Origin of the sequence: Ramlibacter sp., assembly GCF_035627355.1 — a bacterium.
Taxonomy (GTDB): Bacteria; Pseudomonadota; Gammaproteobacteria; order Burkholderiales; family Burkholderiaceae_C; genus Ramlibacter.
Genome location: NZ_DASPLW010000007.1, coordinates 162850 through 218245 on the forward strand (window position 1 = coordinate 162850; position 55396 = coordinate 218245).

At 69.6% G+C, this 55396-nt stretch carries 53 protein-coding genes and 1 tRNA gene (2 of these 54 running past the window's edge); 30 read left to right on the forward strand and 24 right to left on the reverse strand.

Annotated elements, in window-relative coordinates:
* A protein-coding gene (locus VEC03_RS02230; protein ID WP_324912501.1) for an Rne/Rng family ribonuclease crosses the window boundary here: on the forward strand, window positions 1-1585 show its 3' portion. The gene continues 1361 nt to the left of window position 1, outside the view; 1585 of the gene's 2946 nt are visible here — the last part of the coding sequence; the start codon falls outside the window, past its left edge; the stop codon is at window positions 1583-1585.
* A gap of 87 nt (window positions 1586-1672) precedes the next feature.
* Here the strand turns inward: VEC03_RS02230 and VEC03_RS02235 are convergent, their stop codons facing one another.
* The 4 genes from VEC03_RS02235 to hemC form a co-directional block, all read right to left on the reverse strand.
* Complete coding sequence (locus VEC03_RS02235) at window positions 1673-2926, reverse strand: heme biosynthesis protein HemY (protein WP_324912502.1); 1254 nt, start codon at window positions 2924-2926, stop codon at window positions 1673-1675.
* A 92-nt stretch (window positions 2927-3018) separates the two neighbouring features.
* The gene (locus tag VEC03_RS02240; protein ID WP_324912503.1) at window positions 3019-4107 is read right to left on the reverse strand and encodes a uroporphyrinogen-III C-methyltransferase; all 1089 of its coding nucleotides are present in this window, start codon (window positions 4105-4107) and stop codon (window positions 3019-3021) included.
* A complete protein-coding gene (locus tag VEC03_RS02245) occupies window positions 4104-4868 on the reverse strand; it encodes a uroporphyrinogen-III synthase (RefSeq protein ID WP_324912504.1) in 765 nt (254 codons plus the stop codon). Before VEC03_RS02245 ends, VEC03_RS02240 begins: the two co-directional genes overlap by 4 nt.
* An 11-nt stretch (window positions 4869-4879) precedes the next feature.
* Window positions 4880-5782 (reverse strand): hydroxymethylbilane synthase, encoded by a 903-nt coding sequence (hemC, locus tag VEC03_RS02250; protein ID WP_324912505.1) that lies wholly within the window; start codon window positions 5780-5782, stop codon window positions 4880-4882.
* A gap of 81 nt (window positions 5783-5863) precedes the next feature.
* Between hemC and ppc the strand changes: the two genes are divergently transcribed.
* Window positions 5864-8674, forward strand: a complete 2811-nt coding sequence (gene ppc / locus VEC03_RS02255; protein ID WP_324912506.1) for a phosphoenolpyruvate carboxylase — start codon at window positions 5864-5866, stop codon at window positions 8672-8674.
* 11 nt (window positions 8675-8685) lie between these two features.
* Here the strand turns inward: ppc and VEC03_RS02260 are convergent, their stop codons facing one another.
* Genes VEC03_RS02260 through VEC03_RS02275 form a run of 4 tightly spaced genes read right to left on the reverse strand, consistent with a single transcriptional unit; the run spans window position 8686 to window position 12499 of the window.
* Window positions 8686-9456 (reverse strand): TerC family protein, encoded by a 771-nt coding sequence (locus tag VEC03_RS02260; RefSeq protein ID WP_324912662.1) that lies wholly within the window; start codon window positions 9454-9456, stop codon window positions 8686-8688.
* Window positions 9457-9485: 29 nt separating this feature from the next.
* The gene (locus VEC03_RS02265; RefSeq protein ID WP_324912507.1) at window positions 9486-10673 is read right to left on the reverse strand and encodes an AI-2E family transporter; all 1188 of its coding nucleotides are present in this window, start codon (window positions 10671-10673) and stop codon (window positions 9486-9488) included.
* A gap of 39 nt (window positions 10674-10712) precedes the next feature.
* Window positions 10713-11456 carry a LytTR family DNA-binding domain-containing protein gene (locus VEC03_RS02270; protein WP_324912508.1) on the reverse strand — a complete coding sequence of 248 codons (744 nt, stop codon included), beginning with the start codon at window positions 11454-11456 and terminating at the stop codon, window positions 10713-10715.
* The gene (locus VEC03_RS02275; RefSeq protein WP_324912509.1) at window positions 11453-12499 is read right to left on the reverse strand and encodes a sensor histidine kinase; all 1047 of its coding nucleotides are present in this window, start codon (window positions 12497-12499) and stop codon (window positions 11453-11455) included. The genes VEC03_RS02270 and VEC03_RS02275 overlap by 4 nt, the downstream gene beginning before the upstream one ends.
* A gap of 92 nt (window positions 12500-12591) precedes the next feature.
* On the opposite strand from VEC03_RS02275, the gene argH reads away from it, so the two are divergent.
* From argH to dinB, 3 genes are all read left to right on the forward strand, one after another.
* Window positions 12592-13983, forward strand: a complete 1392-nt coding sequence (gene argH, locus VEC03_RS02280) for an argininosuccinate lyase (RefSeq protein ID WP_324912510.1) — start codon at window positions 12592-12594, stop codon at window positions 13981-13983.
* 104 nt (window positions 13984-14087) lie between these two features.
* Complete coding sequence (locus VEC03_RS02285; protein WP_324912511.1) at window positions 14088-15260, forward strand: alpha-hydroxy acid oxidase; 1173 nt, start codon at window positions 14088-14090, stop codon at window positions 15258-15260.
* Between the two features lie 85 nt (window positions 15261-15345).
* Window positions 15346-16530: a DNA polymerase IV gene (dinB, locus tag VEC03_RS02290; protein ID WP_324912663.1), complete on the forward strand. Its 1185-nt coding sequence runs from the start codon at window positions 15346-15348 to the stop codon at window positions 16528-16530.
* A gap of 23 nt (window positions 16531-16553) precedes the next feature.
* On the opposite strand, the gene queF is transcribed toward dinB, so the two are convergent.
* From queF to VEC03_RS02310, 4 genes are all read right to left on the reverse strand, one after another.
* Entirely contained in the window at window positions 16554-17402 is an 849-nt protein-coding gene (queF, locus tag VEC03_RS02295; protein ID WP_324912512.1) for an NADPH-dependent 7-cyano-7-deazaguanine reductase QueF, read from the reverse strand.
* A 64-nt stretch (window positions 17403-17466) separates the two neighbouring features.
* Window positions 17467-18327: a 2OG-Fe(II) oxygenase gene (locus VEC03_RS02300; protein WP_324912513.1), complete on the reverse strand. Its 861-nt coding sequence runs from the start codon at window positions 18325-18327 to the stop codon at window positions 17467-17469.
* Entirely contained in the window at window positions 18324-19100 is a 777-nt protein-coding gene (gene yaaA / locus VEC03_RS02305; RefSeq protein WP_324912514.1) for a peroxide stress protein YaaA, read from the reverse strand. The genes VEC03_RS02300 and yaaA overlap by 4 nt, the downstream gene beginning before the upstream one ends.
* A 17-nt stretch (window positions 19101-19117) precedes the next feature.
* Window positions 19118-19390 (reverse strand): hypothetical protein, encoded by a 273-nt coding sequence (locus tag VEC03_RS02310; protein ID WP_324912515.1) that lies wholly within the window; start codon window positions 19388-19390, stop codon window positions 19118-19120.
* Window positions 19391-19453: 63 nt separating this feature from the next.
* Here VEC03_RS02310 and hemA point away from each other — a divergent pair, with 63 nt between their 5' ends.
* The 5 genes from hemA to VEC03_RS02335 all read left to right on the forward strand — a co-directional run bounded on the left by hemA (window position 19454) and on the right by VEC03_RS02335 (window position 24292).
* Window positions 19454-20725: a glutamyl-tRNA reductase gene (gene hemA, locus VEC03_RS02315; RefSeq protein WP_324912516.1), complete on the forward strand. Its 1272-nt coding sequence runs from the start codon at window positions 19454-19456 to the stop codon at window positions 20723-20725.
* A gap of 97 nt (window positions 20726-20822) precedes the next feature.
* Window positions 20823-21920 carry a peptide chain release factor 1 gene (prfA, locus tag VEC03_RS02320; RefSeq protein ID WP_324912517.1) on the forward strand — a complete coding sequence of 366 codons (1098 nt, stop codon included), beginning with the start codon at window positions 20823-20825 and terminating at the stop codon, window positions 21918-21920.
* Complete coding sequence (gene prmC / locus VEC03_RS02325; protein WP_324912518.1) at window positions 21917-22744, forward strand: peptide chain release factor N(5)-glutamine methyltransferase; 828 nt, start codon at window positions 21917-21919, stop codon at window positions 22742-22744. The genes prfA and prmC overlap by 4 nt, the downstream gene beginning before the upstream one ends.
* Window positions 22745-22797: 53 nt before the next feature.
* Complete coding sequence (gene grxD / locus VEC03_RS02330; RefSeq protein WP_324912519.1) at window positions 22798-23145, forward strand: Grx4 family monothiol glutaredoxin; 348 nt, start codon at window positions 22798-22800, stop codon at window positions 23143-23145.
* 148 nt (window positions 23146-23293) lie between these two features.
* Window positions 23294-24292, forward strand: coding sequence for an AAA family ATPase (locus tag VEC03_RS02335; RefSeq protein WP_324912520.1), 999 nt, complete (start codon window positions 23294-23296; stop codon window positions 24290-24292).
* 3 nt (window positions 24293-24295) lie between these two features.
* Here VEC03_RS02335 and VEC03_RS02340 read toward each other — a convergent pair whose 3' ends face one another.
* The gene (locus VEC03_RS02340) at window positions 24296-24943 is read right to left on the reverse strand and encodes a lytic transglycosylase domain-containing protein (protein ID WP_414708445.1); all 648 of its coding nucleotides are present in this window, start codon (window positions 24941-24943) and stop codon (window positions 24296-24298) included.
* Window positions 24940-26685, reverse strand: coding sequence for a proline--tRNA ligase (locus VEC03_RS02345; RefSeq protein WP_324912521.1), 1746 nt, complete (start codon window positions 26683-26685; stop codon window positions 24940-24942). The genes VEC03_RS02340 and VEC03_RS02345 overlap by 4 nt, the downstream gene beginning before the upstream one ends.
* Window positions 26686-26784: 99 nt before the next feature.
* On the opposite strand from VEC03_RS02345, the gene VEC03_RS02350 reads away from it, so the two are divergent.
* Window positions 26785-27441 (forward strand): RNA pyrophosphohydrolase, encoded by a 657-nt coding sequence (locus tag VEC03_RS02350; RefSeq protein WP_324912522.1) that lies wholly within the window; start codon window positions 26785-26787, stop codon window positions 27439-27441.
* The gene (locus VEC03_RS02355; RefSeq protein ID WP_324912523.1) at window positions 27431-27931 is read left to right on the forward strand and encodes a CNP1-like family protein; all 501 of its coding nucleotides are present in this window, start codon (window positions 27431-27433) and stop codon (window positions 27929-27931) included. The genes VEC03_RS02350 and VEC03_RS02355 overlap by 11 nt, the downstream gene beginning before the upstream one ends.
* A 13-nt stretch (window positions 27932-27944) precedes the next feature.
* Here the strand turns inward: VEC03_RS02355 and proB are convergent, their stop codons facing one another.
* From proB to rplU, 4 genes are all read right to left on the reverse strand, one after another.
* Complete coding sequence (proB, locus tag VEC03_RS02360) at window positions 27945-29099, reverse strand: glutamate 5-kinase (RefSeq protein ID WP_324912524.1); 1155 nt, start codon at window positions 29097-29099, stop codon at window positions 27945-27947.
* The gene (gene cgtA, locus VEC03_RS02365) at window positions 29096-30184 is read right to left on the reverse strand and encodes an Obg family GTPase CgtA (RefSeq protein ID WP_324912525.1); all 1089 of its coding nucleotides are present in this window, start codon (window positions 30182-30184) and stop codon (window positions 29096-29098) included. Before cgtA ends, proB begins: the two co-directional genes overlap by 4 nt.
* A gap of 81 nt (window positions 30185-30265) precedes the next feature.
* Window positions 30266-30523 (reverse strand): 50S ribosomal protein L27, encoded by a 258-nt coding sequence (gene rpmA / locus VEC03_RS02370; protein ID WP_324912526.1) that lies wholly within the window; start codon window positions 30521-30523, stop codon window positions 30266-30268.
* Between the two features lie 15 nt (window positions 30524-30538).
* Complete coding sequence (gene rplU, locus VEC03_RS02375; protein WP_271233406.1) at window positions 30539-30850, reverse strand: 50S ribosomal protein L21; 312 nt, start codon at window positions 30848-30850, stop codon at window positions 30539-30541.
* A gap of 212 nt (window positions 30851-31062) precedes the next feature.
* Here rplU and VEC03_RS02380 point away from each other — a divergent pair, with 212 nt between their 5' ends.
* The 8 genes from VEC03_RS02380 (at window position 31063) to VEC03_RS02415 (ending at window position 37719) form a co-directional block, all read left to right on the forward strand.
* Complete coding sequence (locus VEC03_RS02380; protein WP_324912665.1) at window positions 31063-31992, forward strand: polyprenyl synthetase family protein; 930 nt, start codon at window positions 31063-31065, stop codon at window positions 31990-31992.
* Between the two features lie 39 nt (window positions 31993-32031).
* Window positions 32032-32108: transfer RNA gene (locus tag VEC03_RS02385), tRNA-Pro, on the forward strand.
* Between the two features lie 161 nt (window positions 32109-32269).
* Window positions 32270-34012, forward strand: a complete 1743-nt coding sequence (gene pilB, locus VEC03_RS02390) for a type IV-A pilus assembly ATPase PilB (protein WP_324912527.1) — start codon at window positions 32270-32272, stop codon at window positions 34010-34012.
* Window positions 34013-34043: 31 nt separating this feature from the next.
* On the forward strand, window positions 34044-35261 hold the full coding sequence (locus VEC03_RS02395) for a type II secretion system F family protein (protein ID WP_324912528.1): 1218 nt from the start codon (window positions 34044-34046) through the stop codon (window positions 35259-35261).
* Window positions 35261-36100, forward strand: coding sequence for an A24 family peptidase (locus tag VEC03_RS02400; RefSeq protein WP_324912529.1), 840 nt, complete (start codon window positions 35261-35263; stop codon window positions 36098-36100). The genes VEC03_RS02395 and VEC03_RS02400 overlap by 1 nt, the downstream gene beginning before the upstream one ends.
* A 2-nt stretch (window positions 36101-36102) precedes the next feature.
* The gene (coaE, locus tag VEC03_RS02405) at window positions 36103-36708 is read left to right on the forward strand and encodes a dephospho-CoA kinase (RefSeq protein WP_324912530.1); all 606 of its coding nucleotides are present in this window, start codon (window positions 36103-36105) and stop codon (window positions 36706-36708) included.
* A 37-nt stretch (window positions 36709-36745) separates the two neighbouring features.
* On the forward strand, window positions 36746-37501 hold the full coding sequence (zapD, locus tag VEC03_RS02410) for a cell division protein ZapD (protein ID WP_324912531.1): 756 nt from the start codon (window positions 36746-36748) through the stop codon (window positions 37499-37501).
* 2 nt (window positions 37502-37503) lie between these two features.
* Window positions 37504-37719, forward strand: a complete 216-nt coding sequence (locus VEC03_RS02415) for a DNA gyrase inhibitor YacG (RefSeq protein ID WP_324912532.1) — start codon at window positions 37504-37506, stop codon at window positions 37717-37719.
* 3 nt (window positions 37720-37722) lie between these two features.
* Here the strand turns inward: VEC03_RS02415 and VEC03_RS02420 are convergent, their stop codons facing one another.
* From VEC03_RS02420 to VEC03_RS02435, 4 genes are read right to left on the reverse strand one after another with little or no spacing between them, the layout of a single operon-like run.
* Window positions 37723-38196, reverse strand: coding sequence for an NUDIX domain-containing protein (locus VEC03_RS02420; protein WP_324912533.1), 474 nt, complete (start codon window positions 38194-38196; stop codon window positions 37723-37725).
* Window positions 38193-39068, reverse strand: coding sequence for an ATP-binding protein (locus VEC03_RS02425; protein WP_324912534.1), 876 nt, complete (start codon window positions 39066-39068; stop codon window positions 38193-38195). The genes VEC03_RS02420 and VEC03_RS02425 overlap by 4 nt, the downstream gene beginning before the upstream one ends.
* Complete coding sequence (gene argJ, locus VEC03_RS02430; RefSeq protein WP_324912535.1) at window positions 39065-40291, reverse strand: bifunctional glutamate N-acetyltransferase/amino-acid acetyltransferase ArgJ; 1227 nt, start codon at window positions 40289-40291, stop codon at window positions 39065-39067. The genes VEC03_RS02425 and argJ overlap by 4 nt, the downstream gene beginning before the upstream one ends.
* A gap of 23 nt (window positions 40292-40314) precedes the next feature.
* On the reverse strand, window positions 40315-40761 hold the full coding sequence (locus VEC03_RS02435) for a rhodanese-like domain-containing protein (RefSeq protein ID WP_324912536.1): 447 nt from the start codon (window positions 40759-40761) through the stop codon (window positions 40315-40317).
* A 245-nt stretch (window positions 40762-41006) separates the two neighbouring features.
* Between VEC03_RS02435 and VEC03_RS02440 the strand changes: the two genes are divergently transcribed.
* The 10 genes from VEC03_RS02440 (at window position 41007) to VEC03_RS02485 (ending at window position 54117) form a co-directional block, all read left to right on the forward strand.
* The gene (locus tag VEC03_RS02440; RefSeq protein WP_324912537.1) at window positions 41007-42131 is read left to right on the forward strand and encodes a TRAP transporter substrate-binding protein; all 1125 of its coding nucleotides are present in this window, start codon (window positions 41007-41009) and stop codon (window positions 42129-42131) included.
* A gap of 93 nt (window positions 42132-42224) precedes the next feature.
* Entirely contained in the window at window positions 42225-42860 is a 636-nt protein-coding gene (locus tag VEC03_RS02445) for a TRAP transporter small permease subunit (protein ID WP_324912538.1), read from the forward strand.
* The gene (locus VEC03_RS02450; protein ID WP_324912539.1) at window positions 42857-44917 is read left to right on the forward strand and encodes a TRAP transporter large permease subunit; all 2061 of its coding nucleotides are present in this window, start codon (window positions 42857-42859) and stop codon (window positions 44915-44917) included. Before VEC03_RS02445 ends, VEC03_RS02450 begins: the two co-directional genes overlap by 4 nt.
* Before the next feature lie 98 nt (window positions 44918-45015).
* Window positions 45016-48309, forward strand: a complete 3294-nt coding sequence (gene icmF / locus VEC03_RS02455) for a fused isobutyryl-CoA mutase/GTPase IcmF (RefSeq protein WP_324912540.1) — start codon at window positions 45016-45018, stop codon at window positions 48307-48309.
* 162 nt (window positions 48310-48471) lie between these two features.
* Window positions 48472-49245: an ABC transporter ATP-binding protein gene (locus VEC03_RS02460; protein ID WP_324912541.1), complete on the forward strand. Its 774-nt coding sequence runs from the start codon at window positions 48472-48474 to the stop codon at window positions 49243-49245.
* Window position 49246: 1 nt separating this feature from the next.
* Entirely contained in the window at window positions 49247-49954 is a 708-nt protein-coding gene (locus tag VEC03_RS02465) for an ABC transporter ATP-binding protein (RefSeq protein WP_324912542.1), read from the forward strand.
* Between the two features lie 26 nt (window positions 49955-49980).
* The gene (locus VEC03_RS02470; protein WP_324912543.1) at window positions 49981-51183 is read left to right on the forward strand and encodes an ABC transporter substrate-binding protein; all 1203 of its coding nucleotides are present in this window, start codon (window positions 49981-49983) and stop codon (window positions 51181-51183) included.
* Window positions 51184-51297: 114 nt separating this feature from the next.
* Entirely contained in the window at window positions 51298-52182 is an 885-nt protein-coding gene (locus tag VEC03_RS02475; RefSeq protein ID WP_324912544.1) for a branched-chain amino acid ABC transporter permease, read from the forward strand.
* 139 nt (window positions 52183-52321) lie between these two features.
* On the forward strand, window positions 52322-53200 hold the full coding sequence (locus tag VEC03_RS02480; protein ID WP_324912666.1) for a branched-chain amino acid ABC transporter permease: 879 nt from the start codon (window positions 52322-52324) through the stop codon (window positions 53198-53200).
* A 149-nt stretch (window positions 53201-53349) separates the two neighbouring features.
* Window positions 53350-54117: an SDR family oxidoreductase gene (locus VEC03_RS02485; protein ID WP_324912545.1), complete on the forward strand. Its 768-nt coding sequence runs from the start codon at window positions 53350-53352 to the stop codon at window positions 54115-54117.
* A gap of 10 nt (window positions 54118-54127) precedes the next feature.
* On the opposite strand, the gene VEC03_RS02490 is transcribed toward VEC03_RS02485, so the two are convergent.
* Entirely contained in the window at window positions 54128-55015 is an 888-nt protein-coding gene (locus tag VEC03_RS02490) for a carbohydrate kinase family protein (RefSeq protein WP_324912546.1), read from the reverse strand.
* A 22-nt stretch (window positions 55016-55037) separates the two neighbouring features.
* A protein-coding gene (locus VEC03_RS02495) for a DUF3426 domain-containing protein (protein ID WP_324912547.1) crosses the window boundary here: on the reverse strand, window positions 55038-55396 show its 3' portion. 727 nt of this gene lie beyond the right edge of the window; the window shows 359 of its 1086 coding nt (coding positions 728-1086); its start codon lies beyond the right edge, outside the window; its stop codon occupies window positions 55038-55040.

Sequence of the window (55396 nt, forward strand, 5' to 3'; positions counted from 1 at the left end):
CACCGAGATCACCAAGATCGAGCTGAAGCAGCGCATCAACCTGATCCTGGTGCCCAACAAGGGCCTGGACACGCCGCACTACAAGCTCGAGCGCCTCAAGCACGACGACCCGCGCCTGGACAGCCTCAAGGCCAGCTACCACATGGCCGAGGTCGAGGAGAAGACCGAGGTCACGCGCCGCTCGCAGGAGCGCGCCAACCGCCAGGAGCCGGTGATCAAGGGCGTGCTGCCGGATGCGCCGGCCCCGGTCGTGCCGCCCCGGCCCGAGAAGCCGGCCGAGCCAGTCCGGCCCGCGGCCGGCCCGGCACCGGCGCCCGCCCCTGCACGTGCGCCCGCACCGACGCCCGAGCCCAGCTTCTTCGCCTGGTTCAAGAGCCTGTTCAACCCGCAGCCGGTGGCGGCGCCGGCCGCCCCGGTGGCCGCCCCTGCGGCGAAGCCGGAAGACAAGCGCGAGGGCCGCGGCGAGCGCGGTGAGCGGGGCGAAGGCCGCCGCGGTGGACGCGGCCGTGGCCGCGACCGCGGCCGCGATGCCGAACAACGGCGTGAGCGCGCCGTTGCGGAAGGCGGCGACGGCCAGGCCCGCCGTGCCGACGCCGAGGGCCGGCGCGAGCGCCAGCAGCGGCCGGAACGCGGCGAGCGTGGTGAGCGCGGCGAGCGGGAAGGCCGCGAACCGCGCGAGTCTCGCGAGCCCAGGGAGGCGCGCGAAGCCCGCGAGCCGCGCGAGCCCCGTGAAGCGCGCGAACCCCGCGAAGCCCGCGGCGACCGGCACGCGCCGCGCGAGCGCCGCGACGAGCAGCCCGGCGGCGAGCCGCGCACGGCCGATGCAGCGGAAACGTCCCGGGGGGACCGTCCGCCGCGCGGGGAGCGTGGCGAACGTGGCGAAGGCCGGCGCGAACGCGGCGAACGCGGCGAGCGCGGCGAGCGCCGCCCGCGCGAGCAGGTGCCGCAGGCCGTCAGCGAGGCCGCCGTGGTCGAAGGCCAGCCCGATGCGGCGCAGGTCCTGGAGCAGGCCGCCGCACCGCAGGACAACGGCCAGGGCCAGGACGAGGGTCGCCGTGAGTCGCGCCGCTCGCGCGACCGCTACGGCCGCGACCGCCGCGAACGCAATGGCCGCGAGGAGGCTGCTGCGCCGGCGGAAGCATCGCTGCAGCCGTCGCCTGCCGTCGGTGATGAGCCGGCGGTCGACACCGGCGAACGCCGGCCGCGCTACGCCACCGGCTTCGTGGCCGACGAACCCGAGAGCGTCCCGGCGGAAACCGCCGTTGCACCGGCGCCGGCCGCCACCGTCGTGGCGCCTCCCGCGCCGGCCGGGCTGCCCAAGGTGCAGTCCTTCGAACTGCCGGTGGAGGAACTGGCGCAGATCGCCTCCGGCTCCGGCCTGCAGTGGGTCAACTCGGACGCGGACAAGATCGCCGCGGTGCAGGCGGCCATCGCCGCCGAGCCCAAGCCGATCCACGTGCCGCGCGAGCGTCCGCCGGCCGTGGTGGTCGACGAAGGTCCGCTGGTGCTGGTGGAAACCCGCCGCGACCTGCGCAACCTGCCGCTGCCGTTCGAGCAGCAGCCGGCACCGCCGGCGGTGCAGTAAGTTCCGCGAAAAGGAAAGGGAGCGTGCTCCCTCGGCAGGCAAACGGAAAGGGAGCTTCGGCTCCCTTTCTTCTTCTCCGCGGCGACCTCAGGCCTGCGCGGCCTGCCGCCAGGCCGCGGCCGCCGCGGCTTCGTCGCCGCGCTGCTCGGCCAGCCGGGCGAGGGCGCGGCAGGCCCGGCCGCGCAGGCCGGGATCCTGCAGGTTCGCGGCCGCCTGCGTCAGCAACTGCTGGGCCTTGCCCCACAGCTGCCGCTTCATGCACGCCATGCCCGCCAGGTACTGCAGGGCGGCGTCGCGCGGATCGGCGCGCTGGGCCGATTCGATGCGCGACAGCCAGTCGGCGTCCACGCTCTCCAGCCCCTCTTCCAGCACGGCGACCAGCCGCACCTTCTGCAGCCCGGAAAGGACCTGCTGCCGCTCCCACACCGGCAGCAGCCACTCGCGCGCGAGTTGCGCATCGCCCTCGAGCGCGAGCAGCCGCTGGGCGGCGTGGATGGCCAGTTCGGGCATCGCGCGTTCGGCCGGGTCCAGCTCGCCCCAGGCACGCTGCAGCTGCGCCGGGTCGTGCGCGCCGTCGAGCAGCTCGGTCGCCAGCCCACGCACCAGGGTCTGCGCGGCCAGCGCGGAGAAGGCGCGGTGCTTGGCCAGCAGGCGCGCGGTCTCCAGCGCCTCGCCGGTATGCCCGGCCAGCCGCGCCGACTTGAGCTTCATGCGCAAGGCCAGGGTGCGCCGGCCGGCGCCGACCGGCAGCTGCTGCAGCCAGGCCACGGAGGCCTGCGGGTCGCGGTCCTCCAGCGACCAGCGCGCCGCCCGCATCAGCGCGCCTTCGTGCGACTCGGGCGCATCGCGCGGGCCGGTCTGGTCCAGCGCCTGCTTCAGGTGCAGCTCGCGCGCGCTGCGGTCCTGCAGGGCATGCGCGCTCTCGGCGGCCAGCAGGTGGGCCAGGGCTCGCACCTGCGGCCCGTTGGCCGGGCCGGCGCCGCCGGCGTTGAGCGAGGCCTCCTGAGCCAGCGCGCCCTCGGCCGACTTGCGGGCCCGGATGAAGCGGCCGGCCAGCAGGTGCGAGAGCGCATCCAGGAGGAAAGCGTGCATGCCCCGCTCCTTCTGCTGGGTCCGCCAGCGCAGCGCCTGCCGCGGCAGGTCGAACAGCGCCGCCAGCGCGCGGAGGGCCGCGTACAGGAACAGGAAGGCCGCCAGCAGCAGCACCAGCACCAGGTTGAGCGACAGGTCCAGCCGGTAGGGCGGCCAGAACACCGTGACCGTGCCCTGGTTGTTGCCGGCGAACAGCGCCACCGCGACGGCGACGCCGAACAGCACGAGGAGCCAGAGGGCGGCGCGCATGTCAGTGACCCCCGGATCGCTCGCGAACCGGCGCGAATCCGGCCTGGCCCTCGCGGCGAGGCCCCGGACGGACTTCGCGGTGCGCCCTCACCTCAGCGCCCTGCCGCCGCCGTGGCCAGGGTGGCCAGGGTCTCGTCGATGCGCGGGACCTCGACCACCCGCAACTGGCGCTGCATCTGCTGCAGCGATTGCGCGACCGCCTGGGTGCGGCGGGCGGACGCATCGAAGTACTTGTCCAGTGCCGCGGCCGCGGCGCCCACGTCGGCCCGTGCCGCATCGATCTGGCGCGAGAGCAGCGCCAGGCGCGCGTTCATCAGCTTGAGCTTGAAGTTCTCGCGCAGGAAGAAGCCCTGCTCGGGCGCGAGCAGCATGGCATCGGGCTCGTCGATCCGGCTGACCCGCACCAGCGAGCGCGCCTCCTCCCGCACGGCGTCCAGCAGCTTGCGCCAGCCGTTCGGCGGCGCCGGACTCGCCTGCCCGGCAGATGGGGCGGCTCGGCGAGCCCCCGCGGCACCCACGCCGTTGGCCAGCGGCAGTTCATCGATCTGCCGTGCCACTTCGTCGAGCCGCAACAGGATGCCTGGCACGTCGGTCACGGCCGCGGACTTGATGCGGTCGATGTCGCGCGCGATCGCGCTGCGGATGCGGGCCAGGCGCGGCTCGCCCGCGCGCGCCAGGCGCTGGTCGGCGGTACGCAGCGCGGCCAGCAGCGGCTCGGCGCTGAGCGTGAGCTGAGCCTGCTGCTGGGCCAGGCGAAGGCCCGCCTCGATGTCCACGACCAGGTTCTCGTCGCGCGAGCGCGAGAGGCTCTGCATCAGCTCCTCGAGCTGGGTGCGCTGCAGGGCGACCTCGTTCAGGCGCGTGTCCTGCACCGCCTGCCGCGCGGCCACGTCGCGGGCCAGCTCCTGCGCCTGGCGGGCCAGCGCGCGCGCCTCGGTGGCGTGGCTGCCGGCATCGGCGCTCTGGCGCGCGAGCTGCTCCTGGATGGTGGACAGCTTCTGCCAGAGCAGGCCGCTGGACACCAGGCCGGCCGCCGCGACCACGGCCAGCACCCCGATCGCCGCCCGGAGCAGCGACGGCGCCGCGCCGGCGGCCTCGTTGGCGCTGGTGGGGAGCTCGGATCCGGATGGAGGGGTTGGCGGTGCGGACGGAGGGTCCCGCCCGGTGTCGGCGGCACTCATCCGAACGATTCTAGGGCGGCCACCACGTCGGCCTCGGCCGGTCGTGACGGGCATACAACACCGAATCCGGCGCCGCGCGCGGCCTGCGCGATGCGCTCGTGGGTGGCGATTGCACGGGCACCCGACCAGTCCTGCCCCGGCAGCAGGCGGCGCAGGTTGGCGATCGCCTCCGAGCTGCTGAACAGCCACACCGAACCGTCACCAGCGGCGCGCCGCGCCTGCGCCAGGGCTTCGTCATCGAACTGCGGCAGGCGCCGCGCATAGGCGGCCACGGTGTCGACGTGGGTGCCGGCCTGCATCAGCTGCTGCGCCAGCCAGTCGCGGCCGGCCGGCCGGCCATCGGCGCCGGCACCGCGCACCAGCAGCACGCGCGCGCCGGCCTGCACCTGCGGCGCCACCACCGGCCACAGCGCCTCGGAGTCGAACTGCGCCGCATCGGCCGGCGGCGCGTCGATTCGACCAGGCGGCACGCCGGCCGCCACCAGGGCCCGCGTGGTGCCGGGCCCGGGCGACCAGGCGCGCGTCGTGGACGGCCAGTCCCGCCCATTGCCCGTGCCGAAGAAACCCTGCACCGCGTTGCCGCTGACGAACATCGCGGCCTGGCAATCCGGCAGCGACGACCAGGCCTGCTGCACGGCCCGTGCATCCGGGGCCGGGGCTATGTCGATCAGGGGCAAGAGCAGCACTTGGTGGCCACGCGCCACCAAGGTATCCGCCCATCGCCGGGCTTCAGGGCGGGGGCGGGTCAGCACCACCCGCATTGGATGCGGCCTCAGTGCGCGCCGCCGGCGCGCAGGCGGGCAGCCACTTCGGTGCCCAGGGCGGCGGCCTCCTCGGCGCTGCCGATCGTCCCGCTGGCCTGGGCCCGCACCAGCACGCCCGGCCGGTCCGGGTCGCCCCAGGCGGCCTCGATGCGCAGCCACTCGCCGGCCAGCGTGGCATGGGCGGCCAGCGGCATCGAGCAGGAGCCACCCAGCGCACGGCTCACGGCGCGCTCGGCCGCAACGGCCAGCGCGGTGGACTGGTGCGCCAGCGGCGCCAGCGCGGCCCGCACGTCCTCACGGCCGCTGCGCGCCTCGATGCCCAGTGCGCCCTGGCCGGCCGCCGGCAGCATCTGCGATGGCTCGAACACCGTGCGGATGCGATCGGCCAGCCCCAGCCGCTTGAGGCCGGCCGCGGCCAGCACGATCGCGTCATAGCCGCCTTCGTCGAGCCTGCGCAGGCGCGTGTCGAGGTTGCCGCGCAGGGGCTCGATCCGCAGGTCCGGGCGCAGCGCACGCAGCAGCACCACGCGGCGCAGGCTGGACGTGCCGACCACGGCACCGGCCGGCAGATTCTCCAGCGAGGCGTACTTCGGCGAAACGAACGCGTCGCGCGGATCCTCGCGCTCCAGCACGCAGGCCAGTTCGAAGCCCTCGGGCAGGTCCATCGGCACGTCCTTGAGCGAATGCACCGCCAGGTCGGCCTGGCCCTGCTCCAGCGCGACTTCCAGTTCCTTGACGAACAGGCCCTTGCCGCCGACCTTGCTGAGGCTGCGGTCCAGGATCTGGTCGCCGCGGGTGGTCATGCCCAGCAGCGAGGCCTCGTGGCCCTGCTGCCCGAGCAGCGCCTTCACATGCTCGGCCTGCCAGAGCGCAAGCCGGCTTTCGCGGGTGGCGATGACGAAGCGGGTCAAGTCGGTCCTGTCTGCGAGGGATGGAGGAGGCCGATGCTAGCATCCGCGCTGCCGAAAATTTGAGCAGCCCGGAGAACAACCATGGCCCTATCCCCGCCGGACACGCCGGCCCGGCGTGCCCGCGACAACGAGCGGCCGCTGGTCGAAGACATCCGATTGCTGGGGCGCATCCTGGGCGACGTGATCCGCGAACAGGAGGGCGTCGCCGCCTTCGAGCTGGTCGAGCGCATCCGCAAGCTCTCGGTGTCCTTCCGGCGCGATGCCGACCACGAGGCCGACCGCGCGCTCAAGGGCCTGCTCAAGTCGCTCAGCGGCGACCAGGCGGTCAGCGTGATCCGCGCCTTCACCTACTTCAGCCACCTGGCCAACCTGGCGGAGGACCGCCACCACATCCGGCGCCGCGCGGTGCACGAGCGGGCCGGCGACACCCAGGAAGGCAGCATCGAAGTGGCGCTGGCGCGCCTGCGCTGGGCCGGCATCTCGCCGCGCACCATCTCGCAGACACTGGCCGGCAGCTACGTGTCGCCGGTGCTGACGGCGCATCCCACCGAGGTGCAGCGCAAGAGCATCCTGGACGCCGAGCGCGAGATCGCCCTGCTGCTGACCGAACGCGACGAGATCAAGGCGCGTGCCCTGCCGCGTGACGCCCTGGCCCCGCGCGAACTGGCGGCGAACGAGTCGCAGATCCGCGCGCGCGTGATGCAGCTGTGGCACACGCGCCTGCTGCGCCTGAGCAAGCTCACCGTCGACGACGAGATCGAGAACGCGCTGTCCTACTACGAGGCCACCTTCCTGCGCGAGATCCCCAAGCTCTATGCCGAACTCGAGCGGGAACTGGGCGCGCAGCCGGTCGCGAGCTTCCTGCGCATGGGCATGTGGATCGGCGGCGACCGCGACGGCAACCCCAACGTCAGCGCGCAGACGCTGGAGCAGGCCCTGCGCCGCCAGGGCGAGGTGGCGCTGCGCCACTACCTGACCGAGGTCCACTTCCTGGGCCGCGAGCTGTCGGTGTCGGCGCTGCTGGTGGGCATCACGCCCGAGATGCGCGAACTGGCCGCGCGCTCTCCCGACAGCAACGAGCACCGCCAGGACGAGCCCTATCGGCGCGCCCTCGCCGGCATGTATGCGCGGCTGGCGGCGACGCTGAAGGCGCTGACCGGCGGCGAGGCCGCCCGCCACCTGCTGCCGCCGCAGAACCCCTACGCATCGGCGCAGGAGTTCCATGCCGACCTGTGCACCATCCGGGCCTCGCTGCGGGCGAACCACTCGGGGGCGCTGGCGGCGCACCGGCTGCAGCCGCTGATCCGCGCCGTCGAGGTGTTCGGCTTCCACCTGGCCACCATGGACCTGCGCCAGAGCTCGGACCAGCACGAACGGGTGGTGGCCGAGCTGCTGGCCGTGGCCCGCATCGAGCCCCACTACGAGCGCCTTCCGGAGCCGGCGCGGCGCGAATTGCTGCTGCGGCTGCTGGGCGATGCGCGGCCGCTGCGGGTGCTCGGGGCGCGCTACTCCGACCATTCCGCCGGCGAGCTCGCGATCTTCGAGCGCGCGCTGCGCCTGCGCGCGCAGTACGGACCCGAGGCGATCCGCCACTACATCATCAGCCACACCGAGGCGGTCAGCGACCTGCTGGAGGTGCTGCTGCTGCAGAAGGAGTGCGGCCTGCTGCTGGGCACGCTGGACCAGGACGCGGTCGCCGCGCTGATCGTTGTGCCGCTGTTCGAGACCGTCGAGGACCTGCGCAACGCGGCCCCCATCCTGCAGGCGTTCTACGAGCTGCCCGGCATCGCGGCGCTGGTGGAGCGCTCGGGCGGCGAGCAGGACGTGATGCTGGGCTACAGCGACAGCAACAAGGACGGCGGCATCTTCACCAGCAACTGGGAGCTGTATCGGGCCGGCACGGCGCTGGTGGAGCTGTTCGACCGGCTGGGGCCGCGCCACCGCATCCGCCTGCGCATGTTCCACGGCCGCGGCGGCACGGTCGGTCGCGGCGGCGGCCCTAGCTACCAGGCCGTGCTGGCGCAGCCGCCCGGCACGGTACGCGGGCAGATCCGGCTGACCGAGCAGGGCGAGGTGATCGCCTCCAAGTACGCCAACCCCGAGATCGGGCGCCGCAACCTGGAAACGCTGGTGGCCGCCACGCTGGAGGCCACGTTGCTACAGGCTCCCAAGCCGGCGCCGCGCGAATTCCTCGAGACCGCCGCGCAGCTGTCGGAAGCCAGCATGGCCGCCTACCGCTCGCTGGTCTACGAGACGCCCGGCTTCGCGGACTACTTCTACGCCGCCACGCCGATCCGCGAGATCGCCGAGCTCAACATCGGGTCGCGGCCGGCGTCGCGCAAGCCCAGCCAGCGCATCGAGGACCTGAGGGCCATCCCCTGGAGCTTCAGCTGGGGCCAGTGCCGGCTGACGCTGCCGGGCTGGTACGGCTTCGGATCGGCGGTGGCCGGTTTCCTCGAGGGCGAGCCCGGCACGCCGCGCAAGGCGCGGCTGGCCCTGCTGCGCAAGATGTACCGCCACTGGCCCTTCTTCCGCACGCTGCTGTCCAACATGGACATGGTGCTGGCCAAGAGCGACCTGGCCCTGGCCTCGCGCTACGCCAGCCTGGTGGCGGACGCCCGCCTGCGCAAGCGGATCTTCTCCGCGATCGAGGCCGAATGGCACCGCACGGCCGAGGCTTTGACGCTGGTCACCGGCGAACGCCAGCGACTGGCCGACAACCCGGCCATGCAGCGCTCGATCCGGCACCGCTTCCCCTACATCGATCCGCTGCACCACCTGCAGGTGGAACTGGTGCGCCGCTACCGCGCCGGACAGGCCGACGAGCGCGTGCGCCGCGGCATCCACATCTCGATCAACGGGATCGCCGCCGGCTTGCGCAACACCGGCTGAACGCCGCCGGCTCAGCGCCGGCCGCCCGCAGCCTTCTCGTACTCGCTGCGGTCCTGCAGCGGCACGGTGGCGCGCCGCCGCAGGCGCAGGTTGAGCATCTCCACCGCGACCGAGAACGCCATTGCGAAATACACGTAGCCCTTGGGCACGTGGAACTCGAAGCCGTCGGCGATCAGCACCATGCCGACCATGATCAGGAAGGACAGCGCCAGCATCTTCACCGTCGGGTGCCGGGAAACGAAGCGGCCGATCGGGCCGGCGAACAGCATCATCATCCCGACCGAGGCGACCACCGCCGCCATCATCACGGCCAGTTCGTCGACCATGCCGACCGCGGTGATGATGGAATCAAGCGAGAACACCATGTCCACCAGCATGATCTGCACGATCACGGCGCCGAAGGTGGACTTGATCGCCATCGAGCCCTCGTGGTGTTCCTCGCCCTGCAGCGAGGCGTGGATCTCGCCGGTGCTCTTCCAGATCAGGAACAGGCCGCCGGCGATCAGGATCAGGTCGCGGCCGGACACCTCCTGGTCCACCAGCGGCAGCGTGAACAGCGGCGCCGTCAGGCCGATGATCCAGGCCAGCACCAGCAGCAGGCCCAGGCGCATGAACATGGCCATGAACAGGCCGAGTCGGCGGGCCCGCTCGCGCTGGTGCGGCGGCAGCTTGTCCACCAGGATGGAGATGAAGACGATGTTGTCGATGCCCAGCACCAGCTCCAGCGCGGTGAGGGTGAGCAGCGCGATCCAGGCCTGGGGATCGGTCAGCAGTCCGGCGATGTTCTCCATGACGGCGATTCTCCCGGGGTTCAGGTGCCGAGCAGCTCGCCGACCGGCTTGAGGTGTTCCACCCGGTCGCACACCGCCTTGATCACCATCATGATCGGGATGCCCAGCAGCAGGCCCCACACGCCCCACAGCCAGCCCCAGAACAGCACGCCGATGAACACGGACACGGCGTTCATGCGGCTTGCCTTGCTGGTCAGCCAGGGCACCAGCAGGTAGCCCTCCACGGTGTTGATCAGCAGCGAGGCGCCGACGACCAGCAGCGGCAGCTCCAGTTCGCCGGCCTGAAGGAAGGCCACCAGCCCCGCGGCCAGGGTCACCAGGATGGAGCCGACGTAGGGCACCAGGTTGAGGACGCCCGCGGCCACGCCCCACACCGCCGCGTGCTCCATGCCGAGCAGGGCGAACACCACGGCGGTGATGACGCCGACGCCGAGGCTGGCCAGCAGCTGGACCAGCAGGTAGCGCTGGATCTGCACGTTGATCTCGTCCAGCGCCTGCACGGTCAGCTTCTTCTCCGACAGGCCCGGGCCCGCGATCCGCACCAGCTTGCGCCGGAAGGTGTCGCCCGAGAGCAGCAGGAAGTAGGTCAGGAACGTCACCACGACGACCTGCCCCACCAGGCTGACCAGGCCCACGGTGCCGCTCCACAGGTGCTCGCGGATGTCGAACCGGGGCTTCTCCACCACCACCCGCTGCACGCCGCGCTGGGGCCGCGCCGACTGGGTGTTGCGGTCCGCGGCTTCGGCCGCCTTCTCCAGCTCGGCCGCGGCCTTCTGCACCGGCTCCAGCGGGGTCTTGCGACCGGTCCGGTCTTGCACCGCCGCCCGCACGCGCTCGGCCGCCGCCGGCAGCGATTCGATCAGCTCGTTGGCGTCGTCGGTCAGCGACCACAGCGCCGTGCCGCTGCCGGACAGGATGGCCAGGATCAGGCCACCTGCGGCGGCCGCCCGCGGAATGTGCAAACGCACCATCGCGTCCACGACCGGGGCCAGCGCGTAGTAGAAGACGAAGCCCAGCATGAGCGGGATGAAGAAGGCGCTACCCCAGCGCAGCACCGCCAGCACCGCCAGGGTGGCCAGCACCGCCAGCGCCAGGCTGCGCGGGTCGGCCTGCGGCTGCATCACCGACTGCGGCGGTTCCTTGGGGTCGATGTCCTGCGGGGAAGGGACCTCCTCCAGCACGGTGTCGACTTGATGCTCCGGATCCATGGGGATAGCCCTCGCTGCAACGAGTCCCCCTGCCCCGCGCTAACGCGTCAGCGCCTCCCGCACGGCCGTCAGCTGGCGCCGCGATACCGCCAGCAGCTCATCGATGCCGTTGAGCCGTATCGCCCAGCCCTCGCCCTCTTCGGGGTCGTCGTGCTTTTCCAGCGCCCGCACCGCCCGCAAGGCGACCAGCGCATTGCGATGGACCCGCAGGAACTGCGGCGCGTGGCGCTCTTCCAGCTCGCTGAGCGACGCATCCAGAATATAGCTGCGGGTCGCGGTGCGGACGGTCACGTATTTGAGTTCGGCCTTGAAATAGAGAACCTCCGACAGCGGAACGCGCTCCGTTCTGCCACGGTCCTGGATCACCAGCATCTCCTGCGGCTCGCCGGCGGGGGCCCGCCGCGCCGCCAGCGCCCGTTCCACCTTCTGCAGCGCCACCTGCAGGCGCTCCAGCCGCACCGGCTTGGTCAGGTAGTCCACCGCTTCCAGCTCGAAGGCTTCCACCGCGTGCTCGGCGTGCGCGGTGACGAACACGACGGCGGGCTCGCGCGGCATGCCGCGCATGGCCTGCGCCAGCGCCAGCCCATCGGCGCCCGGCATGCGCACGTCCAGCAGCAGCGCGTCGAAGCTGCCCCGCCGCAGGGCTTCCATGGCCTCGGTCGCGTTGGCCGCCTCGCCGGCCACGCGCGCGGCCGGCGCGCGGCAATCCGACAGCAGGGTGCGCAGCCGCGCGCGTGCCAGCAGTTCGTCGTCGACCACCAGAACCTGCAGCGCTTCGCTCATGCCGGAACCTCCATCCTGACCTGGTAGATGCCGTCCTTCAGGACGGTTCGGAACTGGGCCTGCACGTCGTGGAGCAGGCGCAGGCGGTCACGCACGTTGGCCTGCGCGACGCCGTGGCCGGGGCGGCCCTGGCCCGCCGGCACCGTGTTGGTCACCTTGATCACGACGCTGGCGCCGCGCCGCTGCGTGCTGATCTTCACCTCGGCGCCGCTCGAACTGGGCTCCACCCCGTGCTTGACGGCGTTCTCCACCAGCGGCTGCAGGAACAGCGGCGGGACCTTGGCCTTGCCCGCCGCCGGGTCGATGGCCCATTCGACCTGCAATCGTTCGCCGAACCGGACCTGCTCAATGGCCAGGTAGTGGCGCGCCAGTACCACTTCTTCCTCCAGGGTCACCGCTTCGCCCTGGTCGGCCAGGGCGCGCCGGAACAGGTCGCTCAGGTCCTCCAGCACGGCCTCGGCGCGCGCCGGGTCCTCGCGCACCAGCGCGATCGCCGTGTTGAGGGTGTTGAACAGGAAATGGGGCTGGATGCGCGCCTGCAGCTCGGACAGGCGGGCGGTCGTCTCGGCCGGCATGCGGCCCTTGGCCCGCAGCGCCAGCGCCGCCAGCAGCGCCGCGGCCATCAGCGCGCCCGCGAAGGCCGACGCCACCCAGGGCGCCGGCGCCGGCCAGGTCACCAGCGCCACCAGCCCGCAGCCGTACAGGCCGGCCAAGGCGCCCATCGCGATGCCGGCCACGTGCTGGGCGGGCTGCGGCAGTCGGGCCAGCAGGCGCTTGAGGCTGCAGCCCGCCACCAGCCACGCCAGGGTGGCGGGCAGCGCGGCGCCACTGAGCATGGACAGGCGCACCAGCCACTCGCGCAGGCCTTCCGCGCCGAACATGGCCCCGACGGCCATCACGGCCTCGACGGACAGCACCGCCCGCAGCACCACCCCGATCTGGCAGGCATCGAACAGCAGCACCTGCGGCGGCGCGGGCGGCACCTGGCCGCGACCGCCGTCGGGGAGGTCCTGGAAGGCCGATAAAATTTGCGAGTCTTTCATGCTGAGCAGGCGCAGCCCGATTATTGGTGAATCGGGGCGCCCGGCCCCCTCGGGCCAACCACCTATCCCGGGCGCCGCCCCGGTCCCCGTCCATGTCGCAACTCGATCACAAGTCCCAGGCCTGGTCCGCGCTGTTCTCCGAACCGGTGAGCGAGCTGGTCCAGCGCTACACCGCCAGCGTCGGCTTCGACCAGCGCCTGTGGCGCGCCGACATCCGGGGCTCGCTGGCCCACGCCGCCATGCTGGCCGACCGCGGCATCATCTCCGCGCAGGACCTGGCGGACATCCGGCGCGGACTGGCGCAGGTCACCCAGGAGATCGAATCCGGCACCTTCGACTGGAAGCTGGAACTCGAAGACGTGCACCTGAACGTCGAGGCCCGCCTGACCCAGCTGGTGGGCGACGCCGGCAAGCGCCTGCACACCGGCCGCAGCCGCAACGACCAGGTCGCCACCGACGTGCGCCTGTGGCTGCGCGGCGAGATCGACCTGATCACCGGCCTGCTGTCCGAGCTGCAGCTGGCGCTGCTCGGGCTGGCCGAGCAGAACGCCGACGTGATCCTGCCCGGCTTCACCCACCTGCAGGTGGCACAGCCGGTGAGCTTCGGCCACCACATGCTGGCCTACGTCGAGATGTTCGCGCGCGACGCCGAGCGCATGGCCGACGTGCGCAAGCGGGTCAACCGGCTGCCGCTGGGCGCGGCCGCGCTGGCGGGCACCAGCTACCCGCTGGACCGCGAGGCCGTCGCCCGGGCGCTGGACATGGACGGCGTGTGCCAGAACTCGCTGGACGCGGTGAGCGATCGCGACTTCGCCATCGAATTCACCGCCGCGGCAACGCTGGCGATGGTGCACGTCAGCCGGCTGTCGGAGGAACTGATCCTGTGGATGAGCCAGAACTTCGGCTTCATCCGCATCGCCGACCGCTTCACCACCGGCTCGTCCATCATGCCGCAGAAGAAGAACCCGGACGTGCCCGAGCTCGCGCGCGGCAAGACCGGCCGCGTGGCCGGCCACCTGGTCGCCCTGGTGACCCTGATGAAGGGCCAGCCGCTGGCCTACAACAAGGACAACCAGGAGGACAAGGAGCCGCTGTTCGACACGGTGGACACGCTGCGCGACACGCTGCGCATCTTCGCCGACATGATGGGCGGCATCACGGTGAACCCCGAGGCCATGGAGCAGGCCGCGCGCAAGGGCTTCGCCACCGCCACCGACCTGGCCGACTACCTGGTCAAGAAGGGCCTGCCGTTCCGCGACGCCCACGAGACCGTGGCGCACGCCGTCAAGGCGGCGCAGCAGCAGGGCTGCGATCTGTCGGAGCTGCCGCTGGCCACGCTGCAAGGCTTCCACCCGTCGATCGGCGAGGACGTGTTCCAGGTCCTCTCGCTGCGCGGCTCGCTGGACGCCCGCCGGGTGCTGGGTGGCACCGCGCCGGAACAGGTGCGGGCGCAGGTCGCGCGCCACCGGCAGCGACTGGCCTGAGGGCCGGCCGGCCGCCTGAGCAAAATTGCAGCCGCGGCGCCAAAACTTCAAATCGCCGCAACGGCCGCGGCATTAGCATGGCCGCGCCCCGGAGGAGACCCATCGTGCCCGTGATCACCAACATCGAAGACCTGCGCCAGCTGGCGCAAAAGCGCGTGCCCCGCATGTTCTACGACTATGCGGACTCGGGCTCCTGGACCGAGAGCACCTACCGCGCCAACGAGGACGACTTCGGCCGGATCCTGTTCCGCCAGCGGGTGGCGGTGAACATGGAAGGGCGCAGCACCCGCAGCACCATGGTGGGCCAGCCGGTCGCCATGCCGGTCGCCATCGCACCCACCGGGCTGACCGGCATGCAGCACGCCGACGGCGAGATCCTGGCGGCGCGCGCGGCGAAGAAGTTCGGCATCCCCTTCACGCTCTCGACCATGAGCATCTGCTCGATCGAGGACGTGGCCGCGGCGACCGACAACCACCCGTTCTGGTTCCAGCTGTACGTGATGCGCGACCGCGACTTCATCGAGCGCCTGATCGACCGCGCCAAGGCGGCCAACTGCTCGGCCCTGGTGCTGACGCTGGACCTGCAGATCCTGGGCCAGCGCCACAAGGACCTGAAGAACGGCCTGTCGGCGCCGCCGAAGCTGACCGCCGCCAACATCCTGGACATGATGACCAAGCCGCGCTGGTGCCTGGGCATGCTGGGCACGAAGCGGCGGCAGTTCGGCAACATCGTCGGCCACGTCAAGGGCGTGGAGAACATGGGTTCGCTGTCCGAGTGGACCGCCAAGCAGTTCGACCCGCGCCTGTCCTGGGACGACGTGCAGTGGATCAAGAAGCGCTGGGGCGGCAAGCTGATCCTCAAGGGCATCCAGGACGTGGAGGACGCCCGCCTGGCGGTGGACTCCGGCGCCGACGCACTGATCGTGTCCAACCACGGCGGCCGCCAGCTCGATGGCGCGCCCTCCTCCATCTCCGCGCTGCCGGAGATCGCCGATGCGGTGGGCGATCGCATCGAGGTGCACATGGACGGCGGTATCCGCTCCGGCCAGCACGTGCTCAAGGCGGTGGCGCTGGGCGCCAAGGGCACCTACATCGGCCGCGCCTTCCTGTACGGCCTGGGCGCGATGGGCGAGGAAGGCGTCACCCGGGCGCTGGAGATCATCCACAAGGAACTCGATCTCTCCATGGCCTTCTGCGGCCGCACCGACATCGCCACGGTCGACAAGGGCATCCTGCTGCCGGGAAGCTATCCCACGGGCACGCCGGCCGGCCACTGAGCCCCCTCGCCGCGCCGCCGGCAGGCCGCCGGCGTCGGAGAAAATCGCTGCCGTGACCCTGCAGCGCCGCATCGCCCACCTGGACATGGACGCTTTCTTCGCGTCGGTGGAACTGCTGCGCTACCCGCAGCTCAAGGGCTTGCCGGTGGTGATCGGCGGCGGCCGGCGCAAGGTCGACGAGATGCTGCGTGACCGCTTCGCCGGCCGGCCCCTGTCCGAGATCCCGCCCGAGGCCTTCCCGCTGCTGAAGGACTACGTCGGCCGCGGGGTGATCACCACCGCCACCTACCCGGCGCGGCAGTTCGGGGTCGGTTCGGCCATGGGCATGATGAAGGCCGCCCGGCTGTGCCCGCAGGCCATCGTGCTGCCGGTGGACTTCGAGGAGGTGCGCCGCTTCTCCCGCACCTTCAAGTCGGTGATCCGCGAGATCGCGCCGGTGGTGGAGGACCGCGGCATCGACGAGGTCTACATCGACTTCACCGAGGTGCCCGGCGGCCAGCGCGAGGGCGGCCGGGTGCTGGCGCGGCTGATCCAGCGATCGATCTTCGACGCCACCGGCCTGACCTGTTCGATCGGCGTGGCGTCCAACAAGCTGATCGCCAAGATGGCCAGCGAATTCGACAAGCCGAACGGCATCTCGGTGGTCCGCGAGGCGGACGTGCAGGCCCGGATCTGGCCGCTGCCGGTGCGCAAGATCAACGGCATAGGCCCCAAGTCGGAGGCGCGGCTGCACGGCCTGGGCATCCGCACGATCGGCGAGCTGGCGGCACAGGACCGCGGCTGGCTGGTGGAGCACTTCGGCCGGTCGACCGGCGCCTGGATGCACGAGGTGGCCTGGGGCCGCGACGAGCGGCCGGTCGTGACCGAGAGCGAGCCGGTCTCCATGAGCCGCGAGACCACCTTCGAGCGCGACCTGCACGCCGTGCACGACCGGGCCGAGCTGGGCGCGATCTTCACCGACCTGTGCGAGCGGGTGGCCGGCGACCTGCAGCGCAAGGGCTACGTGGGCAAGACCATAGGCATCAAGCTGCGCTACGACGATTTCCGCATCGCCACGCGCGACCAGACGGTCGACGAGTTCACGGACGATCCCCGCACCATCCGTCGCGTGGCCGGGCAATGCCTGCGGCGCGTGCCGCTGGACCGCCGGCTGCGCCTGCTGGGTGTGCGAGTTGGCAAGCTGGCCCGCGCTGACGAAGCGGCGCTGGCTGCCACGGCTTCGGCCCCGCACGCCTCCGAGCCCATCCCCGACCTGTTCCGCCAGCCCTGATACCGGCTGCGGTGCCCCTGGCGTTACTGGCGCGCGGTGCGCACGTTCGCCGGCAGGGCCGCCGGGTGGCTGGTGCGGAAGGGATTGATGTCCAGGCCGCCGCGCCGGGTGTAGCGCGCATACACGGACAGCCGGGTCGGGCGGCAGCGCTGGCGGATGTCCATGAAGATGCGTTCCACGCACTGCTCGTGGAATTCGTCGTGCTTGCGGTAGCTCACGAGGTAGCGCAGCAGCCCGCCCTGGTCGATCTGCGGCCCGAAGTAGCGGATCTGCACCGAACCCCAGTCGGGCTGCTCGGTCACCGGGCAATTGCTCTTGAGCAGGTTGCTGGTGAGCGTTTCCTCGACCGGCTGCTCGTCGAAGGCGGCCGACAGCAGCGCCGGCTGCGGCGTGTAGTCGGTGCATTCGATGTCCAGCCGGTCCAGCAGCAGGCCGTCCAGCTCGTGCACCTGCTGCTGGTCGAAGGCGTCGGCCGCCGTCAGGCGCACCCCGACCGAGCCGGCGGCATCGCTGCCCCGCCATGCGGCTTCGGCGATGTCGGTGCGCAGGCGGGCCAGCACCTCGTCGGCCGAGCCGAAGCGGCTGCCCGAGAAGCTGTTGAGGTACAGCTTGAAGGACTTGCTCTCGATGATGTTGGGGGTCTCGCAAGGCACGGTGACGTGCGCGATGGCGACGACGGGCTTGCCGCGGGGCGTCAGCCAGGACAGCTCGTAGGCGGTCCACAGGTCGGCGCCGAAGAACGGCGGCTGCGCCCCGACGCCGAGTTCCTGGCGCTTGGGGGCACGCGCGATCGGATAGAGCAGCTCGGGCGCGTAGGCCTCCGGATGCGGGGCCGGCCGGCCGAGCAGGGATTGGTCGGGGGAATTGGGCATCAGCAGTCGGGGTGGCGCGAACTCGCGGTGGCGCGCGCCGGAAGGACGGGCCGGTGGGGCGGCCCTATTCGAAGCGGCGCTCGCGCAACCACTTGGTGGCGATCCACTTCTCGCCGGCCAGCACCGGCGCGCCGCCGTGCAGCGTGCGGGTGGACGGGTGCGGGCGCTCGTAGCTGAAGAAGACGCCGTGGCCGCGCTTGGGGAACACCTCCAGGTGCACGTCGGGGAAGGTGGTGCCGCCGCCCTTTTCCGGCTCGGCCAGGTACATCACCAGCGTGCCCACGCGCTGGCCGCCGCGCCGCAGGATGGTCGGCGTGCCGGGCTCGGCCGGGTCGAAGTAGTCGTAGTGCGGCTTGTACTCGGCGCCCGGCCGGTAGTGCAGCACCTGCAGGCCTTCGCCGTTCTCTTCCGGCCAGTGCAGCACGCGGGCGATGCGCGCCTCGATCCGGCTGACCAGCGGGTTCTCGCCGCGCTGGAAGAACATGCCCTGGCTGGTGCGGTCGTCGTTGATCTCCTCGCCGCCGGTCTTGGTGGCGACCGTGAGCGAGCGCGCCATCCGCGGGCGCGCCAGCGCGATCAGTTCGTCGCATTCCTCGTCGGACAGCAGGTTGCCGAAGACGACGACGCGTGGGTTGTACATGTTCTGCAGCACGTGCACCCGCCGGTCGCCGCCATCCACGTAGAGCGGCGATTCGTCCAGCTTCGGGTCCGGCACGGGTACGGAGGGCGGCAATCCGTTGGCCACGGCCTGGCTTTCCAGGTGGCTGCGCAGCGTGCTTTCCATGGCCTCGATGGCCACTTCCTCCTGCCAGCCACTGGCCAGCATGGACCGCAGCACCGACTCGGCGCTGTGGCCGGCCTGGGCCTGGTCGACGATCCACTTTCGCAGCTCGGGCGTGACCTGCTGTTGGGTTCGGGTGGTCATGGCTGCATTTTCCGCCGGAACACCAGCCGATCGGGGCTGGAGGCCTTCGGGTCGAACCCGTAGCCCTCCAGGTCGAAATCGTGCAGCCCTTCGGGCCGGTCGATGCGCCGCTGGATGGCGTAGCGGGCCATCAGCCCGCGGGCCTTCTTGGCGAAGAAACTGATGACCTTGTACTGGCCGGACTTCCAGTCCTCGAACACGCACTCGACCACCCGGGCGTTCAGTTGCCCGCGGTCGACCGACCGGAAGTACTCCTGCGAGGCCAGGTTGACGACGACCGGGTCGCCCTCGCCGGCCAGCTCCTGGTCCAGCAGGACGGCGATCTCGCTGCCCCAGAACTGGTACAGGTTGCGTGTCCGGCCCACGGCCAAGGCGGTGCCCATTTCCAGCCGGTAGGGCTGCATCCAGTCGTAGGGGCGCAGCACGCCATACAGGCCGCTGAGCATGCGGACATGCGCCTGCGCCCAGTCCAGCTCGGTGCGCGACAGGCTGGCCGCATCCAGCCCCTCGTACACGTCGCCGGCGAAGGCCAGCACCGCCTGGCGGGCCGTAGCTTCGGTCGGCTCGGGCGACCACGCCCGGTAGCGGGCCACGTTGAGCTCGGCCAGCGCCGGGCTGATGGCCATGAGCTCGCCCACCTGCCGGGCCGACTTGCGGCGCAGCGTCGCGATCAGGCGCTGGGAGCGGTCGGCAAACCGCGGCAGCGTGCGGGGCAGGTCGCGCAGGGGCGACTCGTAGTCCAGCGTCTTCGCTGGCGAGAGCAGGAACAGCATGAAGGGAGTCGAAAGGCCTACTTCCAGCCCCGGGCCAGCAGCCACTGGGCGGAGCCGGCGGCGAGCACCATGGCCGCATAGGTGGCCATCTTGCCGTCGCGCCCGAACACCCACAGGCCCAAGCCCAGCATGGCCGCGCCGGCCAGCGCGACCAGCCCGGCCTGTGGCCAGAACCGGCCGCCTCGTGAGCCCCGCAGGACCAGGCGCGCCGCGAGCGGCAGGACCAGCCCCAGGAACAGGGCGGGCGCCAGGAAGTTCGTGAAATGGACCAGGAAATCGATCGGGCCCATGCGGCCGGGTGCTTTGATGCAGGCTAAGTGCTTGGAAATGCGGGGAATTTTATAATCCCGGCCATGGCAGTCTGGGCCTTGGGCATCAACCACACGACGGCCCCGCTCGACCTGCGGGGCCGTTTCGCCTTTGCCATCGACCAGATCGCGCCCACCCTGCAGGCGTTGCGGCACAACCTGCAGGGCACCCTGGCACGCCAGCCCGAGGCGGCCATCCTCTCCACCTGCAACCGCACCGAGATCTACTGTGCCGGCCCGGCCAACGGCGTCGAGCCCACGCTCGAATGGCTGGCCCAGTCGGGCGGCGTGTCGCCCGCCGTGCTGCGCTCGCATGCCTACGCCCTGCAGGGCGGCATGGCGGCGCGTCATGCGTTCCGGGTCGCCAGCGGGCTCGACTCCATGGTGCTGGGCGAGGCCCAGATCCTGGGCCAGCTGAAGGACGCGGTCCGGGTCGCCGACGAGGCGGGCGCGCTGGGCACCACGCTCAACCAGCTGTTCCAGCGTTCGTTCGCGGTCGCCAAGGAAGTGCGCAGCGCCACCGAGATCGGCGCGCACTCGATCAGCATGGCCGCGGCCGCAGTGCGGCTGGCCAGCCAGCTGTTCGAGGACCTCGGCCGCATCAAGGTGCTGTTCGTCGGCGCCGGCGAGATGATCGAGCTGGCAGCCACCCATTTCGCGGCCAGGAATCCGGCGCACATCGCGGTGGCCAACCGCACGCTGGAGCGCGGCGAGAAGCTGGCCCTGCGCTTCGGCGCCGAGGTGATGCGGCTGGCCGACCTGCCGGGGCGCCTGCACGAATTCGACGCGGTGATCAGCTCCACCGCCAGCCAGCTGCCCATCATCGGCCTGGGCGCGGTCGAGCGCGCGATCAAGGCGCGCAAGCACCGGCCCATGTTCATGGTCGACCTGGCCGTGCCGCGCGACATCGAGCCCGAAGTCAAGGCACTGGAGGACGTGTACCTCTACACCGTGGACGACCTCGCCCACGTGGTGCAGGCCGGGCAGGCCCAGCGCGAAGCGGCGGTGGCCCAGGCCGAAGCCATCATCGATGCGGGCGTGCAGAGCTTCCTGCACTGGATGGACCAGCGCGGCACCGTGCCGCTGATCCGCCAGCTCAATGCCCAGGCCGACGAGTGGCGCACGATGGAACTGGCGCGGGCCCGCAAGCTGCTGGCCCGGGGCGAGAGCGTCGATGCGGTGATGGAGGCCCTTTCCAAGGGGCTGACCCAGAAGATGCTGCACGGTGCCCTGGCCGAGCTGCATGCCGGCGATGCGGCCGCCCGCGAGCGCGCCAGCAGCGCGATCGAGCACTTCTTCCTGCGCAAGGAACGTTAGCTTAGTCTGAGCCCCTGCGGGGCGCATGACCTCGCTGCGCGTCGATGACGAATGGCGAATGCGCGGCGCCGTCCCCTGTCATCCGACACTCCCCTCGATGAAACCCTTCCTCCGCCAGCAACTCGAGCGCTACCCGGTCCGCCTGCAGGAACTGGACTTCTTCCTGCAGCAGCCCGACGCCGCCAATGACCTGGAGCGCTATAGGGCGCTCACGCGCGAGCACGCCGAGGTGAGCGAGGTCGCGCAGCGCTTCCAGCGCTGGCGCCAGCGCGAATCGGACCTGGCCCAGGCGCGCGAGATGCTCGAAGACGCGGACATGGCGGACATGGCGCGCGAGGAGATCGATGCCATCGAGGCGGAGCTGCCCGCGCTGGAGGAGGAACTGCAGCTGCTGCTGCTGCCCAAGGATCCCAACGACGCGCGCAATGCGTTCGTGGAGATCCGGGCCGGAACCGGCGGCGACGAGTCGGCGCTGTTCGCCGGCGACCTGCTGCGCATGTACACCCGCTATGCCGAGCGCCAGGGCTGGCGCTGCGAAGTCGTGAGCGAAAGCGAGGGCGAGGTCGGCGGCTTCAAGGAAGTGGTGCTGCGCATCGTGGGCGACGGCGTCTACGGCAAGCTCAAGTTCGAGTCGGGCGGCCACCGCGTGCAGCGCGTCCCCGCCACCGAGACGCAGGGCCGCATCCACACCAGCGCCTGCACCGTGGCCGTGCTGGCCGAACCCGACGAGGCGCAGGCGGTCCAGATCAACCCGGCCGACCTGCGCATCGACACCTTCCGTGCCAGCGGCGCCGGCGGGCAGCACATCAACAAGACCGATTCGGCCGTCCGCATCACCCACATCCCGACCGGCATGGTCGCCGAGTGCCAGGACGACCGCTCGCAGCATCGCAACAAGGCCAAGGCCCTGCAGGTGCTGGCCGCGCGCATCCAGGAGAAGGAACGCAGCGAGCGCGAGGCCCGGGAAGCGGCCACCCGCAAGGGCCTGATCGGCAGCGGCGACCGCAGCGACCGCATCCGCACCTACAACTTCCCCCAGGGCCGGGTGACCGACCACCGGATCAACCTGACGCTGTACAAGCTGACCTTCGTGATGGAAGGCGAGCTCGACGAACTGGTCGAAGGCCTGCTGCTGGCGCGCAAGGCGGAACAGCTGCAGGAGCTCGAGCTCGGGCTGGGCGCGCCGGCCGCATGACCCTGGCGGACGCGCTGCGGCAGGCCGCCGCCCAGGGGGTGGCGCGGATCGACGCGCACCTGCTACTGCTGCACGTGCTCGGCCGGCCCGGCAGCGACCGCGCCTGGCTGCTCGCCCATGACGACGATGCCCTCGCGCCGGCTGCCGCCGAATCCTTCCGGGTGTTGTGCGACCGCCGGCTGGCCGGCGAGCCGGTGGCCTACCTGACCGGGCGCAAGGAATTCTTCGGAATGGAGCTCGCCATCGATCCGCGCGTGCTGGTGCCGCGCCCCGAGACCGAGACCCTGGTCGAATGGGCGCTGCAGGCGATCGAAGGCCTTCGCGGGCCGCGCATCGTGGACCTGGGCACGGGCAGCGGTGCCATCGCGCTGGCGCTCGCCAGCCGGAGGCCGGATGCGCGGATCGAGGCCGTCGACGCCAGCGCCGGCGCCCTCGAAGCCGCCGGCGGCAACGCACGCCGGCTGGGCCTGGCGGTCCAGCTCAGCCAGGGGGACTGGCTCGACGGCTGCGAGGGCCCCTATGACCTGGTCGTGAGCAACCCGCCGTACGTGCGCGCGGGCGACGAGCACCTGGCCGCGCTGGCCCATGAGCCCCTGCAGGCGCTTGCGGCCGGGGCGGACGGCCTGGACGACCTGCGCCGGATCATCGTGGCGGCCCCGGCGCGGCTGGTGCCCGGCGGCTGGCTGCTGCTGGAGCACGGCTGGGACCAGGCCGAGGCCGTGCGCGCGCTCCTGCAGGGCGCCGGATTCGGCGACATCGAGACCCGGAAAGACCTCGCCGGAATTGACCGGTGTTCGGGCGGGCGGCGGCCCGAGCGGGGATAATCCGCCCCAGACTAGTCGGGGCCGTGCGCCCCACCCTCCTGGAGAAACGAAACATGAGCGACGTCCAGCAACGCATCGACCAGCTGGTCAAGAACAACGAGGTGCTGCTGTTCATGAAGGGCAGCGCCAGCTTCCCCATGTGCGGCTTCTCGGGCCGTGCGGTGCAGGTCCTCAAGGCCTGCGGCGTGGACCCCGACAAACTGGCGACCGTGAACGTACTGGAGGACGACGAGATCCGCCAGGGCATCAAGGACTACAGCAGCTGGCCGACCATTCCGCAGCTCTACGTGCGCGGCGAGTTCATCGGCGGCTCGGACATCATGATGGAGATGTACCAGAGCGGCGAGCTGCAGCAGGTGCTCGGCGCCAGCGCCGGCAAGGCGGCCGGCTCCCAGGGCTGAAGCCCGCCATCATCAGCAGCCGGCAACGCCGGCTGCCACCGCCCGCCTCGGCATATTGCCGACACCATCTCGCGGTTGCGGTCCGACTCGATTGAACTCCCGCTCGTCCTATGCTGGAATGGTTCCAGCTGAGTAGGAGTTCGCGAGCATGGAAAGCCGAAGTCTGGTTCCCCATCAAGCCGATTCGTTCAGGCTCCCGATCGCGCACGTGCGCAACGTGTTCCGCCCGCACGAGGTGGAGCGCAAGCTGGCCAAGCTGCCCGGCAAGGACCACGAGAACCTGCGCAGCACCTACGAGCGCATGCTGGAGCGCGGCCCCGAGCGCTTCCAGGTCAAGCCCAGCGGCGTCCCCGACATGGCGGCGCTGTACGCCGAGCTGCCCAATTTCGCCGACGCGCTGGACGACCTCAAGCGCCACGTCGCCCTGTCGCAGGACAGCCGCGATGGCCTGGAGGTCACCCCTATGCTGCTGCTGGGGCCGCCCGGCATCGGCAAGACCCACTTCGCGCGCAAGCTCGCCGAGTTGCTGGGTACCGGCATGAACCTGGTGCCCATGAGTTCGATGACGGCGGGCTGGCTGCTGTCCGGCGCCTCCTCGCAGTGGAAGGGCGCCAAGCCCGGCAAGGTGTTCGAGGCGCTGGTCGAAGGGCAGTACGCGAACCCGGTGATCGTGGTCGACGAGATCGACAAGGCGTCGGCGGACGCGCAGTACGACCCGCTCGGCGCCCTCTACGGCCTGCTGGAACACGACACCGCGCAGGCCTTCGTCGATGAGTTCGCGGAGGTGTCCATCGACGCCAGCCAGGTGATCTGGGTCCTGACCGCCAATGACGACCGCGGCATCCCCGAGCCGATCCTCAACCGCATGAACGTGTTCGAGATCGAGCCGCCCTCCTTCGAGGCGGCGCGCCAGATCGCCCGCAACCTCTATCGCAGCATCCGCGGCGAACACGGCTGGGGCTCGCGTTTCCAGCCGGAGCCCACCGACGCCGTGCTCGACCTGCTGGCGGAACTGGCGCCGCGCGAGATGCGCCGTGCGCTCATGACCGGCTTCGGGAATGCGCGCCTGGACCAGCGCGACGAGATCGGGGTGGACGACCTGCCCAAGCCGGTCTCGGCCAAGGGCCGCATCGGCTTCCTGCAGTAGCGGTCAGCTGGTGGCGCCAGCGGGTGCCTTGGGCGGCACCGGATCGGTGAACTGCCAGTGGCGGGCCGCCGCGAAAACTGCCCGTGGGTATTGCGGCTTGCCGCGGCTGCCGTTGTACCGCCCCAGCGACATGAACAGGTCGCCGCGCTCGCGGTCGACGTAGTGGCGCAGGATCACGCAGCCGAAGCGCAGGTTGGTCTGCATGTGGAACAGCTTGCCGGGGTCGCCGTCGCCGATCAGCCGGCTCCAGAACGGCATGACCTGCATGTAGCCGCGCGCGCCCACGCGGCTGACGGCGAACTTGCGGAAGGCGCTCTCCACCTGGATCAGGCCGAGCACCAGGCCGGTGTCAAGGCCAGCGCGCTTGCTCTCGTACCAGACCGTCTGCAGGAATTCCTTGCGCTCCTGCCAGTCGGGCTTGCGGCGTGCCAGCCGCGGACTCATGGTGCCCAGCCAGCGCAGGTAGGCCAGCCGCGATTCGGTGTCGGCGAACTCGGGCACCGGCGGGGCCGAGTTGGCGATGGCCGAACTCAGGGCCGTGCGCACCGAGTCGGCCAGCGGCTCCTCGATCTGCGCGCCGGCGCGTGCCGGCAGCGACCAGGGCGCGGCCCCGCACGCCAGCAGCGCCAGCGCGCGGCGCCGGCCGATCACGCCTGCAGGCGGCCGCGCAGGAACGCCAGCGCCTCGCCGGCCGGCACCTGCGTGGCCGCGGCGTCGCGGCGGTGCTGGTATTCGAGCTGGCCGTCCTTCAGACCGCGGTCGGAGATCACCAGCCGGTGCGGCACGCCGATCAATTCCCAGTCGGCGAACATCGCGCCAGGGCGCTCGCCGCGGTCGTCCAGCATCACGTCGACGCCGGCTGCCACCAGGTCGTCGTGCAGCTTCTGCGCCGCCTCGCGCACCGCGGGGCTGCGGTCCATGCCGATCGGGCACAGCACCACGGTGAACGGCGCGATCGCATCCGGCCAGATGATGCCGCGCGCATCGTGGTTCTGCTCGATGGCGGCGGCCGGCAGGCGGGTGATGCCGATGCCGTAGCAACCCATCTCCATGGGCTGCGGCTTGCCGGCCTCGTCGAGGAAGGTGGCCTGCATCGGCTCGCTGTACTTGGTGCCGAGATAGAAGATGTGGCCGACCTCGATGCCGCGCTCGATCGCCAGCCGGCCCTTGCCGTCCGGCGACAGGTCGCCCTCGACCACGTTGCGCAGGTCGGCCACGGCGTCGGGTTCGGGCAGGTCGCGCCCCCAGTTCACGCCGGTCAGGTGGAAGCCTTCGTCGTTGGCGCCGCAGACCCAGTCGGCCATCACCGCGACCTCGCGGTCGGCCACGATGCGCACCGGCTGCTTCAGCCCGATCGGGCCCAGGTAGCCGGGCGGCGTGCCGAAGTGCTCGACGATCTCGGTGGTGGTGGCGAAGCGGAAGCCCTGGTCCAGGCCGGCCACCTTGCCGACCTTGATCTCGTTCATGTCGTGGTCGCCGCGCAGCAGCAGCAGCCAGAGCTGCGTCTGCGTGACCGCGCCGGCCTCGTCGAGCTGGTCGGTCGCCAGCACCAGCGACTTGACGGTGCGGTCCAGCGGGAGGCCGAGCAGCTCGGCGACCTCCGCGCAGGTGCTCTTGCCGGGCGTCGGCGTCTTCTCCATGGCTTGACCGGCGGACGGGCGCGGGCCCGCCGGCGCCAGCGCTTCGGCCTTCTCCATGTTGGCCGCGTAGTCGCTGTCCGGGCAGTACACGACCGCGTCCTCGCCGGTGGCGGCGATCACCTGGAATTCTTCCGACAGGTCGCCGCCGATGGCGCCGCTGTCCGCCGCCACAGCGCGGTAGCGCAGGCCGAAGCGGTCGAAGATCGCGCGGTAAGCCTTCGCCATCACCTGGTAGCTCGCCTTGGCGCCGGCGGCGTCGCGGTCGAAGCTGTAGGCGTCCTTCATGATGAACTCGCGGCTGCGCATCACGCCGAAGCGCGGGCGCCGCTCGTCGCGGAACTTGGTCTGGATGTGATACAGGTTCTTCGGCAGCTGCTTGTAGCTGCGCAACTCCTGGCGCCCGATGTCGGTGACGACTTCCTCGCTGGTCGGCTGGATGACGAAGTCGCGCTCATGGCGATCCTTCACCCGCATCAGCTCGGGACCCATCTTCGACCAGCGGCCGGTCTCCTGCCAGTACTCGGCCGGCTGCACCACCGGCATCAGCAGTTCCACCGCGCCGGCGCGGTTCATTTCCTCGCGCACGATCGCCTCGATCTTGCGCACCACGCGCAGGCCCATGGGCATCCAGGTGTAGATGCCGGCGCCCAGCTTCCTGACCATGCCCGCCCGCATCATCAGCTGGTGGCTCACCACCTCGGCATCGGCGGGTGCTTCCTTGAGCGTGGAGATCAGGAACTGTGAGGCTTTCATTCGGAAACGCGGGGGGAGGGAGCGAGGCTGCTGAGTTCCTTGGCGTGCGCGCAAGGCGCCGTGCATAATGGACTCAGTTCAAAAGTTTGGGGTTTGATTATGCTTGACCGGGACGGCTTCAGGCCCAACGTCGGCATCATCCTGCTCAACCAGAAAAACCAGGTGTTCTGGGGCAAGCGAATCCGCACCCACAGCTGGCAGTTTCCGCAAGGCGGGATCGATCGCGGGGAGACGCCCGAACAGGCGATGTTCCGCGAGTTGCACGAAGAGGTCGGGCTCATGCCCGAACACGTGCGCATCATCGCCCGCACGCGCGACTGGTTGCGCTACGAGGTGCCGGATCGCTACATCCGCCGCGATGCGCGCGGCCACTACAAGGGCCAGAAGCAGATCTGGTACCTGCTGCAGCTGACGGGCCAGGACTGGAACCTGAACCTGCGCGCCACCAACCATCCCGAGTTCGACGCCTGGCGCTGGAACGACTACTGGGTGCCGCTGGACGTGGTGGTCGAATTCAAGCGCGGCGTCTACGAGATGGCGCTGACCGAGCTGGCCCGCTACGTGCCGCGCCACGACCACCGCAACCGCTACCTGCGCAGCGGCATGCGTTCGCGCGACGCGGCGCCGCACGACGCCGGTCCGGCCGAACCCGCCCTGCCCGGCCCCTCGTTCGAGCTGCCCCCTGGCGCAACCTTCGAACCCGACCCGCAATCCGCCCTGCAGGTCCAACCGGCGGGAAGCAACCGTGCGTCCTAGCGCCGCGCTGTGCGCGCTGGCGCTGTGCGGAGCCGCGCATGCGCAGCTGGTCGACGTCGATCCGGACTGGAAGGAGGCCGCGGCCCCGCCGCCGCCGGCGCTGAACACCTCCCGCCTGGTGCCCCTGGAGATGCGCGGCACGGAGCTGCGCTGGGGCGTGGATCCGTCCTCCATCAGCATCGGCCCCGATGGCGTGGTGCGTTACGTGGTGGTGGCGCAAAGCGACAGCGGCGCGGTCAATGCCATCTACGAGGGGCTGCGCTGCAACACGGCGGAGTCGACGGTGTACGCGCGCCATGCCGGCGACCAGTGGGTGCCCGCTCCCGATCGCGAATGGAAACCGATCCACGGCAGCGGGGCGCGGCGGCACACGCTGCTGATCGCGCGCGGCGGCGCCTGCATGGGCCATGCCCCGAACCGCTCGCCGGAGCACATCGCGATCGACCTGGGCAAGCCGGCCGACACCCGCTTCCGGCCCGAACTGCGCTGACCCACCCGCGCGCTCAGCGCGTGAGGACCAGGTTGGTGCGGTGGATCATCTCCGGTTCGGCCATGTAGCCGAGCAGCTTCTCGATCTCGGTCGAGGGCTTGCGGCACAGCAGGCGCGCCTCGGCGCTGGCGTAGTTCGCCAGGCCGCGCGCGATCTCGGCACCGTCCGGGCCGCGCACGGCGATCACCTCGCCGCGCGAGAACTCGCCCTCCACGGCCGTCATCCCGATCGGCAGCAGGCTCTTGCCTTCGCGCACCAGCTTGGCGACGGCGCCCGGGTCCACCAGCACCGCACCCCGCAACTGCAGGTGATCGGCCATCCAGCGCTTGCGTGCCTGGCTTTTCTGCGTCGGCGCCACCAGGAGGGTGCCTATGCCCTCGCCGCCGGCCAGCCGCAACAGCGCGTCGGGTTCGCGGCCCCAGGCGATGACGGTCGATGCGCCCGAGCGCGCGGCTCGCCGGGCCGCCAGGATCTTGGTGATCATGCCGCCCTTGCCGATGCCGGAACCGGCGCCCCCAGCCATGGCCTCCAGCGCGGGATCGCCGGCGCGGCCGACGTGGACGAATTGCGCCCCGGGGTCGTGGCGCGGATCGGCGGTGTACAGCCCGCGCTGGTCGGTCAGGATCACCAGCAGGTCGGCTTCCACCAGGTTGGCCACGAGCGCGCCCAGCGTGTCGTTGTCGCCGAACTTGATCTCGTCGTTGACGACGGTGTCGTTCTCGTTGATCACCGGCAGCACGCCGAGCGACAGCAGCGTCAGCAGGGTGGACCGTGCGTTGAGGTAGCGCTCGCGGTCGGCCAGGTCGGCGTGCGTGAGCAGCACCTGGGCCGAACCGAGGCCGTTCTCGCGCAGCTTGGTCTCGTACATCTGCGCCAGGCCCATCTGGCCGACCGCGGCCGCGGCCTGCAGTTCGTTCAGCTCGCGCGGCCTCGCCCGCCAGCCGAGCCGCTTCATGCCTTCGGCAACGGCGCCGCTGGACACCATGATCAGCTCGCGGCCCTCGCGTGCCAACGCCGCCAGCTGGCGGCACCACTCGCCGATGGCGCCCTCGTCCAGCCCGCGGCCCTCGTTGGTCACCAGGCTGGAGCCGACCTTCACGACGATGCGGCGCGCCCCCTTCAGGAGTTGGGCGTGCCCGGACCTGGGGCTATCCTGGACGGCAGTCATTCCGGGTCCTTTCCGTCCGGGCGCGATGCGAAGCGCGGGTCGACTTCGGGCTGCCCCTGCGCCTGCTCCTCGAGCCGGCGGGCGTGCAGGTGCTGGAAGGCGGCCTGGACCAGTTCGTCGCAGCCTTCCCGGGTCAGCGCCGAGATGCGGAACACCGGGCCCTTGTAGCGCAGTCGGCGCACGAAATCCTTCACCAGCGCCTCGCGGTCGGCAGCCGGCACCATGTCGATCTTGTTCAGCACCAGCCAGCGCGGCTTGTCGTACAGGGCCTTGTCGTACTTCTTCAGCTCCGCGACGATGGCCTTGGCCTGCGCGACCGGATCGACCGCCTCGTCGAAGGGCGCCACGTCGACGAGGTGGAGCAGCAGGCGGGTGCGCTGCAGGTGGCGCAGGAACTGGTGGCCCAGGCCGGCCCCCTCCGACGCGCCCTCGATCAACCCGGGCACGTCGGCCACCACGAAGCTCTGCTCCGGCCCCACGCGCACCACGCCCAGGTTGGGGTGCAGCGTCGTGAACGGGTAGTCGGCGATCTTGGGCCGGGCGTTGGAGATCGCGGCGATCAGGGTCGACTTGCCGGCATTGGGCATGCCGAGCAGGCCCACGTCGGCCAGCACCTTGAGTTCGAGCTTCAGGCTCTTCTTCTCGCCCGGCCAGCCCGGCGTCTTCTGCCGCGGCGCCCGGTTGATCGAGCTCTTGAAGCGCATGTTGCCGAAGCCGCCGTCGCCGCCCTTGGCCAGGACGATCGTCTCGCCGGGGGTCAGCAGTTCGTGCAGCACCTCGCCGGTCTCGGCGTCGCTGACGATGGTGCCCACCGGCATCTTCAGCGTGATGTCGGCGCCGGCGGCCCCGAACATGTCCGAGCCCATGCCGTGCTCGCCGCGCCTGGCCTCGTGGCGGCGGGAATAGCGGTAGTCGACCAGCGTGTTGAGGTTGGGGTCCGCCACGGCATAGACGTGGCCGCCGCGGCCGCCGTCGCCGCCGTTGGGGCCGCCGAACTCCTTGTACTTCTCGTGCCGGAAGGAGACGCAGCCGTTCCCCCCGTCGCCGGCGGCCACGTCGATGAAGGCTTCGTCCACGAATTTCATGCGGGAGGTTCCAGGAAGGGGTTCAACAAAAAGGCCCTGCGCTTGCGACGCAGGGCCTTCGTTGCCGGAAAGCCTGGCGGCTTACGCCGGGACCACGTTGACCGTGTGCTTGTTCAGTGCGCCCTTGGTGGCGAACTGGACGCGCCCGTCGACCAGCGCGAAGAGAGTGTGGTCACGACCCACGCCGACATTGGTGCCGGCGTGGAACTTGGTGCCGCGCTGGCGAACGATGATGGAGCCGGCGCTGATCAGTTCACCGCCGAACGCCTTCACGCCGAGCATCTTGGGCTGGGAATCCCGCCCGTTGCGCGTAGAGCCGCCGCCTTTTTTCTGTGCCATTTCAAACTCCGGTGATCAGGCCGCGATGGCGCCGATCTGCAGCTCGGTGAACTGCTGGCGGTGCCCCTGGCGCTTCTGGTAGTGCTTGCGGCGGCGCATCTTGAAGATGCGCACCTTGTCGTGCTTGCCGTGGGCCACTACCGTGGCCTTGACGGTGGCGCCGGACACCAGGGGCGTGCCGATCTTCAGGTCGCTGCCGTTGCCGACAGCCAGCACCTGGTCGATCACGATTTCCTGGCCTACGTCCGCAGCAATCTGTTCTACTTTGATCTTTTCGCCGGAGGCAACGCGATACTGCTTGCCGCCGGTTTTTATGACCGCGTACATGTGAGACCTCTCGATATCGGGAAATCACCTCCGGGACGGATTTCCCGGGGAGCCTGCGACTATACCATGGTTGGCGGTCACTAACCCGCCTGGGCTTCCACGCCGGGCCTGCAGCCCGTCCCGCTTCCTATAATCCCGCGGCAACCGACGGACCCGCCTTGACTGATCCAGCAGCCCGCACCGCCTCGGTGCTCTCCCTGATCGCCGACGACATGCAGGAGGTCGATGCGGTCATCGCCAGGCGCCTCGATTCCGGGGTGCCGCTGGTCGGCCAGGTCTCCCGCTACATCATTTCCGCCGGCGGCAAGCGCCTGCGGCCCGCCCTGCTGCTGCTGGTCAGCGCCGCGCTCGGGTGCAAGAGCCCGCAGCGCTTCAACCTGGCCGCCGTCGTCGAATTCATCCACACGGCCACGCTGCTGCACGACGACGTGGTGGACGGCTCCACCCTGCGCCGGGGCCGGGCCACCGCCAACGAGAGCTTCGGCAACCCGGCCAGCGTGCTGGTGGGAGACTTCCTGTACTCGCGCGCCTTCCAGATGATGCTGGACGCCAACGACATGCGGGTGATGGCGATCCTCGCCGAGGCGACCAACGTCATCGCCGAGGGCGAGGTCCTGCAACTGATGAACATGCACGACGCCGCGCTCGACGAAGCGGGCTACCTGCGCGTGATCCGCTCCAAGACAGCCAAGCTGTTCGAGGCCAGCGCCCGCCTCGGCGCCGTGCTGGCGGGGGCGCCGCCCGAGCTGGAGCAGGCCTGCACCGAGTACGGCCAGGCGCTGGGCACCGCCTTCCAGGTGATCGACGACGTGCTGGACTACGACGGCGACGCCCACGAGATGGGCAAGAACCTCGGGGACGACCTGCGCGAGGGCAAGGCCACGCTGCCGCTGATCGCCGCCATGGAACGGGGTTCGGTGGCGCAGCGCGACCTGATCCGGCACGCCATCGAGAACGGCGCCACCCAGGAACTGGAGGCGATCGTTGCGGTGGTGCGCGAGACCGGCGCCCTGGAGGTCACCCGCGCCGCCGCCGCCGCCGAGGCGCGACGCGCAATCGCGTGTGCGCAGCGCCTGCCGCGCAATGACTGCTCCGAGGGTTTGGTACAATTGGCGGCTCAGCTGCTCGAGCGTCGCAATTGATCCGCAGGATCAGGCCGCAGGCTCCCGCGAGTGGCCGATCGGGGTGTAGCTTAGCCTGGTAGAGCGCTACGTTCGGGACGTAGAGGCCGGAGGTTCGAATCCTCTCACCCCGACCAGTTTTCCCTTCCCTCCCGTGATTTCCTGCGCGGCCACGCCGCGCCCCGGCGACCGTCTTCGCGTCCGGCACCACACGCAAGATTTACACCGGTTGGGCTTTAGGCGATGATCAGCTGGCTGCCCCTCGCCTCGGCAGGAGACCCCCCGCTGACACTCACCGATGGCCGCTGTCGACCCCGCACTCACCGATACCCCGTCCATGGCCCTGCCCGGGCTGGCACGCACGCTGGTCTCGGCCGGCAAGCTGGGGCAGAAGTCGGCCGAGGAGCTCTACCGCAAGGCGCAGGCCGCCCGCACCAGCTTCATTGCCGAGCTGACCGGCTCCGGTGCGGTCTCGCCGGCGGACCTGGCGCACACCATGTCGGTTTCCTACGGCGCACCGCTGCTGGACCTGGACGCGGTGGACGTGCAGCGCCTGCCGAAGAACCTGCTGGACCTGAAGCTGTGCCAGGCCTTCCGGGTGGTGGTGCTGTCCAAGCGCAACAACCGGCTGATCGTCGCCACCGCCGATCCGTCCGACCAGCAGGCTGCCGACAAGATCAAGTTCGCCACCCAGATGGGCGTGGACTGGGTCATCGCCGAGTACGACAAGCTGTCCCGGATGGTCGAGGCCAACGCCACCAGCGCGACCCAGGCCATGGAGAGCATCGTCGGCGAGGACTTCGAGTTCGACGAATCGACCATGGACGAATCGGTGGTCGACGAGGACGAGAAGTCCTCGGGCGGCTCCGAAGTCGACGATGCACCGGTCGTCAAGTTCCTGCACAAGATGCTGCTGGACGCCTTCAGCATGCGGGCCTCGGACCTGCACTTCGAGCCCTACGAGCACACCTACCGCGTCCGCTTCCGCATCGACGGCGAGCTGCGCGAGATCGCCTCGCCGCCGATCGCCATCAAGGACAAGCTCGCCTCGCGCATCAAGGTCATCTCGCGGATGGACATCTCCGAGAAGCGGGTGCCGCAGGACGGGCGGATGAAGCTCAAGGTCGGCCCGGACCGGGTGATCGACTTCCGGGTCAGCACGCTGCCCACCCTGTTCGGCGAGAAGATCGTGATCCGGATCCTGGACCCGAGCAGCGCCAAGCTGGGCATCGATGCGCTCGGCTACGAACCCGAGGAGAAGGAGCGGCTGCTCAACGCCATCAACCGGCCCTACGGCATGGTGCTGGTCACGGGGCCCACCGGCTCGGGCAAGACGGTGTCGCTCTACACCTGCCTGAACATCCTGAACAAGCCCGGCGTCAACATCTCGACCGCCGAGGACCCGTCCGAAATCAACCTGCCGGGCGTCAACCAGGTCAACGTCAACGACAAGGCGGGGCTCACCTTCGCCGCCGCGCTCAAATCCTTCCTGCGGCAGGACCCGGACGTCATCATGGTGGGCGAAATCCGCGACCTGGAGACCGCCGACATCGCCATCAAGGCCGCGCAGACCGGCCACCTGGTGCTCTCCACCCTGCACACCAACGACGCGCCGACCACGCTGACGCGGATGCGCAACATGGGCATCGCGCCGTTCAACATCGCCTCCAGCGTCATCCTGATCACCGCGCAGCGGCTGGCCCGGCGCCTGTGCGTCAACTGCAAGCAGCCGGCGGACATCCCGCACGAGACGCTGATCGAGGCCGGGTTTTCCGAGGAGGAGGTCGACGGCACCTGGACGCCCTATCGTCCGGTCGGCTGTCCCGCGTGCAACAACGGCTACAAGGGGCGCGTCGGCATCTACCAGGTGATGCCGATCAGCGAGGAGATCCAGCGGATCATCCTGCGCGACGGCAGCTCCATGGAGATCGCCGCGCAGGCCCGGGCCGAAGGCGTGAGGAGCCTGCGCCAGTCGGGGCTGCACAAGGTCCGGCTGGGCATGACCTCGCTCGAGGAAGTGCTCGGCTGCACGAACGATTAGCCGCAGACAAGGACAAGAGGAGTAGCCCTTCATGGCGACGGCAACAGCAGGCAAGGTCACGGAGTTCGTCTTCGAATGGGAGGGCCGCGACCGCAACGGCAAGCAGGTGCGCGGCGAGACGCGCGCCGCCGGCGAGAACCAGGTCCAGGCCGCGCTGCGCCGGCAGGGCATCACGCCCAGCAAGATCAAGAAGCGCCGCATGCGCGCCGGCCAGAAGATCAAGCCGAAGGACATCGCGATCTTCACTCGCCAGCTTGCCACCATGATGAAGGCCGGCGTGCCGCTGCTGCAGGCCTTCGACATCGTCGGCCGCGGCAATGCCAATGCCAGCGTGGCCAAGCTGCTCAACGACATCCGCACCGACGTGGAGACCGGCACCTCCCTGTCGGCCGCGTTCCGCAAGTACCCGCTGTACTTCGACAACCTGTACTGCAACCTGGTCGAGGCCGGCGAGGCGGCCGGTATCCTGGAGACGCTGCTCGACCGGCTGGCGGTCTACATGGAGAAGACCGAGGGCATCAAGTCCAAGATCAAGTCGGCCCTGATGTACCCGATCTCGGTGGTGGTGGTCGCCTTCATCGTGGTGACGGTGATCATGATCTTCGTGATCCCGGCCTTCAAGCAGGTGTTCACCTCCTTCGGCGCCGACCTGCCGGCACCCACGCTGTTCGTGATGGGCGTGAGCGAGTATTTCGTCCAGTACTGGTGGCTGATCTTCGGCGTCATCGGCGGCGGGTTCTACTTCTTCATGCAGGCCTGGAAGCGCAACGAGAAGGTCCAGATGTTCATGGACCGGCTGATGCTCAAGCTGCCGGTGTTCGGCGACCTGGTCTACAAGTCGGTGATCGCGCGGTGGACCCGCACGCTCGCCACCATGTTCGCGGCCGGCGTGCCGCTGGTGGAGGCGCTCGACTCGGTGGGCGGCGCTTCCGGCAACTCGGTCTACCAGACGGCCACCGAGAAGATCCAGCAGGAAGTGTCCACCGGCACCAGCCTGACGGCGGCCATGACCAACGTGAACGTGTTCCCGAGCATGGTGCTGCAGATGTGCGCCATCGGCGAGGAATCCGGCTCCATCGACCACATGCTGGGCAAGGCGGCCGACTTCTACGAATCCGAGGTCGACGACATGGTCGCCGGCCTGTCCAGCCTGATGGAGCCGATCATCATCGTGTTCCTCGGCGGCCTGATCGGCGGCATCGTGGTCTCGATGTACCTGCCCATCTTCAAGCTCGGCGCGGTCGTCTGATGCTGCCGCTGGAAGCGGGCGCCGCGCTGGCCGGCGTCCTGGGGCTGCTGGTGGGCAGCTTCCTCAACGTCGTCATCTACCGCCTGCCGAAGATGCTGGAGCGCCAGTGGGCGGCCGAATGTGCCGAACTGGCCGGCCAGGCCCCGGCCGCGGCCGAGCCGTTCGACCTGATGCGGCCGCGCTCACGCTGTCGCAACTGCGGCCACGCGATCCGCTGGTACGAGAACATCCCGGTGCTGAGCTACCTGGTCCTGCGCGGCAAGTGCTCCTCCTGCGGCACCCCGATCGGTATGCGCTACCCCCTGGTGGAACTCGCCACCGCAGGGCTGTTCGCCTTCTGCGCATGGAAGTGGGGCATCACCTGGGCGGCGCTGGCCTGGTGCGGGTTCGCGGCCGCCCTGCTGGCGCTGGCGCTGATCGACTGGGATACCACGCTGCTGCCCGACGACATCACCTTGCCGCTGGTGTGGGCCGGCCTGATCGGGGCCGCGCTGCGCTGGAACGGGCTGACGCTGCAGCAATCGCTGTGGGGCGCGGTGGCGGGCTATCTGTCCCTGTGGCTGGTCTACAAAGGCTTCAAGCTGCTCACGGGCAAGGAAGGCATGGGCTACGGCGACTTCAAGCTGTTCGCCGCGCTGGGTGCCTGGTTCGGCTGGCAGGCGCTGGTCCCCATCGTGCTCATGGCCTCGGTGATCGGCGCGATCATCGGCATCGCCATGAAATTCGCGGGCGGCCTGCGCGAAGGCGGCGTCATTCCCTTCGGGCCCTTCCTAGCCGGCGCCGGCCTCACGGCGCTGGTGTTCGGCCCCTCGGCCATCCTGCGCCTGATCGGGCTGTAGCCATGGCCGCGATGCGCATCGGCCTGACCGGCGGCATCGGCAGCGGCAAGAGCACGGTGCTGCAGCTGCTGTCGGCACTGGGGGCCGCCGCCATCGATGCCGACGCGATCTCGCGCGCGAGCACCGCCGCCGGCGGTGCGGCCATCCCGGCGATCGGTGCCCACTTCGGCCCGGACTTCATCACCGCCGACGGCGCGCTCGACCGCGAACGCATGCGCGCGCACGTCTACGCGCAGCCGCAGGCCCGGCGCGAACTGGAGGCCATCGTCCATCCGCTGGTGGGCGCCGAGACGGCACGCCAGGTCGAAGTGGCGCTGACCGCTGGCGCGCGCTGCATCGTGTTCGACATTCCGCTGCTGGTGGAGTCGGGCCGCTGGCGCCGGCAGGTGGACCGGGTGCTGGTGGTCGACTGCCTGCCGGCGACGCAGGTGGCCCGCGTGGTGGCGCGCAGCGCACTCGAGCCCGCGCAGGTGCAGGCCATCATCGCGGCGCAGGCTCCGCGCGCGCTGCGCCTGGCCGCCGCCGACACGGTGATCTTCAACGACGGCCTGTCGCTGGCCGAACTCGATGTGCAGGTCCGGCAGGCGGCCAGGGCCTTCGGGCTATGATGGCGCGTCCGCGAATGCCCCCCACCCTGCCGCCCGCGTGATCCTCTACGAGTACCCGTTCAACGAACGAATCCGGACCTACCTGCGGCTGGAACACCTGTTCCGCCGACTTGGCGAACTGGTCCTCCGCGAGCACCCGCTCGACCACCACTACGCACTGGCCACCCTCTTCGAGGTGATGGACGTGGCGGCCCGCGCCGACCTCAAGTCCGACCTGATGAAGGACCTGGAGAAGCAGAAGACCATCCTCAACGGCTACCGCGGCAATCCCGCGATCGCAGAGGCCGTGCTGGATGAGGTGGTCGCCGACCTGGACACCTGCTTCTCGGCGCTGAACAGCCAGCCGGGCAAGGCCGGCCAGTCCCTGACCGACAACGAGTGGCTGATGGGCATCCGCAGCCGCATCGGCATTCCCGGCGGCACCTGCGAATTCGACCTGCCCGGCTACTACGCCTGGCAGCAACTCGACGCGCCGACCCGCCAGGCCGACCTGGGCCGCTGGGCCCGCTGCCTGGGGCCGCTGGCCGAGTCGGTGCACCTGCTGCTCAAGCTGCTGCGCGATTCGGGCACGGCGCAGAAGGTGATGGCAGTGGACGGCCATTTCCAGCAGACGCTGCCGCAGGGCCGCAGCTTCCAGTTGCTGCGCCTGCGCATCGATCCGACCCTGCAGCTGGTTCCCGAGATCAGCGGCAACCGCCTGATGGTGTCGGTGCGCCTGATGCGCCAGGAAGGCAGCGACCGGATGCATCCCAGCCACGAAAATGCGGGTTTCGAACTGACCCTGTGTTCCTGAGCATGGCAAGCGAGAGCGGCAGGACGACGCCGCGGCGGGTCGTGAAGTGCCCGCAGTGCGGCCGCAACAGCGTGTACGCCCCCAGCAACCCCTACCGGCCCTTCTGCAGCGAGCGTTGCAAGAGCCTGGACCTGGGTGCGTGGGCGAGCGAGGGCTTCCGCCTCCCGGACGAAACGCCCCCGGACGACCAGCCCTTCGGCGATCCGAAACTGCAGTGAGCCTCAGCCGGCCGAATGGGTGTCGCCCGTGAAGCCGCGCTCCTGCGCGAACCACTGCAACACCGGCACCGTGCCGGGCAGCACCGGCCGCACTTGCACCGGCAGCGACTCCCAGGAGCAACGCTGGCCTTCGTGCATCTGCAGCTCGCCGGTCCAGTCGTACACCTTGCAGAAGTTCAGCCGCACCAGCGCGTGCGGGTAGTCGACACGTTCGATGCGCCAGGGGTGCACCGCGCCGATCACCAGCCCGATTTCCTCGATCAGCTCGCGCCGCAGTGCGGCCTCGACCGTCTCGCCCGGTTCGACCTTGCCGCCCGGGAATTCCCAGTAGCCGGCGTAGACCTTGCCCTCGGGCCGGCTGGTGAGCAGGAAGCGCCCGTCCGCTCGCACCAGCACGCCGACGGCGACTTCCACTTCCTTGCGGTCGGGGCCGCCTTCGCGCGGCCGGTCGCCGTCGGCGACCAGCACCCCCGTCATGAGGCCGGGTGCCGGCCGGCCCAGTCGCGTGCGAACTGGTAGGCCACGCGGCCGCTGCGCGAGCCGCGCTCGAGCGCCCACACCAGCGCCTCGGCGCGCGCCGCCTCGATCGCGGGGCGCGCCACGCCGAAGGACGACAGCCATTGCGCCGTGATCGCGAGGTACTCGTCCTGGGTGAAGGGATAGAAGCTGACCCACAGCCCGAACCGCTCGGACAGCGAGATCTTCTCCTCCACCACCTCGCCCGGATGGACCTCGCCGTCGTCGGTGTGGGTGTAGCTGAGGTTCTCCTTCATGTACTCGGGCAGCAGGTGGCGCCGGTTGCTGGTGGCATAGACCAGCAGGTTGGGCGTGGCCGCCGCCACCGAGCCGTCGAGGATGGACTTGAGCGCCTTGTAGCCGGGTTCGCCTTCCTCGAAGCTGAGGTCGTCGCAGAACACGATGAACTTCTCCGGCCGGCCGGCGACCAGGTCCACGATGTCGGGCAGGTCCGTCATGTCCGCCTTGTCCACCTCGATCAGCCGCAGTCCCTGGGGCGCGTACTCGTTCAGGCAGGCCTTGATCAGCGACGACTTGCCGGTGCCGCGCGCACCGGTCAGCAGCACGTTGTTGGCGGGCTGGCCGGTCACGAACTGTTGCGTGTTGCGCTGGATGCGCTCCTTCTGCGCGTCAATCTCCTTCAGGTCCGTGAGGCGGATGTCGGCGACGTGCCGCACTGGATCCAGCGTGCCGTGCCCCGACGAGCGCCGGCGATAGCGCCAGGCGATGGCGCCGTCCCATGGCGGCGCTGCCAGCGGGCCCGGCAGGATCGCTTCCAGGCGATCGAGCAGGCGGCCGGCGCGCTCGAGCAGCAGGTCCAGCTTGTCGCTCATGAGCGGTAGTCCGCGTTGATGCTCACGTAGTCGTGGCTGAGGTCGCAGGTCCAGATCGTGTCCACCGCCGCACCGCGGCCCAGGCCCACGCGCACCGTGATCTCGGACTGCTTCATCACGCGCTGGCCGTCCTCCTCGCGGTACGCCGGGTTGCGCCCGCCCCGGTGCGCGACGTGCACGTCGTCCAGCCACAGGTCGATGGCGGTCTGGTCCAGGTCGTCGATGCCGGCGTAGCCCACGGCCGCGAGGATGCGGCCGAGGTTGGGATCGCTGGCGAAGAACGCCGTCTTGACCAGCGGCGAGTGCGCGATCGCATAGCCGACCTGCCGGCATTCGTCGGCGGTGCGGCCGCCCTCGACCCGCACGGTGATGAACTTGGTCGCGCCCTCGCCGTCGCGCACGATGGCCTGCGCCAGTTGGCGCGCGACCTGCAGCATCGCCTCCTTCAACGCACGGCCTTCCGCGCTGTCCAGCGAGGTGATGGGCAGGTGGGCGGCCTTGTTGGTCGCCATGACGATGAAGGAGTCGTTGGTCGAGGTGTCGCCGTCCACCGTCACGCGGTTGAACGAGCCGTCGGCCAGCTCCTGCGCCAGTTGCTGCAACAGCGGCTGCGCCACGCAGGCGTCGGTGGCCATGAACCCCAGCATGGTGGCCATGTTGGGGCGGATCATGCCCGCGCCCTTGCTGATGCCGGTGATCGCCACGTCCGCCGCACCGATGCGAACCGACGTGCTGGCCGCCTTGGCCACGGTGTCGGTGGTCATGATGCCCTCGGCGGCGCGCAGCCAGTGGTCCGGCGCGGCATCGGCCAGCGCGGCGGGCAGCCCGGCCTCGATGCGGTCCACGGGCAGCGGCTCCATGATGACGCCGGTGGAGAACGGCAGCACCTGCCTGGAGGAGACGCCGAGCCGCTGCGCCAGCGCATCGCAGGTCGCTCGCGCGCGCGCCAGTCCGTCTTCGCCCGTGCCCGCATTGGCATTGCCGGTGTTGACCACCAGCGCACGGATGTCGCCCTCGGCCAGGTGCTCGCGGCAGACCTGCACGGGTGCGGCGCAGAAGCGGTTGCGGGTGAAGACGCCGGCCACGCCGGCGCCGGGCTCCAACAGGAACACCGTCAGGTCCTTGCGGTTGGCCTTGCGCACGCCCGCTTCGGCCACGCCGATGGAAAGCCCGGGCACGGGCCGGAGGTCGCCCGCGATCGGGGCGGAGAGGTTCACTGCCATGGTTTCTTCCGGATCGAAAGCAATCAGTTCTGCCGCCAGGGCAGCCCGCGCAGGCGCCAGCCACCCTTGCTCCCGCGATGGCCGTTCTCGTCGGCATCGCCCTCGAAGCCTTCGAGGATGTTGTAGGCCTCGAGCCCCAGCTCGGTGGCCCGCCGCGCCGCGGCGGCCGATCGCGCGCCGCTGCGGCACAGCAGCACGGCCTTCTTGCCGGCAGGTACTGCTGCGCGCAAACCAGCATCGAAATCCGGGTTCGGTGACATGCCGGGCCACTGCTTCCAGGCCAGAGCGACGGCGCCGGGGATGTACCCGACCCACTCGCGCTCGGCGTCGCTGCGGACGTCGACCAGCACGGCGTCGCCCTTGCGCCACCAGTCGTAGGCAACGGCCGGGGGTATGTCACCGGCATAGCCGCGGGCCGGCCGGGGCGCTGGCGACTCGCCCGGCGATGGTGATCGGTTGGACTCTTCCATGGTGTCGATTCCGATTCTGCCAGCGCCCGCGGTACGCGACGGCGCGCCAGGCAAATGCCGAAGCTGGCAGCAGGCTGACGAGGTGGGCCCGTCGCGCACTCGGCGAGGCTCATCCTTTAGGGAATAAGTATGAAGCGCAGCGCCAAGGCGCAACACCTCTCCGTGAAAACCCTCTCAAACGGTGACAGTCCCGGCTTCAAAGATAGCCGGTCGATCAACCAGACACACTGGACAGGAGACTGCAGATGACCACACCCAGCATCCCCACCCGTCGCCGCCTGCTCAAGGGCGCTGCGGTCGCCGCCGGCGCCACCGTGACCGCCCCCATGGTCATGGCGCAGACGGCACCGGCATCGTTCCGGTTCCAGAGCACCTGGCCCTCGAAGGACATCTTCCACGAGTACGCACAGGACTTCGCCAAGAAGGTCAATGACATGGCCGGCGGCAAGCTCAAGATCGAGGTGCTGCCCGCCGGCGCCGTGGTGCCCGCGTTCCAGCTGCTCGAAGCCGTCAACAAGGGCACGCTCGACGGTGGCCACGGCGTGGTGGCCTACCACTATGGCAAGAACTCCGCCCTCGCGCTGTGGGGTTCGGGCCCGGCCTTCGGCATGGACCCCAACATGGTGCTGGCATGGCACTACTACGGCGGCGGCAAGGCGCTGCTGGAGGAGATCTACAAGGCCATCAACATGGACGTGGTCTCGTACCTGTACGGTCCGATGCCGGTGCAGCCGCTGGGCTGGTTCCGCAAGCCCGTCTCGAACGTCTCGCAGCTCAAGGGCTTGAAATTCCGCACCGTCGGCTTGGCGGTGGACGTGTTCAACGAACTGGGCGTGGCGGTCAACCCCCTGCCCGGTGGCGAGATCGTGCCGGCCCTCGATCGCGGCCTTCTCGACGCGGCCGAGTTCAACAACTCCTCGTCGGACCGCGTGCTGGGCTTCCCCGACGTGGCCAAGAACTGCATGCTCCAAAGCTTCCACCAGTCCGGCGAGCAGTTCGAGATCCTGTTCAACAAGGCCAAGTACAACGCGCTGCCGGCGGAACTCAAGTCCATCATCGACTACGGCGTGCAGGCCGCCAGTGCCGACATGAGCTGGAAGGCGATCGACCGCAACTCCAAGGACTACATCGACCTCAAGACGAAGGACAAGGTCAATTTCTACAAGACGCCCGACTCCATCCTGCGCGCGCAGCTGGACGCCTGGGACAAGGTCACGGCCAAGAAGGCGGCGGAGAACCCGCACTTCAAGAAGGTGATGGACTCGCAGCGCGCCTTCGCCCAGCGGGCCGGCCAGTGGCAGAACGACTACACGGTGGACTTCCGCATGGCCTACAACCGCTACTTCGGCAAGGGCGCCAAGAAGTCCTGATCGCCCCCTAGCGGGCCAGTCCAGAGGGCGGCTGCAACCACAGCCGCCCTTTGCGTGTCTGGACCTCCGCGCCAACGTCCAAAGGGACAACCGATGCAAAGACTCCTGCTGGCGATCGACCGGCTGTCCACCTGGGTGGGACAGCTGTTCGCCTGGCTCATCGTTTCGCTGACCGTGATGATTTCCTGGGAGGTGTTCTCCCGCTATGCGCTGGGGCAGCCGCACGGCTGGATGCTGGACGCGCAGATCATGCAGTACGGCGTGCTGTTCATGATGGCCGGCGCCTACACCCTGGCCAAGGACGGCCACGTCCGCGGCGACGTGCTGTACGGCTTCTTCCGCCCACGCACCCAGGCCACGCTGGACCTGCTGCTGTACATCGTCTTCTTCCTGCCCGGGGTGGTCGCCCTGACCTGGGCCGGCTGGATCTACTTCACCGAGTCGCTCGCCATCCGCGAGACGACCTTCAACGCAGACCCGCTGCCGGTCTATCCCTTCAAGTTCTTCATCTCGGTGGCCGGCGCCATCCTGCTGCTGCAGGGATTCGTGGAGATCGCCCGCTGCGTGATCTGCCTGCGTGACGGCGAATGGCCTTCCCGTGGCGAGGACGTGGAGGAAGTCGACGTCGAGAAGCTCAAGGCCATGGTCCACGCCGATGATGCCTCGGTCAACCCGGACGAGCGCGGTGGAACCGTTGCGGCGCCTCCCGCCGAAAGGGGTTCGCTGTGAAGATTCGCAAGGAACTCTGGTTCGGCTTCAGCCTGATGGGGCTGATCGTCGCGGCCGCCCTCTACATGCTGGTCAGCGTCGACCAGATCGAGCGCGGCCACATCGGCCTGCTGATGCTGTCGCTGGTGGTCGTGGCCATCATGCTGGGCTTCCCCACCGCCTTCACGCTGATGGGGATGGGCATGATCTTCACTTGGCTGGCGTACGGGCGGAACACCACCCACACGCTGGACTTGATGGTGCAGGCCGCCTACAAGACCATGGCCAACGACGTGCTGATCGCGGTGCCTCTGTTCGTGTTCATGGGCTACCTGGTCGAACGGGCCAACCTGATCGAGAAGCTGTTCCGCAGCATCCACCTCATGCTGGTGCGCCTGCCGGGCGCCCTGTCGGTGGCGACGATCGTCACCTGCGCCATCTTCGCGACCGCCACCGGCATCGTGGGTGCCGTGGTGACGCTGATGGGGCTGCTGGCGATGCCGGCCATGCTGCGGGCCGGCTACAGCATCCAGCTGACGGCCGGCTCGATCACAGCCGGCGGCTGCCTGGGCATCCTGATCCCGCCCTCGGTGCTGCTGATCGTGTATGGCGCCACGGCCGGTGTGTCCGTGGTGCAGTTGTATGCCGGCGCCTTCTTCCCCGGGATCATGCTGGCCGGCCTGTACGTGCTCTACGTGGTGATCCTGGCCAAGCTCAAGCCTTCGCTGGCGCCGCCGCTGTCGGCCGAAGACCGGGTGGTCCCCCTGCCCCCGCTCACGCAGAAGATCACCCGGGCCGATGGCAGCCAGCCGGCCGTCAAGGGCCTGCTCGCCGCGCTCAAGGGGCGCCGCAACCAGGACGTGCCGACCGGCTACCTGCTGCGCCAGCTGTTCATGGCGCTGCTGCCGGCCCTGCTGTTCGCGCTGGTGGCCGTCTGGACCTATCGCAGCGTGACCGAGCCGGACGCCGCCGAAGTCGCGATAGAGGGCCTGACGCGCATGGGCGAGTCGCCGGCGATCGAACGCAGCGCGGGCGGCCTGCAGGAGCCTCCCGGCGCCGAATCCGGCGGACTCCAGGAACCGCCGTCCGCCGATGAAGGCGTGAAGGAACCGGCTGCGGAGGGTGTGCAGGAACCGCCCAGTGAGGATGCCGAGGCGTCCAGCGACGAGGGCGTGAAGGAACCGCCGGGTGGCGACGAGGCCGCGGCACCCGCCGCCGGTGCGGACGTCCGCGAGCCACCGGGCGGCGACGGCGTTCAAGAACCCCCGGGCGCCGGAGGCTCGGCAGCCGCCACCGACGGCGGTGCGGCCGCGGCGGCCATCGAAGCCCCTATGGGCTACTGGGTCGGAGTCGGCGTGGGCGCTGCCCTGCTCGCCGTGTACTACGCCCTGCTCAGCTTTGCGCGCCTCGAGATCTTCAAGATGCTGCTGACCAGCTTCTTCCCGCTGGTCATCCTGATCCTGGCGGTGCTGGGCTCCATCGTGCTGGGCCTGGCCACGCCGACGGAAGCGGCGGCGGTGGGTGCGCTGGGCGGCTTCGTGCTGGCCCTGGCCTACCGCCAGTTCTCGCTGCCGATGCTCAGGGAAAGCGTGTACCTCACGGCCAAGACCTCGGCCATGGTGTGCTGGCTGTTCGTCGGCTCGGCCATCTTCTCGGCCGCCTTCGCCCTGCTGGGCGGACAGGAGCTGGTCGAGCGCTGGGTGCTGTCGATGGACCTGACCCAGACCCAGTTCCTGGTGCTCACGCAGCTGATCATCTTCGTGCTGGGCTGGCCGCTGGAGTGGACCGAGATCATCGTGATCTTCATGCCGATCTTCATCCCGCTGCTGGACAACTTCGGCGTCGACCCGCTGTTCTTCGGGCTGCTGGTGGCGCTGAACCTGCAGACGGCCTTCCTGTCGCCGCCGGTGGCCATGTCGGCCTTCTACCTGAAGGGCGTCTCGCCGCCGCACGTCACGCTCAACCAGATCTTCCTGGGCATGATGCCCTTCATGGGCATCCAGGTCATCGCGATCGTGATGCTCTACATCTGGCCGCAGATCGGCCTGTGGCTGCCGTCGGTGCTGTACGCGCGCTGACGGCCCGGGCACGGGGAAATCGCGAAGGCGGTTTCCCCGTGAATCAATTGACGTTGACGTAAACGTCAATTAGGCTCGGGGGTTCCTGGAGACCCCCAATGACCGACCTGTCCGCCGAGTTCAAGGCGCTGGCCAGCTATCGCCCCACCCACAAGGTCCGCTTCGTCACGGCAGCCAGCCTGTTCGACGGGCACGACGCCGCCATCAACATCATGCGCCGCATCCTGCAGGGGATGGGCGCCGAGGTGATCCACCTCGGGCACAACCGCAGCGTCGACGACGTCGTCACCGCGGCGCTGCAGGAGGACGTGCAGGGTATCGCCGTGAGTTCGTACCAGGGCGGCCACGTCGAGTACTTCAAGTACATGGTCGACCTGCTGCAGCAGCGCGGCGGCGCCCACATCCAGGTCTTCGGCGGCGGCGGCGGCGTGATCGTGCCGGCCGAGATCCGCGAACTGCAGGCCTACGGCGTCACCCGCATCTACAGCCCGGAAGACGGCCAGCGCATGGGCCTGCAGGGCATGATCGGCGAGATGGTCATGCGCTGCGACAAGGACCTCGCCGCGCATGCCCCCAAGGACGCCGCGGCCGTGCAGGGCCACCAGGACGCGAACTGGCGTGCGCTGGCACAGCTGATCACGGCGCTGGAGAACGGCTCGGCGGACGCGCGCCTGATGGAGGACCTGCGCAAGCAGGCGGCGCAGCGGCAGGTCCCGGTGCTGGGCATCACGGGCACCGGCGGCGCCGGCAAGTCCTCGCTCACCGATGAACTCATCCGTCGCCTGCGCCTGGACCAGGACGACCGACTGCGGGTGGCGGTGATCTCGATCGATCCTTCGCGGCGCAAGAGCGGCGGTGCCCTGCTGGGCGACCGCATCCGCATGAACGCCATCGGTCCGTGGCGGCAGGGCCCGCGCATCTTCATGCGCTCGCTCGCCACGCGCGACTTCGGCAGCGAGATCTCGGCCGCGCTGCCGGACGTGGTCACGGCCTGCAAGGCCGCCGGCTTCGACCTGGTGATCGTCGAGACCTCCGGCATCGGCCAGGGCGACGCCGCCATCGTGCCGCTGGTGGACGTGCCCATGTACGTCATGACGCCCGAGTTCGGCGCCGCCAGCCAGCTCGAGAAGATCGACATGCTGGACTTCGCCGAGTTCGTGGCGATCAACAAGTTCGACCGCAAGGGCGCGCAGGACGCCCTGCGCGACGTCGCCAAGCAGGTCCAGCGCAACCGCGAGGCCTTCGGCAAGCGGCCGGAGGAAATGCCGGTGTACGGCACCATGGCGGCGCGCTTCAACGACGACGGCGTCACCGCGCTGTTCCAGGCGCTCAAGCCGCGGCTGCAGGAGTTGGGACTGCAGCTGCAGGAAGGCCGCCTTCCGGTGGCCGGCGTGCGCCACAGCACCAACCAGACGCCCATCGTGCCGGCTGCGCGCACGCGCTACCTGGCCGAGATCAGCGACAGCGTGCGCGGCTACAAGAAGCGTGCGCGCGAGCAGGCGAAGCTCGCCCGCGAGATCCAGCAGCTGGAGGCGGCCGCCCGGATGCTGCAGGTGGACAAGCCCGATCGCGCCCAGGCCGCCGAAGCCACGATCGACCTGGCCCGCAGCCGCAAGGAACGGCTGGACCGCGATGCGCAGCAGCTGCTGCAGCAGTGGCCCGACATGCGCAAGGCCTACGCGGGCGACGAATACGTGGTGAAGATCCGCGACAAGGAGATCCGCACCGCCCTGACCACGAAGTCGCTCTCGGGCACCACCATCCGAAAGGTGGTCCTGCCGTCCTTCGAGGACCACGGCGAGATCCTCAAGTGGCTGATGCTGGACAACGTGCCCGGCAGCTACCCCTACACCGCCGGCACCTTCGCCTTCAAGCGCGAGAACGAGGACCCCACGCGCATGTTCGCCGGCGAGGGCGACGCCTTCCGCACCAACCGGCGCTTCAAGCTGCTGTCCGAAGGCATGCCGGCCAAGCGCCTGTCGACGGCGTTCGACTCCGTCACGCTGTACGGCAACGACCCGGACGAGCGGCCCGACATCTACGGCAAGGTGGGCAACTCCGGCGTGTCGATCGCGACGCTGGACGACATGAAGGTGCTGTATTCGGGCTTCGACCTGTGCAGCCCCAGCACCTCGGTGTCCATGACCATCAACGGGCCGGCGCCGACCATCCTGGCGATGTTCATGAACACCGCCATCGACCAGCAGCTGGACAAGTTCAAGGCCGACAACGGCCGCGAGCCGACGCCGACCGAGGCGGCCAAGATCCGCGAATGGGTGCTGGCCAACGTGCGCGGCACGGTGCAGGCCGACATCCTGAAGGAAGACCAGGGCCAGAACACCTGCATCTTCTCCACCGAGTTCAGCCTGAAGGTGATGGGCGACATCGCCGAATACTTCGTGCACCACAACGTGCGCAACTTCTATTCGGTGTCGATCTCGGGCTACCACATCGCCGAAGCGGGCGCCAACCCGATCAGCCAGCTGGCCTTCACGCTGTCGAACGGCTTCACGCTGGTGGAGGCCTACCTGGCGCGCGGCATGCACATCGACGACTTCGCGCCCAACCTGTCGTTCTTCTTCTCGAACGGCATGGACCCGGAGTACACGGTGATGGGCCGCGTGGCACGGCGCATCTGGGCGGTGGCGATGAAGGAGAAGTACGGCGCCAACGAGCGCAGCCAGAAGCTCAAGTACCACATCCAGACCTCCGGCCGCAGCCTGCACGCGCAGGAGATCCAGTTCAACGACATCCGCACCACGCTGCAGGCGCTGATCGCGATCTACGACAACTGCAACTCGCTGCACACCAACGCGTTCGACGAGGCGATCACCACGCCGACCGAGGACAGCGTGCGGCGCGCCATGGCGATCCAGCTGATCATCAACCGCGAGTGGGGACTGGCGAAGAACGAGAACCCGAACCAGGGCAGCTTCATCATCGAGGAACTCACCGAGCTGGTGGAAGAGGCGGTGCTGGCCGAGTTCGAGCGGATCGCCGAGCGCGGGGGCGTGCTCGGCGCGATGGAGACCGGCTACCAGCGCGGGCGCATACAGGACGAGAGCCTGCACTACGAGATGCTCAAGCACACCGGGGAACTGCCGATCATCGGCGTCAACACCTTCCGCAACCCCCACGGCGACCCCATCCCCGAGAAGCTGGAACTGGCCCGCTCGACCGAGGAGGAGAAGCGCAGCCAGCTCTCGCGCCTGCAGGATTTCCACGCCCGCAACGAGGGCAATGCGCCGGCCATGCTGCGCCGGCTGCAGGAGGCGGTGATCGCCAACGGCAACGTCTTCGAGGTCCTGATGGACGCCGTGCGCGTCTGCTCGCTCGGCCAGATCACCTCGGCGCTGTTCGAAGTCGGGGGGCAGTACCGGCGCAACATGTGATCGACGCCGCCGCGCTTGCGGGCCGCCTGCGCCGCCCGCGGGGCGAGCTCGTCACCACGCAAAACTACTTAAGGTTTTCCCCGCTTTCGGGCCGCAACGCAGCTCCCTAGCATTCGACTTTTGTCACCGGCTGGAATCCGGCTGGCGCTGGAGGAGTCTGCATTGCCGGGTGAGATCATTCTCGAGACGAAGGGACTGACCAAGGAGTTCAAGGGCTTCGTGGCCGTCGACAACGTCGACCTCCAGGTCCGTCGCGGCGACATCCATGCGCTGATCGGCCCCAACGGCGCCGGCAAGACCACCTTCTTCAACCTGCTGACCAAGTTCCTGCCGCCGACCCGCGGCAGCATCGTCTACCAGGGTGTGGACATAACGAACGAGCAGCCGGCGCAGACTGCGCGCCGCGGCATCGTGCGCTCGTTCCAGATCTCGGCGGTGTTCCCGCACATGACGGTGCTGGAGAACGTCCGCGCGGCCCTGCAGCGCAACCTCGGGACCTCGTTCCATTTCTGGAAGCCCGAGAAATCGCTGTTCCACCTGCACGACCGGGCACGGCAGCTGCTGGCCGAGGTGGACCTGCAGGACTTCGCCGGCGAGCTCACCGTCAACCTGCCCTACGGCCGCAAGCGCGCGCTGGAGCTGGCCACCACCATGGCACTGGAGCCCGACCTGATGCTGCTGGACGAGCCGACGCAGGGCATGGGCCACGAGGACGTGAGCCGGGTGACGCAGCTGATCAAGAAGGTGTCGGCCGGCCGCACCATCCTCATGGTCGAGCACAACATGAACGTGGTCTCCTCCATCGCCGACCGCATCACGGTGCTGCAGCGCGGCGCCGTGATCGCCGACGGCCCCTACTCGGAGGTCTCGCGCAACCCGCAGGTGATCGAGGCCTACATGGGCTCCGAGCAGACCGAACTGCAGGGGGCGCACTGACATGGCCTCGACCGAACTGCTGCGCATCGAGAACCTCAACGCCTGGTACGGCGAGTCGCACGTCCTGCATGGCGTCAACCTGTCCGTCAACGAGGGCGAAGTGGTGTCGCTGCTGGGGCGCAACGGCGCCGGCCGGACCACCACGCTGCGCGCCATCGTCGGCCTGACCGGCAAGCGCACCGGCTCCATCCGCATCGGCGGGCGCGAGGCCATCGGCCTGCCGCCGCACAAGGTGGCGCGGCTGGGCGTGGGCTACTGCCCCGAGGAACGGGGCATCTTCGCCAGCCTGTCGGCCGAGGAGAACCTGCTGCTGCCGCCCAGCGTCAGTTCCGGCGGCATGGGCGTGGCCGAGATCTACGACATGTTCCCGAACCTCAAGGAGCGCGCCGGCAGCCCCGGCACGCGCCTGTCGGGCGGCGAGCAGCAGATGCTGGCGGTGGCGCGCATCCTTCGCACCGGCGCCCGGCTGCTGCTGCTGGACGAGATCTCGGAAGGCCTGGCGCCGGTCATCGTGCAGAAGCTGGCGGAGACCATCCGCACGCTCAAGGCCAAGGGCTACACCATCGTGCTGGTCGAGCAGAACTTCCGCTTCGCGGCCCCGCTGGCGGACCGCTTCTACGTGATGGAGCACGGCAAGATCGTGCGCGAGTTCGAGCAGCAGGAGCTGCAGGCCAACACGGCCATGCTGCAGGAATACCTCGGCGTCTGACCCTTTTTCAACAGGAGAGCTTTGCAATGAAACTCAAGACCCTAGTGGCCGCTCTGGCCATCGGACTCGGCACCGCGGGCGCGTTCGCGCAAGAGCAATCCGGCCCCGTGCGCATCGGCTTCATCACCGACATGTCCAGCCTCTACGCCGACATCGACGGGCCCGCGGGCGCCGAGATGATCAAGTGGGCCGTGCAGGACTTCGGTGGCAAGGTCCTGAACCGCCCGGTCGAGGTGCTGACCGCCGACCACCAGAACAAGGCCGACGTCGCCGCCTCCAAGGCGCGCGAGTGGATCGACAGCCAGAACCTGGCGATGCTGATCGGCGGCACCAGCTCCGGCACCAACCTCGCGATGTCCGGCATCGCCAAGGAGAAGAAGCGTCCCTTCATCTCCATCGGCGCCGGCTCCGCCCGCCTGACCAACGAGGACTGCTCGCCCTGGACCATCCACTATGCGTACGACACCGTGGCCCTGGCGAAGGTGGGCGGCAGCGCGCTGGTCAAGGCCGGTGCCAAGAAGTGGTTCTTCCTGACCGCCGACTACGCCTTCGGCCACTCGCTCGAGGCCGATTCCTCCACGGTGGTGAAGGCCAACGGCGGCACGGTCGTCGGCTCGGTGCGCCACCCGCTGAACGCATCGGACTTCTCGTCCTTCCTGCTGCAGGCCCAGGGCTCCAAGGCGGACATCCTGGCCATGGCCAACGCCGGCGGCGACTTCATCAACGCGATGAAGGCGGCCAAGGAGTTCGGCATCACCAAGAGCATGAAGGTTGCCGGCCTGCTGGTGTTCATCAACGACGTGCACTCGATCGGGCTGTCCAACGCCGAGGGGCTGCAGGTGGCCGACAGCTGGTACTGGAACCAGGACGACGAGTCGCGCAAGTTCGCCAAGCGCTTCTTCGACAAGTACAAGCGCATGCCGTCCTCGCTGCAGGCCGCCGACTACTCCGCCACCATGAACTACCTCAAGGCGGTGCAGAAGGTCGGCACGACCGACGCCGAGAAGGTGAACGCCGAGCTGCGCTCGATGAAGTACAACGACTTCTACCAGAAGAACGGCTTCGTGCGCGCCGACGGCCGCATGATCCACGACATGTACCTGTACCAGGTCAAGGGCCCCAAGGAGTCCACCACGCCCTGGGACTACTACAAGCTCGTGGCCAAGGTGCCGGGCGACCAGGCCTTCACCACGCCGGCCGAGTCGAAGTGCTCCGCGCTGAAGAAGTAAGCCGCTGAAGCCGCGCAGGCAGGGCCGGGCCGGAATGCCGGCCCGCCCCTGTTTGCCGGATACCCCTCAACCGTCGGACAATCGTCGGCCTTCCGGCCCCTAGCCAGGTCACCCTTGGAAATCTTCGGAATCCCCCACCAGGCGTTCCTCGGCCAGCTGATGCTCGGCCTGGTCAACGGCGCCTTCTACGCCATGCTCAGCCTGGGCCTGGCGGTCATCTTCGGCCTGCTGGACATCGTGAACTTCGCCCACGGTGCCCTCTACATGGTCGGTGCCTTCGCCGCCTGGATCATGCTGGACTCCTGGGGCATCAACTACTGGTTCGCGCTGGTGCTGGCGCCGCTCGTGGTGGGCGTGCTGGGCATCGTCGTCGAACGCGGGCTGCTCAGGCGGCTCTACGGGCTGGACCCCCTCTACGGGCTGTTGCTGACCTTCGGTGTGGCGCTCATCCTGGAAGGCGTGTTCCGCAAGCAGTACGGCGTCTCCGGCCAGTCCTACAGCGTGCCGGAACTGCTGGCCGGCGCCACCAACCTCGGCTTCATGATCCTGCCCAACTACCGGGCCTGGGTCGTCGTCGCCTCGATCGCCGTGTGCCTGGCCACCTGGTTCGTCATCGAGCGCACCCGACTGGGCGCGTACCTGCGCGCCGGCACCGAGAACGCCAAGCTGGTGCAGGCCTTCGGCGTCAACGTGCCGGTCATGGTCACGCTCACCTTCGCCGCCGGCGCGGCGCTGGCCGGCCTGGCCGGCGTGCTGGCCGCGCCCATCATCCAGGTCACCCCGCTGATGGGGTCCAACCTGATCATCGTGGTGTTCGCCGTGGTCGTGATCGGCGGCATGGGCTCCATCCTGGGCTCGGTGGTCACCGGACTGGGCCTGGGCGTGGTGGAAGGCTTCACCCGGGTCTTCTATCCCGAAGCCTCCAACATCGTCGTCTTCGTCATCATGGCCATCGTGCTGGTGCTGCGACCGGCCGGACTGTTCGGCAAGGAAGCCTGAGATGTCCCTGCCTTCTTCCTCCGTCGCCAACCAGGCCGCACTGCAGTCGCAGGCGGCCGTCCACGAGCCGCGCGCGGGCCTGCCCCGGCCGGTGCTGGTCACCTACCTGGCGCTGCTCGCGTTCGGGCTGGTCGCCCCGATGATCGGGCTGTACCCGGTCTTCCTGATGAAGCTGCTGTGCTTCGCCCTGTTCGCCTGCGCCTTCAACCTGCTGCTCGGCTTCACCGGGCTGCTGTCGTTCGGCCATGCGGCCTTCTTCGGCTTCGCGGCCTACATCACCGGCCACACCGTGAAGGTCATGCAGTGGACCCCGGAGCTGGGCCTGCTCGCAGGCACCGCCGTGGCCGCCCTGCTCGGCCTGGCGTTCGGCTTCGTCGCGATCCGCCGGCAGGGCATCTACTTCGCGATGATCACGCTGGCGCTCTCGCAGATGATCTTCTTCGTCTGCCTGCAGGCGCCGTTCACCTACGGCGAAGACGGCCTGCAGGGCGTGCTGCGCGGCAAGCTGTTCGGCGTGCTGTCCCTGGTCGACGACCGGGTCATGTACTACCTCGTGCTGGCCATCTTCGTGGCCTGCTTCGCCGGCATCGTGCGCATCGTCACCTCGCCGTTCGGCCAGGTGCTGAAGATGATCCGCGAGAACGAGCCGCGCGCCGTCTCGCTGGGCTACAACGTCGACCGCTACAAGCTGCTGGCCTTCGTGCTGTCGGCGGCACTGTCCGGGCTGGCCGGTTCACTCAAGACGCTGGTGATGAAGTTCGCCACGCTGACCGACGTGCACTGGCAGATGTCCGGCGAAGTCATCCTGATGAGCCTGCTCGGCGGCGTCGGCACCTTGCTGGGGCCGGTACTGGGCGCCGGCATCGTCATCTCGCTGCAGGACATGCTGGCCGACAAGGTGGGCGAGTGGGTCACCGTCATCATCGGCGTGATCTTCGTGCTGTGCGTGCTGGCCTTCCGCAAGGGCATCGTGGGCGAACTCCTGGCCTGGTTGGAGCGCCGTCGCGCCCGGTCCTGAAGCCGACCGCTTCCAGGCGCATCGAGGCCCGCCGGTTCCGGCGGGCCTTTTTTCCTTGCGGCATCGGCGGCCGCTGTCATGCAGGCGATTGCCCGCGGGCGGCCCGGCGGCTAGTCTGCTGCGAGTCCAACACCACGGAAGCCAGTGCCATGAACGATCTCTTCTCGCTGCAGGGCCGCGTCGCCCTCGTCACCGGCGGCTCGCGCGGCATCGGCCGCATGATCGCCACGGGCCTGCTCAGCCAGGGCGCGCGCGTCTACATCACTGCGCGCAAGGCAGCGGCCTGTGACCAGGCGGCGGCCGAACTCTCGTCGCTGGGTCCCTGCATCTCGCTGCCGGCCGATGTCTCCACGGTCGATGCGGCGCGCGCGCTCGCAGCGGAGATCGCGCGCCGCGAGCCGGCGCTCGACATCCTGGTGAACAACGCGGGTGCCGCCTGGGGCGAAGCGTTCGAGACCTTTCCCGAATCGGGCTGGGACAAGGTGGTGGACCTGAACCTGAAGGCGCCCTTCTTCCTGACCCAGGCCCTGCATCCGCTGCTGAAGGCCGGGGCGCAGGCCCGGCCGGCCAAGGTGATCAACATCGCCTCCATCGACGGAATCTCGGTCAACCCGTGGGAGACGTATTCCTACGCCGCCAGCAAGGCCGGCCTGATCCACCTGACGCGGCGGATGGCGCTTCGGCTGGCCCAGGACAACATCGTCGTCAGCGGCATTGCCCCCGGCGCCTTCGCTTCCGAGATGAACAAGCAGGCGCGCGACCACGGCGACGAGGTCGCGCGGCGCGTGCCGGCCGGCCGCGTGGGCACCCTGGAGGACATGGCCGGCGCGGCGATCTACCTCGCCTCGCGCGCCGGCGACTACGTGCTGGGGGAGACGCTGGTGGTGGACGGCGGGGTCACCCACACGCGCGGCTGAACGCGCGTCGTCAGCCCGCCCAGTCCCAGTTCTGCGGCCCGCGGCTGGCGACCTTGGCGGCCCCGACCCGGTTGCCCAGTTCGGCGCAACGCACCAGCGGCCAGCCCTGCTCCAGCCCGTGCAGCAGGGCGCCGCGCCAGGCGTCGCCGCAGCCGGTCGGGTCCACCACCGCGCTGGCCTTCACGCCGGGCACCAGGGTCTTCTCGCCGCCGATCCACACCTCGCAGCCCTCGCCGCCCAGCGTGACCACCAGCCCCTGCACCCGGCGCGAGATCTCGGCCGGCGACCAGCCGGTGCGTTCGCCGAGCATCTTGCCTTCGTAGTCGTTGACCGTGACCCAGGTCGCCTGCTCGATGAAGGCGGCCAGCTCGCGGCCGTCGAACATCGGCAGCCCCTGGCCCGGGTCGAACACGAACGGAATGCCGGCCGCGTGCATCTGCTCGGCGTGCTGCAGCATGGCATCGCGCCCGTCCGGCGAGATGATGCCCAGCCGGATGTCGGGCCGGGCCTCGATGCGCGTGAGGTGCGCCTGCATCATCGCGCCGGGGTGGAAGGCGGTGATCTGGTTGTTGTCCAGGTCCGTCATGATCATCGCCTGCGCCGTGTAGCTGTCCTCGATGCGGCGCACGAACTCGGTGCTGATGCCCAGCGACTGCAGCCGCTCCAGGTAGCTCGCGCCATCGGTGCCCAGCGTGGCCATCGGCAGCGGCTGCCCGCCCAGCCGCTTGAGCGCGTACGCGATGTTGCCGGCGCAGCCGCCGAAGTCGCGGCGCAGGCCCGGCACGAGGAAGGACACGTTGAGGATGTGCAGCTGGTCGGGAAGGATCTGCTGCGAGAAGCGGCCCTCGAAGTTCATGATGGTGTCGAACGCGAGGGATCCGCAGATGACGGCTGCCATGGTCTTGCCTGTGGGTTGAAGGTCAGGGATAGAAAGCGAGGAGGCGGTAGCCCGCGATGCGGGCCGCGGTGCCGTTGTCGGCGTCGACCGCCAGTGCGACGCTGGCCGACCAGTCCGAGGCGGCGGCGATGGTCGCCGGCGCGGCGCCCAGTTCGGCCGGCAGGATCACGCGCTGCACCACCGGCTGCTCCTGCGTGTCCGTGAGCGTGAGCTGCAGCGCCGGCACGGCCACCGGCAGCGGCGACGGGTTCTTCAGCGTGAAGCTGAGCCGGTAGACCTCGGGGCGCACGCGGGTGAAGCCGCTGTTGTCGATCACGATGGCTTCGATCTGCCGCGGCGCGCCGATGGCGCAGCCCAGGCGGTCGCACAGCTGCACCAGCA

What these genes read in the sequence shown, in the direction of transcription:
- VEC03_RS02245 (WP_324912504.1), bottom strand. Translation starts at nt 4,868, where the DNA reads ATGCGGGTGGTGCTGACCCGCCCCCGCCCTGAAGCCCGGCGATGGGCG.
- VEC03_RS02435 (WP_324912536.1), bottom strand. Translation starts at nt 40,761, where the DNA reads ATGGAAGAGTCCAACCGATCACCATCGCCGGGCGAGTCGCCAGCGCCC.
- VEC03_RS02395 (WP_324912528.1), top strand. Translation starts at nt 34,044, where the DNA reads ATGGCGACGGCAACAGCAGGCAAGGTCACGGAGTTCGTCTTCGAATGG.
- VEC03_RS02275 (WP_324912509.1), bottom strand. Translation starts at nt 12,499, where the DNA reads ATGAAAGACTCGCAAATTTTATCGGCCTTCCAGGACCTCCCCGACGGC.
- coaE (WP_324912530.1), top strand. Translation starts at nt 36,103, where the DNA reads ATGGCCGCGATGCGCATCGGCCTGACCGGCGGCATCGGCAGCGGCAAG.
- pilB (WP_324912527.1), top strand. Translation starts at nt 32,270, where the DNA reads ATGGCCGCTGTCGACCCCGCACTCACCGATACCCCGTCCATGGCCCTG.
- argH (WP_324912510.1), top strand. Translation starts at nt 12,592, where the DNA reads ATGTCGCAACTCGATCACAAGTCCCAGGCCTGGTCCGCGCTGTTCTCC.
- VEC03_RS02465 (WP_324912542.1), top strand. Translation starts at nt 49,247, where the DNA reads ATGGCCTCGACCGAACTGCTGCGCATCGAGAACCTCAACGCCTGGTAC.
- VEC03_RS02420 (WP_324912533.1), bottom strand. Translation starts at nt 38,196, where the DNA reads ATGACGGGGGTGCTGGTCGCCGACGGCGACCGGCCGCGCGAAGGCGGC.
- VEC03_RS02335 (WP_324912520.1), top strand. Translation starts at nt 23,294, where the DNA reads ATGGAAAGCCGAAGTCTGGTTCCCCATCAAGCCGATTCGTTCAGGCTC.
- VEC03_RS02400 (WP_324912529.1), top strand. Translation starts at nt 35,261, where the DNA reads ATGCTGCCGCTGGAAGCGGGCGCCGCGCTGGCCGGCGTCCTGGGGCTG.
- VEC03_RS02490 (WP_324912546.1), bottom strand. Translation starts at nt 55,015, where the DNA reads ATGGCAGCCGTCATCTGCGGATCCCTCGCGTTCGACACCATCATGAAC.
- argJ (WP_324912535.1), bottom strand. Translation starts at nt 40,291, where the DNA reads ATGGCAGTGAACCTCTCCGCCCCGATCGCGGGCGACCTCCGGCCCGTG.
- VEC03_RS02240 (WP_324912503.1), bottom strand. Translation starts at nt 4,107, where the DNA reads ATGAGTGCCGCCGACACCGGGCGGGACCCTCCGTCCGCACCGCCAACC.
- VEC03_RS02415 (WP_324912532.1), top strand. Translation starts at nt 37,504, where the DNA reads ATGGCAAGCGAGAGCGGCAGGACGACGCCGCGGCGGGTCGTGAAGTGC.
- hemA (WP_324912516.1), top strand. Translation starts at nt 19,454, where the DNA reads ATGGCAGTCTGGGCCTTGGGCATCAACCACACGACGGCCCCGCTCGAC.
- prmC (WP_324912518.1), top strand. Translation starts at nt 21,917, where the DNA reads ATGACCCTGGCGGACGCGCTGCGGCAGGCCGCCGCCCAGGGGGTGGCG.
- VEC03_RS02300 (WP_324912513.1), bottom strand. Translation starts at nt 18,327, where the DNA reads ATGACCACCCGAACCCAACAGCAGGTCACGCCCGAGCTGCGAAAGTGG.
- VEC03_RS02265 (WP_324912507.1), bottom strand. Translation starts at nt 10,673, where the DNA reads ATGGATCCGGAGCATCAAGTCGACACCGTGCTGGAGGAGGTCCCTTCC.
- yaaA (WP_324912514.1), bottom strand. Translation starts at nt 19,100, where the DNA reads ATGCTGTTCCTGCTCTCGCCAGCGAAGACGCTGGACTACGAGTCGCCC.
- VEC03_RS02350 (WP_324912522.1), top strand. Translation starts at nt 26,785, where the DNA reads ATGCTTGACCGGGACGGCTTCAGGCCCAACGTCGGCATCATCCTGCTC.
- icmF (WP_324912540.1), top strand. Translation starts at nt 45,016, where the DNA reads ATGACCGACCTGTCCGCCGAGTTCAAGGCGCTGGCCAGCTATCGCCCC.
- VEC03_RS02270 (WP_324912508.1), bottom strand. Translation starts at nt 11,456, where the DNA reads ATGAGCGAAGCGCTGCAGGTTCTGGTGGTCGACGACGAACTGCTGGCA.
- rpmA (WP_324912526.1), bottom strand. Translation starts at nt 30,523, where the DNA reads ATGGCACAGAAAAAAGGCGGCGGCTCTACGCGCAACGGGCGGGATTCC.
- dinB (WP_324912663.1), top strand. Translation starts at nt 15,346, where the DNA reads ATGGACGCTTTCTTCGCGTCGGTGGAACTGCTGCGCTACCCGCAGCTC.
- VEC03_RS02485 (WP_324912545.1), top strand. Translation starts at nt 53,350, where the DNA reads ATGAACGATCTCTTCTCGCTGCAGGGCCGCGTCGCCCTCGTCACCGGC.
- VEC03_RS02310 (WP_324912515.1), bottom strand. Translation starts at nt 19,390, where the DNA reads ATGGGCCCGATCGATTTCCTGGTCCATTTCACGAACTTCCTGGCGCCC.
- VEC03_RS02425 (WP_324912534.1), bottom strand. Translation starts at nt 39,068, where the DNA reads ATGAGCGACAAGCTGGACCTGCTGCTCGAGCGCGCCGGCCGCCTGCTC.
- VEC03_RS02440 (WP_324912537.1), top strand. Translation starts at nt 41,007, where the DNA reads ATGACCACACCCAGCATCCCCACCCGTCGCCGCCTGCTCAAGGGCGCT.
- VEC03_RS02470 (WP_324912543.1), top strand. Translation starts at nt 49,981, where the DNA reads ATGAAACTCAAGACCCTAGTGGCCGCTCTGGCCATCGGACTCGGCACC.
- VEC03_RS02445 (WP_324912538.1), top strand. Translation starts at nt 42,225, where the DNA reads ATGCAAAGACTCCTGCTGGCGATCGACCGGCTGTCCACCTGGGTGGGA.
- cgtA (WP_324912525.1), bottom strand. Translation starts at nt 30,184, where the DNA reads ATGAAATTCGTGGACGAAGCCTTCATCGACGTGGCCGCCGGCGACGGG.
- VEC03_RS02235 (WP_324912502.1), bottom strand. Translation starts at nt 2,926, where the DNA reads ATGCGCGCCGCCCTCTGGCTCCTCGTGCTGTTCGGCGTCGCCGTCGCG.
- queF (WP_324912512.1), bottom strand. Translation starts at nt 17,402, where the DNA reads ATGCCCAATTCCCCCGACCAATCCCTGCTCGGCCGGCCGGCCCCGCAT.
- VEC03_RS02480 (WP_324912666.1), top strand. Translation starts at nt 52,322, where the DNA reads ATGATCGGGCTGTACCCGGTCTTCCTGATGAAGCTGCTGTGCTTCGCC.
- rplU (WP_271233406.1), bottom strand. Translation starts at nt 30,850, where the DNA reads ATGTACGCGGTCATAAAAACCGGCGGCAAGCAGTATCGCGTTGCCTCC.
- ppc (WP_324912506.1), top strand. Translation starts at nt 5,864, where the DNA reads ATGGCCCTATCCCCGCCGGACACGCCGGCCCGGCGTGCCCGCGACAAC.
- VEC03_RS02380 (WP_324912665.1), top strand. Translation starts at nt 31,063, where the DNA reads ATGCAGGAGGTCGATGCGGTCATCGCCAGGCGCCTCGATTCCGGGGTG.
- prfA (WP_324912517.1), top strand. Translation starts at nt 20,823, where the DNA reads ATGAAACCCTTCCTCCGCCAGCAACTCGAGCGCTACCCGGTCCGCCTG.
- proB (WP_324912524.1), bottom strand. Translation starts at nt 29,099, where the DNA reads ATGACTGCCGTCCAGGATAGCCCCAGGTCCGGGCACGCCCAACTCCTG.
- grxD (WP_324912519.1), top strand. Translation starts at nt 22,798, where the DNA reads ATGAGCGACGTCCAGCAACGCATCGACCAGCTGGTCAAGAACAACGAG.
- VEC03_RS02345 (WP_324912521.1), bottom strand. Translation starts at nt 26,685, where the DNA reads ATGAAAGCCTCACAGTTCCTGATCTCCACGCTCAAGGAAGCACCCGCC.